Source organism: Rhodococcus sp. IEGM 1306 (assembly GCF_036541985.1).
Taxonomy (GTDB): Bacteria; Actinomycetota; Actinomycetes; order Mycobacteriales; family Mycobacteriaceae; genus Rhodococcus_F; species Rhodococcus_F qingshengii.
The window spans coordinates 111,893-168,400 of record NZ_JAZHFF010000005.1; the positions used below are offsets into that span (position 1 = coordinate 111,893).

55 protein-coding genes and 2 riboswitches (2 of these 57 only partly in view) are annotated in these 56,508 nt (G+C 62.3%); of the genes, 29 read left to right on the forward strand and 26 right to left on the reverse strand.

The features are described 5' to 3' along the window. Both V3587_RS15965 and V3587_RS15970 read right to left on the reverse strand, forming a co-directional pair. Positions 1-181 carry the 5' portion of a GNAT family N-acetyltransferase gene (locus V3587_RS15965; protein WP_283376921.1) on the reverse strand. 353 nt of this gene lie to the left of the window's left edge, so 181 of the gene's 534 nt are visible here — the first part of the coding sequence; its start codon is at positions 179-181; its stop codon lies off the left edge, out of view. 175 nt (positions 182-356) lie between these two features. Further along, positions 357-1,340: a hypothetical protein gene (locus tag V3587_RS15970; RefSeq protein ID WP_283376922.1), complete on the reverse strand. Its 984-nt coding sequence runs from the start codon at positions 1,338-1,340 to the stop codon at positions 357-359. Between the two features lie 77 nt (positions 1,341-1,417). Between V3587_RS15970 and V3587_RS15975 the strand changes: the two genes are divergently transcribed. Then, positions 1,418-1,999: a GNAT family N-acetyltransferase gene (locus V3587_RS15975; protein ID WP_095968955.1), complete on the forward strand. Its 582-nt coding sequence runs from the start codon at positions 1,418-1,420 to the stop codon at positions 1,997-1,999. Here the strand turns inward: V3587_RS15975 and V3587_RS15980 are convergent. Next, positions 1,963-2,628, reverse strand: coding sequence for an NAD(P)H-dependent oxidoreductase (locus tag V3587_RS15980; protein WP_283376923.1), 666 nt, complete (start codon positions 2,626-2,628; stop codon positions 1,963-1,965). The two genes, V3587_RS15975 and V3587_RS15980, sit on opposite strands and share 37 nt — an antisense overlap. Positions 2,629-2,705: 77 nt before the next feature. On the opposite strand from V3587_RS15980, the gene V3587_RS15985 reads away from it, so the two are divergent. Next, the gene (locus V3587_RS15985; protein WP_283376924.1) at positions 2,706-3,290 is read left to right on the forward strand and encodes a TetR/AcrR family transcriptional regulator; all 585 of its coding nucleotides are present in this window, start codon (positions 2,706-2,708) and stop codon (positions 3,288-3,290) included. 24 nt (positions 3,291-3,314) lie between these two features. Here the strand turns inward: V3587_RS15985 and V3587_RS15990 are convergent, their stop codons facing one another. Then, positions 3,315-4,229 carry a LysR family transcriptional regulator gene (locus tag V3587_RS15990; protein WP_283376925.1) on the reverse strand — a complete coding sequence of 305 codons (915 nt, stop codon included), beginning with the start codon at positions 4,227-4,229 and terminating at the stop codon, positions 3,315-3,317. Positions 4,230-4,310: 81 nt separating this feature from the next. Here V3587_RS15990 and V3587_RS15995 point away from each other — a divergent pair, with 81 nt between their 5' ends. Further along, on the forward strand, positions 4,311-5,300 hold the full coding sequence (locus V3587_RS15995; RefSeq protein ID WP_283376926.1) for a threonine ammonia-lyase: 990 nt from the start codon (positions 4,311-4,313) through the stop codon (positions 5,298-5,300). Positions 5,301-5,680: 380 nt separating this feature from the next. Here V3587_RS15995 and V3587_RS16000 read toward each other — a convergent pair whose 3' ends face one another. The 5 genes from V3587_RS16000 to V3587_RS16020 all read right to left on the reverse strand — a co-directional run bounded on the left by V3587_RS16000 (position 5,681) and on the right by V3587_RS16020 (position 11,276). Beyond that, positions 5,681-6,121: a hypothetical protein gene (locus V3587_RS16000; protein ID WP_283376927.1), complete on the reverse strand. Its 441-nt coding sequence runs from the start codon at positions 6,119-6,121 to the stop codon at positions 5,681-5,683. Between the two features lie 52 nt (positions 6,122-6,173). Next, on the reverse strand, positions 6,174-8,168 hold the full coding sequence (locus V3587_RS16005) for an SDR family oxidoreductase (protein ID WP_283376928.1): 1,995 nt from the start codon (positions 8,166-8,168) through the stop codon (positions 6,174-6,176). A 50-nt stretch (positions 8,169-8,218) separates the two neighbouring features. Then, positions 8,219-8,341 carry a hypothetical protein gene (locus V3587_RS16010; RefSeq protein ID WP_019747629.1) on the reverse strand — a complete coding sequence of 41 codons (123 nt, stop codon included), beginning with the start codon at positions 8,339-8,341 and terminating at the stop codon, positions 8,219-8,221. 279 nt (positions 8,342-8,620) lie between these two features. Further along, the gene (locus tag V3587_RS16015) at positions 8,621-9,088 is read right to left on the reverse strand and encodes a hypothetical protein (protein ID WP_283383813.1); all 468 of its coding nucleotides are present in this window, start codon (positions 9,086-9,088) and stop codon (positions 8,621-8,623) included. A gap of 67 nt (positions 9,089-9,155) precedes the next feature. Beyond that, positions 9,156-11,276 carry an MMPL family transporter gene (locus V3587_RS16020; RefSeq protein ID WP_283376930.1) on the reverse strand — a complete coding sequence of 707 codons (2,121 nt, stop codon included), beginning with the start codon at positions 11,274-11,276 and terminating at the stop codon, positions 9,156-9,158. Between the two features lie 69 nt (positions 11,277-11,345). After that, positions 11,346-11,493: riboswitch (cobalamin riboswitch) on the forward strand. 116 nt (positions 11,494-11,609) lie between these two features. Here V3587_RS16020 and V3587_RS16025 point away from each other — a divergent pair. Genes V3587_RS16025 through V3587_RS16040 form a run of 4 tightly spaced genes read left to right on the forward strand, consistent with a single transcriptional unit; the run spans position 11,610 to position 15,239 of the window. Further along, positions 11,610-12,605 carry an ABC transporter substrate-binding protein gene (locus V3587_RS16025; protein ID WP_283377083.1) on the forward strand — a complete coding sequence of 332 codons (996 nt, stop codon included), beginning with the start codon at positions 11,610-11,612 and terminating at the stop codon, positions 12,603-12,605. Further along, positions 12,602-13,642, forward strand: a complete 1,041-nt coding sequence (locus V3587_RS16030; RefSeq protein WP_095968965.1) for a FecCD family ABC transporter permease — start codon at positions 12,602-12,604, stop codon at positions 13,640-13,642. Before V3587_RS16025 ends, V3587_RS16030 begins: the two co-directional genes overlap by 4 nt. Then, the gene (locus V3587_RS16035) at positions 13,639-14,472 is read left to right on the forward strand and encodes an ABC transporter ATP-binding protein (protein WP_200315674.1); all 834 of its coding nucleotides are present in this window, start codon (positions 13,639-13,641) and stop codon (positions 14,470-14,472) included. The genes V3587_RS16030 and V3587_RS16035 overlap by 4 nt, the downstream gene beginning before the upstream one ends. Beyond that, positions 14,469-15,239, forward strand: a complete 771-nt coding sequence (locus V3587_RS16040; RefSeq protein WP_283376931.1) for a (2Fe-2S)-binding protein — start codon at positions 14,469-14,471, stop codon at positions 15,237-15,239. Before V3587_RS16035 ends, V3587_RS16040 begins: the two co-directional genes overlap by 4 nt. A 31-nt stretch (positions 15,240-15,270) precedes the next feature. Here the strand turns inward: V3587_RS16040 and phoA are convergent, their stop codons facing one another. Then, entirely contained in the window at positions 15,271-16,803 is a 1,533-nt protein-coding gene (gene phoA, locus V3587_RS16045; protein WP_124566500.1) for an alkaline phosphatase, read from the reverse strand. A gap of 268 nt (positions 16,804-17,071) precedes the next feature. On the opposite strand from phoA, the gene V3587_RS16050 reads away from it, so the two are divergent. From V3587_RS16050 to V3587_RS16065, 4 genes are all read left to right on the forward strand, one after another. Continuing rightward, positions 17,072-20,359 (forward strand): error-prone DNA polymerase, encoded by a 3,288-nt coding sequence (locus tag V3587_RS16050; protein WP_283376932.1) that lies wholly within the window; start codon positions 17,072-17,074, stop codon positions 20,357-20,359. Positions 20,360-20,593: 234 nt separating this feature from the next. Then, positions 20,594-20,941 carry a hypothetical protein gene (locus tag V3587_RS16055; RefSeq protein ID WP_283376933.1) on the forward strand — a complete coding sequence of 116 codons (348 nt, stop codon included), beginning with the start codon at positions 20,594-20,596 and terminating at the stop codon, positions 20,939-20,941. Positions 20,942-20,955: 14 nt separating this feature from the next. Beyond that, positions 20,956-21,726: a glucose 1-dehydrogenase gene (locus tag V3587_RS16060; protein WP_283376934.1), complete on the forward strand. Its 771-nt coding sequence runs from the start codon at positions 20,956-20,958 to the stop codon at positions 21,724-21,726. A 57-nt stretch (positions 21,727-21,783) separates the two neighbouring features. Next, positions 21,784-22,791 (forward strand): zinc-dependent alcohol dehydrogenase family protein, encoded by a 1,008-nt coding sequence (locus V3587_RS16065; RefSeq protein WP_283376935.1) that lies wholly within the window; start codon positions 21,784-21,786, stop codon positions 22,789-22,791. Here V3587_RS16065 and V3587_RS16070 read toward each other — a convergent pair. Further along, positions 22,778-23,668: a dienelactone hydrolase family protein gene (locus V3587_RS16070; RefSeq protein ID WP_283376936.1), complete on the reverse strand. Its 891-nt coding sequence runs from the start codon at positions 23,666-23,668 to the stop codon at positions 22,778-22,780. The two genes, V3587_RS16065 and V3587_RS16070, sit on opposite strands and share 14 nt — an antisense overlap. A gap of 31 nt (positions 23,669-23,699) precedes the next feature. Further along, positions 23,700-24,539: a CPBP family intramembrane glutamic endopeptidase gene (locus V3587_RS16075; protein ID WP_283376937.1), complete on the reverse strand. Its 840-nt coding sequence runs from the start codon at positions 24,537-24,539 to the stop codon at positions 23,700-23,702. Positions 24,540-24,623: 84 nt separating this feature from the next. On the opposite strand from V3587_RS16075, the gene V3587_RS16080 reads away from it, so the two are divergent. Next, positions 24,624-24,932: a rhodanese-like domain-containing protein gene (locus V3587_RS16080; protein WP_095968974.1), complete on the forward strand. Its 309-nt coding sequence runs from the start codon at positions 24,624-24,626 to the stop codon at positions 24,930-24,932. Between the two features lie 46 nt (positions 24,933-24,978). Here the strand turns inward: V3587_RS16080 and V3587_RS16085 are convergent, their stop codons facing one another. Then, positions 24,979-25,620 (reverse strand): dihydrofolate reductase family protein, encoded by a 642-nt coding sequence (locus V3587_RS16085; protein WP_283376938.1) that lies wholly within the window; start codon positions 25,618-25,620, stop codon positions 24,979-24,981. Positions 25,621-25,694: 74 nt separating this feature from the next. Further along, complete coding sequence (locus V3587_RS16090) at positions 25,695-26,780, reverse strand: TDT family transporter (RefSeq protein WP_283376939.1); 1,086 nt, start codon at positions 26,778-26,780, stop codon at positions 25,695-25,697. A 90-nt stretch (positions 26,781-26,870) separates the two neighbouring features. Here V3587_RS16090 and V3587_RS16095 point away from each other — a divergent pair, with 90 nt between their 5' ends. Next, positions 26,871-27,782, forward strand: coding sequence for a LysR family transcriptional regulator (locus V3587_RS16095; protein ID WP_019747644.1), 912 nt, complete (start codon positions 26,871-26,873; stop codon positions 27,780-27,782). A 12-nt stretch (positions 27,783-27,794) separates the two neighbouring features. Here V3587_RS16095 and V3587_RS16100 read toward each other — a convergent pair whose 3' ends face one another. Continuing rightward, positions 27,795-28,475: a TetR/AcrR family transcriptional regulator gene (locus V3587_RS16100; protein ID WP_283377084.1), complete on the reverse strand. Its 681-nt coding sequence runs from the start codon at positions 28,473-28,475 to the stop codon at positions 27,795-27,797. A 75-nt stretch (positions 28,476-28,550) separates the two neighbouring features. On the opposite strand from V3587_RS16100, the gene V3587_RS16105 reads away from it, so the two are divergent. The 3 genes from V3587_RS16105 to V3587_RS16115 all read left to right on the forward strand — a co-directional run bounded on the left by V3587_RS16105 (position 28,551) and on the right by V3587_RS16115 (position 34,917). After that, positions 28,551-29,714 (forward strand): FAD-dependent oxidoreductase, encoded by a 1,164-nt coding sequence (locus tag V3587_RS16105; protein WP_283376940.1) that lies wholly within the window; start codon positions 28,551-28,553, stop codon positions 29,712-29,714. A gap of 7 nt (positions 29,715-29,721) precedes the next feature. Further along, a complete protein-coding gene (locus V3587_RS16110) occupies positions 29,722-30,555 on the forward strand; it encodes a DUF3626 domain-containing protein (protein WP_283376941.1) in 834 nt (277 codons plus the stop codon). Between the two features lie 180 nt (positions 30,556-30,735). Beyond that, positions 30,736-34,917 carry a bifunctional nitrate reductase/sulfite reductase flavoprotein subunit alpha gene (locus V3587_RS16115; RefSeq protein WP_283376942.1) on the forward strand — a complete coding sequence of 1,394 codons (4,182 nt, stop codon included), beginning with the start codon at positions 30,736-30,738 and terminating at the stop codon, positions 34,915-34,917. 6 nt (positions 34,918-34,923) lie between these two features. Here the strand turns inward: V3587_RS16115 and V3587_RS16120 are convergent, their stop codons facing one another. Further along, on the reverse strand, positions 34,924-35,388 hold the full coding sequence (locus V3587_RS16120; protein ID WP_095968980.1) for a tRNA (cytidine(34)-2'-O)-methyltransferase: 465 nt from the start codon (positions 35,386-35,388) through the stop codon (positions 34,924-34,926). A gap of 136 nt (positions 35,389-35,524) precedes the next feature. Here V3587_RS16120 and V3587_RS16125 point away from each other — a divergent pair, with 136 nt between their 5' ends. Continuing rightward, positions 35,525-36,208, forward strand: coding sequence for a DUF2510 domain-containing protein (locus V3587_RS16125; RefSeq protein WP_283376943.1), 684 nt, complete (start codon positions 35,525-35,527; stop codon positions 36,206-36,208). Positions 36,209-36,259: 51 nt separating this feature from the next. Beyond that, a complete protein-coding gene (locus tag V3587_RS16130) occupies positions 36,260-36,880 on the forward strand; it encodes a pentapeptide repeat-containing protein (RefSeq protein WP_283376944.1) in 621 nt (206 codons plus the stop codon). A 6-nt stretch (positions 36,881-36,886) separates the two neighbouring features. On the opposite strand, the gene V3587_RS16135 is transcribed toward V3587_RS16130, so the two are convergent. Together V3587_RS16135 and V3587_RS16140 are read right to left on the reverse strand one after the other, a co-directional pair. Then, complete coding sequence (locus V3587_RS16135) at positions 36,887-37,162, reverse strand: DUF1905 domain-containing protein (RefSeq protein WP_124566488.1); 276 nt, start codon at positions 37,160-37,162, stop codon at positions 36,887-36,889. Positions 37,163-37,194: 32 nt separating this feature from the next. Continuing rightward, complete coding sequence (locus V3587_RS16140) at positions 37,195-37,707, reverse strand: GNAT family N-acetyltransferase (RefSeq protein WP_234036789.1); 513 nt, start codon at positions 37,705-37,707, stop codon at positions 37,195-37,197. A gap of 31 nt (positions 37,708-37,738) precedes the next feature. Between V3587_RS16140 and V3587_RS16145 the strand changes: the two genes are divergently transcribed. Both V3587_RS16145 and V3587_RS16150 read left to right on the forward strand, forming a co-directional pair. Beyond that, complete coding sequence (locus tag V3587_RS16145; protein WP_283376945.1) at positions 37,739-38,596, forward strand: bifunctional methylenetetrahydrofolate dehydrogenase/methenyltetrahydrofolate cyclohydrolase; 858 nt, start codon at positions 37,739-37,741, stop codon at positions 38,594-38,596. 5 nt (positions 38,597-38,601) lie between these two features. After that, positions 38,602-38,886, forward strand: coding sequence for a DUF3017 domain-containing protein (locus tag V3587_RS16150; RefSeq protein WP_003940740.1), 285 nt, complete (start codon positions 38,602-38,604; stop codon positions 38,884-38,886). A 5-nt stretch (positions 38,887-38,891) separates the two neighbouring features. Here the strand turns inward: V3587_RS16150 and V3587_RS16155 are convergent, their stop codons facing one another. The 4 genes from V3587_RS16155 to V3587_RS16170 all read right to left on the reverse strand — a co-directional run bounded on the left by V3587_RS16155 (position 38,892) and on the right by V3587_RS16170 (position 43,873). Continuing rightward, positions 38,892-39,467: a hypothetical protein gene (locus V3587_RS16155; RefSeq protein ID WP_283376946.1), complete on the reverse strand. Its 576-nt coding sequence runs from the start codon at positions 39,465-39,467 to the stop codon at positions 38,892-38,894. Beyond that, positions 39,467-41,296, reverse strand: a complete 1,830-nt coding sequence (locus V3587_RS16160) for a DEAD/DEAH box helicase (RefSeq protein ID WP_283376947.1) — start codon at positions 41,294-41,296, stop codon at positions 39,467-39,469. The genes V3587_RS16155 and V3587_RS16160 overlap by 1 nt, the downstream gene beginning before the upstream one ends. A 118-nt stretch (positions 41,297-41,414) precedes the next feature. After that, positions 41,415-42,551, reverse strand: a complete 1,137-nt coding sequence (gene metX / locus V3587_RS16165) for a homoserine O-acetyltransferase MetX (RefSeq protein ID WP_124566485.1) — start codon at positions 42,549-42,551, stop codon at positions 41,415-41,417. Then, complete coding sequence (locus tag V3587_RS16170) at positions 42,548-43,873, reverse strand: bifunctional o-acetylhomoserine/o-acetylserine sulfhydrylase (RefSeq protein WP_283376948.1); 1,326 nt, start codon at positions 43,871-43,873, stop codon at positions 42,548-42,550. Before V3587_RS16170 ends, metX begins: the two co-directional genes overlap by 4 nt. A 143-nt stretch (positions 43,874-44,016) precedes the next feature. After that, positions 44,017-44,157, reverse strand: a riboswitch (SAM riboswitch). A gap of 305 nt (positions 44,158-44,462) precedes the next feature. Between V3587_RS16170 and V3587_RS16175 the strand changes: the two genes are divergently transcribed. From V3587_RS16175 to yhjD, 7 genes are all read left to right on the forward strand, one after another. Continuing rightward, complete coding sequence (locus V3587_RS16175; RefSeq protein ID WP_003940772.1) at positions 44,463-45,686, forward strand: NADP-dependent isocitrate dehydrogenase; 1,224 nt, start codon at positions 44,463-44,465, stop codon at positions 45,684-45,686. 199 nt (positions 45,687-45,885) lie between these two features. After that, positions 45,886-47,025 carry an MFS transporter gene (locus tag V3587_RS16180; protein ID WP_283377085.1) on the forward strand — a complete coding sequence of 380 codons (1,140 nt, stop codon included), beginning with the start codon at positions 45,886-45,888 and terminating at the stop codon, positions 47,023-47,025. Positions 47,026-47,061: 36 nt separating this feature from the next. After that, entirely contained in the window at positions 47,062-47,907 is an 846-nt protein-coding gene (locus V3587_RS16185; RefSeq protein ID WP_283377086.1) for an exodeoxyribonuclease III, read from the forward strand. Positions 47,908-47,933: 26 nt separating this feature from the next. After that, positions 47,934-48,437 carry a ribonuclease domain-containing protein gene (locus tag V3587_RS16190; protein WP_283376949.1) on the forward strand — a complete coding sequence of 168 codons (504 nt, stop codon included), beginning with the start codon at positions 47,934-47,936 and terminating at the stop codon, positions 48,435-48,437. Continuing rightward, complete coding sequence (locus V3587_RS16195) at positions 48,437-48,931, forward strand: barstar family protein (protein WP_030535081.1); 495 nt, start codon at positions 48,437-48,439, stop codon at positions 48,929-48,931. Before V3587_RS16190 ends, V3587_RS16195 begins: the two co-directional genes overlap by 1 nt. 26 nt (positions 48,932-48,957) lie before the next feature. Next, a complete protein-coding gene (trpS, locus tag V3587_RS16200) occupies positions 48,958-49,992 on the forward strand; it encodes a tryptophan--tRNA ligase (RefSeq protein WP_003941025.1) in 1,035 nt (344 codons plus the stop codon). A 51-nt stretch (positions 49,993-50,043) separates the two neighbouring features. Beyond that, on the forward strand, positions 50,044-51,078 hold the full coding sequence (gene yhjD, locus V3587_RS16205; RefSeq protein WP_003940821.1) for an inner membrane protein YhjD: 1,035 nt from the start codon (positions 50,044-50,046) through the stop codon (positions 51,076-51,078). Here the strand turns inward: yhjD and V3587_RS16210 are convergent. After that, complete coding sequence (locus tag V3587_RS16210; RefSeq protein WP_283376950.1) at positions 51,075-52,385, reverse strand: D-alanyl-D-alanine carboxypeptidase family protein; 1,311 nt, start codon at positions 52,383-52,385, stop codon at positions 51,075-51,077. The two genes, yhjD and V3587_RS16210, sit on opposite strands and share 4 nt — an antisense overlap. Positions 52,386-52,488: 103 nt before the next feature. Between V3587_RS16210 and V3587_RS16215 the strand changes: the two genes are divergently transcribed. Beyond that, positions 52,489-52,887 (forward strand): Rv0361 family membrane protein, encoded by a 399-nt coding sequence (locus tag V3587_RS16215; protein ID WP_021343646.1) that lies wholly within the window; start codon positions 52,489-52,491, stop codon positions 52,885-52,887. Between the two features lie 121 nt (positions 52,888-53,008). Beyond that, on the forward strand, positions 53,009-53,581 hold the full coding sequence (locus V3587_RS16220) for a dihydrofolate reductase family protein (protein ID WP_007727376.1): 573 nt from the start codon (positions 53,009-53,011) through the stop codon (positions 53,579-53,581). A 62-nt stretch (positions 53,582-53,643) separates the two neighbouring features. On the opposite strand, the gene V3587_RS16225 is transcribed toward V3587_RS16220, so the two are convergent. The 3 genes in view from V3587_RS16225 to V3587_RS16235 are tightly spaced (at most 24 nt apart) and all read right to left on the reverse strand, a layout consistent with a single transcriptional unit that may run on beyond the window. Further along, on the reverse strand, positions 53,644-55,149 hold the full coding sequence (locus V3587_RS16225; RefSeq protein WP_283376951.1) for a CoA-acylating methylmalonate-semialdehyde dehydrogenase: 1,506 nt from the start codon (positions 55,147-55,149) through the stop codon (positions 53,644-53,646). 24 nt (positions 55,150-55,173) lie between these two features. Beyond that, on the reverse strand, positions 55,174-56,058 hold the full coding sequence (locus V3587_RS16230) for a sugar phosphate isomerase/epimerase family protein (RefSeq protein WP_283376952.1): 885 nt from the start codon (positions 56,056-56,058) through the stop codon (positions 55,174-55,176). After that, a protein-coding gene (locus V3587_RS16235) for a Gfo/Idh/MocA family protein (protein ID WP_283376953.1) crosses the window boundary here: on the reverse strand, positions 56,055-56,508 show its 3' portion. Its footprint extends 593 nt past the window's final position; 454 of the gene's 1,047 nt are visible here — the last part of the coding sequence; its start codon lies beyond the right edge, outside the window; the stop codon is at positions 56,055-56,057. The genes V3587_RS16230 and V3587_RS16235 overlap by 4 nt, the downstream gene beginning before the upstream one ends.

Here is a 56,508-nt window from a genome sequence, read left to right on the forward strand (position 1 = left end):
CCTCGATATCTTCGATCGTGGGCCGGCCATCGGAATCGATCTGACGGCGCGGCGGGACACGAGGATCGCGCTCGGTCCAAAGTTCCCGCAGGACAGCGGCGTCGGACACTCTGCGCGCCCTGAGGATCAGTCGATCGGTTTCAAGCGAGATGCTCGTTCCTGGCGCTCGAGAGTCTTCCATGCCAGGGACCTTATGGGCGATGGTTAAGATTTACCACTCCGAATTCTCCTCTCAACCAATTCGACATCGGCGTGACAAGCCCGTCGATGATTGGGCATGACGAGTGCGGGTGATCATTCTGAGCGCTGCCAGACAGACCGCTCCGGCCGACGACACCCGTTGCCGCGGGTCAGCATTACTCCAACAGCAGCGCAATGACCCCGGGCGTTAGTTGACGTTGTCCGAGGAGATTTACGCGTTGGCATCCGTCGAGTTCGACTGCCATCCGCGTGCCGCCCGATCCGTCAGGACGAAGTACTTCGATCGAAGCGATGTGTTGGGCGTTGCGATCGCATGGGCCAGCGAGTGGTGCGGTGGATACAGCCCCCATCAGATCCGCACTCTGCTGGCGTGACAAGCGGATTCGGGACTCCGGAAGCGGTGGTTCGGTGGAATAGCGGCACACCCGTAGTCTGCCGACGTCGGAAATCGGTGTAGCCAAGGCTGTTTCCGTCAGTGGGCGCGCGTGAGTGTCTTCGTGTTCTTCCATGCGTTTCTTGTCAGCTTCAGTGCTTGTCGTGAACGGTTGTCCGATCGACTCCGGGCAGATTCCAGCATCGTCGGCAGCTTCGCCGTCGACCAGGTGTTGCTCGCGGCCGACCTCCTGCAATCGGTTCAGTGCTGCGTGTGGTTGCTCTTGCAGGCCGCAGGGCGCAGCCGGCCAGGTAGGGCGTATGGCGGCTCCTGTTTCGTCCACCAACCACAATCCGGCCGGCGGGACGAGACGGTACGCACAGTCGGCCTGGACGTTGGCCGGAAATCGACGAGACTGTTCGCGGAACGCATCCTCTACCGCGTGGATGTCTCCCTCGAGGCGTATGGAGTCGATGGTCAACCCGCCGTCGGACGCTTCTCCGCGTTCGCATCGAACAACTGCGACGGGGCTGAAATCAGGAGGTGGGTATCCACTTCCCTCAGGGCGAAGGGCGATGCTGCTGTCACGTGCCTCGGGGGCTACGAGCGCGGCGGCAATATCGGGGGCCAGGCAGTCTGCCCGATCGACTGCTGTCGCGACCGGGGGAGTGAAAGATTCGTAGTCTCGAACGCCGGCCCAAACCAACGCAACGGCAACGACACTGACGACGGCGACAAAGACCCCAGCTATGAAACGTCCACTCATACAGGAACACTATGTGCCTATGCGATGGAATGAGGCTAAGTCTCGACCATTGCTGGTTGCGAAGTAGCATCGCTGCTATGACTGTCGATTTGGTTGCGCCTGACGAGGCCATGTGGGCGTCCTGGTTGGAGTCGCGTGACGAGTGGGGCGGACCGCAGGCGGATCAGCCCGGTTCGGCGTTGGGCGTTGCGCAACGTCTAGACCTCGATCTCGCATCCCGCGACGGATTCGGGCAGTGGGTGCAGGAGTTGTTGGCGCAGCCTGAGGCAGTGCCGGGGCCCGACGTTGTCCCGGCAACCAACTGGTGGATCGTTCGAGACGGCAGATATCTCGGCGCTATCCAGTTGCGGCACAGCCTGAACGAGTTCTTGGCCGATGTAGGTGGCCATATCGGCTATGGGGTCAGGCCGTCGGAGCGCCGGAAAGGTCTGGCGTCGGCGGCTCTGCGGGAAGTGCTCGCGTATGCCGGTGACCCGGTAGGGCTCAGTCGAGTCCTGATTACCTGCGACGAAACCAATGCGGGTTCGCGTAAGGCGATCGAAGGGTGTGGTGGTCTACTCGACAGCGTGCGCCCAGCCGATCAGTTGTCGCGCAACCTCGGCCATTCGGGAGACACGCTTCGCTACTGGGTGGAAACGGGTGTGTCGCGCGTCAGTTGACCGATGTCTGCACGTCCACGGGAAGTCGCGGTCGCAGGATAGGCGACGCGTGCCGCGATACTTTCGCTGAGATCTCGGATTTCTGCTGCGAGGAGGTCTCGGCTCTTCGTATCCGACTCGTGCACGAAGGTTGTCGATCCCAGTGTGGCACCGCAGTATTCGATGATGCCGCGCTCGATCTGTGTTCGGAAGGCCTCGTACACGCCGTGGCGTTCGAAACTGTCTGCATCGTCACCCGCGACCGGAATCAGATGGACGGTGAGTCGGTCCAGTTTCTTCACGAATTCGCTTCCAGGGGTGAATTCGTACGCCCATCCGCTGACGAAGACTCGATCGATCCAACCTTTGAGTAGTGCGGGCATCGACCACCAGTACATCGGAAACACGAGAATCAGATCGTCTGCACGATCGATTCGGTCCTGTTCGGCTGAAACATCAGTCGGCGGAGTCCCGTTGCCGCGGAACAGATTCAGATCGTCTTTGGAGAAACGGGGATCGAAATTTTCGGCGTGGAGGTCTGCGATGTCGACGTCACCACCCATGTTGCGGATCGCGTCGGCGGTAGTTCGAGCGACATGCTGGGTCAGCGAGTGTGGATCGGAATGGGAAACTACGACGAGTGTGGTCATGAGCGTTCCTTCGGTAGATGGTGCGCTTATGTACTAAGAGTAGGTTACTATTCGTATATAGCGCAAGGAGGTGTCCGATGGCACGTACGAGGCTGTCGCGGGCCGGCAGGTACGAACAGCTCGTGGAGGTGGCGTGGGCCTTGGTGCGAGAGGAGGGTGCAGACGCACTGACTCTCGGCCGGTTGGCTGAACGTGCCGGCGTTGCAAAACCGGTCGTCTACAGTCATTTTGCCTCGCGTGCCGTGTTATTGGCTGCCCTCTTCAAGGAATTCGACGATCGTCAGACTGTGATGCTCGCGGAGTATCTCGAGGCCGCCGACGAGACCCTGAGCGGGCGGGCGAATGCCATCGCCGACTCCTATGTCGGATGTTCGCTGGCACAGGGTCGTGAACTGACGGGAGTGCTTGCAGCGCTGGAGGGCTCGCCCGAGTTGGAGCAGGTCAAGCGTGAGTCGGAACGCGCCTATTCCGAGCGTTGTCGCGAGGTGCTCACCCCTTTCAGTGCAGACGGGCCTGCGCAATCGTCGATGACTGCGATATTCGGTGCTGCAGAGGCCCTCTCGCACTCGGCGGTAATCGGAGTGCTCTCACCCGAGGACGCTAAAGGTGAACTTGCCGCGCTGATCGTCGCGGTAGTCGGCAGGCCATCACCGACTGGGTAGTGCCGTGTAGCCATGATCTCATGACTAAGGGTGTCCATCCAGTTCGACACGCTCACACATGGATTTCGAGACTGCTGTCAGAGTTTGGACGAACGCGTCGATCGCCGGAGCACGTGGAGGTCTCCCGTATGTCGCGACGGAGATGGTGCGTCGCTCGTCGGGAATACGGTGCGCGCGGATATCCGGATTCCGATGTGCCAGGAGAGCGAGGGCGGGAAGGGTGCTGACTCCGCTTCCGGAGGCGACCAGCGCTTGGACCGCGACGTAGTCGTCGGTCTCGAACTCGATCCGCGGTACGAATCCAGCTCGTCGGCAGGCGGTCAGGAGGTGGGCGCGGCAACTCGGGCAGCCTGCAATCCAGGTCTCACCGGCGTAGTCCGTGATCTCGTTGGCAGCATCTACATTCCGGGCCGAGGTGATCAGGTACAACGGATCTTCCAGCAACGTCGTATGCGTGACATGCTTGAGCCCGATATCGGCGGTGTCCTCGTGCGCGAAGACGACTGCTACGTCGACATCGTTGTTACGAAGCAGTGCAAGCGCTTTGGGTGGTTCTGCCTCGACGAGGCTGATGGACACCTCGGGGTGCCGAGACGTGAACGCTGCCATGGCTTGCGGAATCACACTTGCCAAGGCCGACGGGAATGCGGCAAGTCGTAGCCGCCCGGCTCTCAGTCCTGCGTACGTCTGGACTTCGGCTACTGCGGCATCGACGTGGCCGAGGATCTCGGTGGCTCGCTGAACCAGGACTGCGCCGGCGTCCGTCAGTCGCAGACCACGGCCGGCTCGTTGGAACAATGGAACACCGACCTCAGACTCGAGCTGTCGAAGGTGGTGACTGATGGAGGGCTGCGCGTAACCGAGAGAATCGGCGGCGGCTGTCACCGATCCTTCCTGTGCAACAGCGACCAGGACCCTCAGTCGAATCAGATCGAGCATGCCAAAATCATAGAAGAATTCGATGCTTTGGACGAAAACACGTATTGGACCTATGAATCAGTTTTTGTCAGGGTGAATCACATGGCACCGGCATCTGATCTCACGGCATCAAACCAGCTACATCCACCCGTATGGGCAGACATCGAGCGTGCCAGCCAGGTCGTCCGACGGCATCTACCGGTCACGCCCCTGATATCGCACCCGACGTTGGGTGCGGGCTCGTGCAGCCAATTGTTCGTCAAACACGAGAACGTGCACCCCACGGGTGCGTTCAAGGTTCGCGGCGGACTGAATCTGGTGGCAGGACTGGATGAGGCGACGCGGGCGCGGGGGATTGTCGGCTACTCGACCGGAAACCATGCTCAATCCTTGGCGTATGCCGCAGCGGGTGCGGGCGTGCGGTGTGTGATCGTCATGCCGGTTGGGGCGAATCCAGTCAAGGCTCACGCTGTCCGCATGCTCGGAGCCGAGCTCATCGAGCACGGTGTGAACTTCGACGAGGCACGTGCTCACGCCGATTTCATCAGCGAACGTGACGGCCTGCGTCTCGTGAGCGCCGCCAATGAGCCGGCAATCCTCGCCGGTGTTGCAACGGCCTACGTCGAACTCCTCGAACAACAACCTGATCTGGACGCGGTGGTGGTCCCAGTCGGTGGCGGCAGCGGTGCGGCGGCGGCGTGTCTCGTCGCCAGTGCGCTTGCACCGCACCTCGAGGTGTTCGCAGTGCAGTCTGAGGCCGCACGAGCCGCACATGACTCGTGGAGTTCCGGCGCGTGCGTCGAGCGCCCGAACACCACCCGTGTCGAAGGACTCGCGACCGGGGCCGGATTCGCACTGACTCAGGGCATCATGCGAGAACGGCTAGGAGGATTCCTGCTCGTCACGGACGATGACATCACCCTCGCGCAGCGGGCGTTGCTCTACGACGCTCACACTTTGAGCGAAGGCGCCGGTGCGGCCGCACTTGCTGCCGTCTACGCACATCCGAACACCTTCGCGGGCAAGCGCGTTGCCGTCGTCTGTACGGGCGCCAATGCCTCTGAGAGCGAGATCCGCAGGGTCGTCAGCTAATCGATAACACGATCGGAACAATGTGCAGTGACAGGGAACTGACGGAAAGACGAAGTACGGTGTGCCAATGACTTCACCCCGAGAAAAGTCACGCACTCGCAAAGTTTCCGCACTCATGCTGGTCGTAGGTGTCATTGGGGTGATCGTGAGCTTCGGGGTGACCTCACGTTGGGGGTTCCCGGCGTCCGCATCGGAGCTTTGCAGATCAAGTTCGTACGGAAGCGGATTTATCGAAGAAGCAGGGTGGGCTTGGATCCCGTTTCCCGTAGCCTCCTGCAAGACAGTGGATTTCGATTCAGTCGCAGAGTATTTCGCCCTCGGATGGGAAAACTCGATCACTGCCGCAGTATCGATCGCAGTCATCGCCATGGCCCTGACACTCACGTGGGGTGCAGGAGTTCAGTGATGCTTATATGTCCGGCCTTTGGTTCGTTCGGAAGGCTGACCGGCACAAGCCCCATGCTTTCCCGTCTCTCGTTGACCGAAAAGACGTACTGGGCAAATTCAGGCTTGACGTGCACCATCGGGAACTGTGCGCGAAGTTCGCCCACGATCCGATAACCCTCGTCGTACCAGTCGAAAACGTTGATCCCTGAATGCCACTGCGGGCGCATCGCGAAGCCGTCGATCTCAGTCACAAAGAACTTTTGGAAGCGATCAGTCCACGCCAGTATCTTCTCTCCAAGTTCGTCCTCGATCCCCATTTGGCTCGGGAGAACGTATGCCTGCGGGAACTGTTGCGGCGGGATGACAATTAATTCCTTCGACGGCCATAGCGAACTGGGATGGCCATGGTCAGGATAGATTCGGATGACTAGCACTGCAGATCCCTTGCGGTGGCCAATGCGCTCCGAGGCGAAGTCGCATCACCGGTCACCAGTGCGTCCCGGGTACGAGTCGGGCAGCACGACGGCCGAGTTTGCGGATGCGCGAGTGTGAATGGCGCTGACGCGACGGTGTTGCCGGAACGTCTGACGGGGTTTCCTTGTCTACCTGACCCTTTGCCGCCGGAGAATCGGGGAAGGCCTGGTACATCTGGTTGAGAATCCGGTCCTTGGTGTGCGGTGCGAACAGGGTTCCCAGATCACCCAGAGTTCCCAACGGCACATCGATGCGCTTGGGGCGTTCGATCAGCGCGCGGATCACCATTGCCGCAGCCTTTTCCGGGCTGGTGATCGGGCCGTTGTTGTATTCACCGGTCGGAGCGATCATCGGCGTTTCGACCAGCGGCATGTGGATGGTCGTGAAAGTGATTCCGTCTGCCAGGGTTTCGGAGGCAGCTACGTCGGAGAAGCCGTCGAGGGCGGCCTTGCTCGCCACGTAGGCAGAGAATCTAGGCGTTGCCGCCTGGACTCCCGCGCTGCTGATGTTCACGATGTGGCCGAAGCGGCGAGAACGCATGGTGGGCAACAATGCGAGCACCAATCGCACAGCGCCGAAGTAGTTCACGGCCATCGTTCGTTCGTAGTCGTGGAAACGATCCGTGGAATGGTAAATGCCGCGCCGTATGGATCGGCCGGCGTTGTTGACCAACATGTCCACGTGATCATGTTCTGCCAGAATGCTTTTGATCGTGTGCTGGACCGACTCGTCGTCGGTGATGTCGCAGGGATAACCGAACGCCTTGCCTCCGGTTGATCGAATCTCCTGTACCGCGGCCTCGAGTTCGTCGGTGCGGCGTGCGATGAGGAGAACTGTGGCGCCTTTCTGGGCGGCGGCGATGGCAGAGGCCTTGCCGATTCCGGACGAGCCGCCGGTGATCAAAACCATCCGACCGACAAGTGGTCCTTCGCGATGGTTGCGACGTGCGCGATTGGGATCGAGGTTTGCGCGCCAGTACTTCCACAGCACGGTCGAGTACGACCCGAACTCGGGGACCGTGAGGCCTGATCCGGCGAGGGCGGCAACGGTTCTCTCGGAGGTGAAGGTCGGCGCCATCGTCATGTTGTCAAGCAATGCTGCAGGCATGCCGATGCGATCGAGGAAGACCTTTCGTGCCGATTCTGCCGAGTCGATCGGCAATGGCGAGACAAAGGGTTTGGCGATCACGCCCGGCAGGCTGAGTGCGGGCCGCGGCGCTCCTGCGGCCTTGGCGAGGCCGGCATAGATTTCGCGTACCGGTTGAGGTTTCGGATTGACGAGATGGAACGCTTCGCCGTCACGGCCGGGCACATGCATCAACTCGACGAGGGCGGTGGCCACATAATCGACCGGCACCACGTTGGTTGCGCCGAGGTTGGGGATCGGGACGGGTAGTGCTGCAGGTAGTTTCGCGAGTAGCGCCAGGCCGGGGAACAAGTAATACGGACCGTCGATCTTGTCCATCTCTCCGGTGACGGAGTTGCCGACAACGGCAGACGGTCGATATACGCGCCAGGTGAGGCCTTCTCGTTCTCGAACGAGCTTCTCGGCCTCGAACTTGGTTCGGTGGTATGGCGTCGGAAAGCCTTGGCCGCAATCGAAATCGGTCTCGCTGAAGGTGCCCGGATAGTCGCCCGCGACTGCGACCGATGACACGTGATGAAGTGTGGCTCCCAGTTTCGCGGCAAGTTCGACCACGGAGCGTGTGCCCTCGACATTTGTGGAAGCCTGCTCGTCTCCGGCTGTGATGTCGTAGATCGCCCCGAGGTGAAGGACGTGGTCGGCAAGCGGGGGAGAGTCGATCCCCAGCTCCGGCTCGGTGAGATCTCCGATGAGTGGATGCACCCGATCGCCGTCGGGAATCGCCGACACCTGTCCTTCGAGTTTGGCGACGGAACCGGCTCTGACCAGCACGTGGATCTGGGCGGTTTCATCACGCTCGAGCAGGAGCGGCAGTACGGCTCGTCCGAGGAATCCGGTACCGCCTGTGACGATGTAAGTGGCCATAGTCGGTAACTTACTCCAAAGTAAGATCGACGGCTAGAGGGAAACGACCATCAGTGCGTCATGACACCGTCCTCGGTGTCGAAGTCGATGCCCGCGGTGATGATTCCGGAGAACAAGAACGCGACGGCAAGTGCAAGAGCGGGGATTGCAAGGATCCATTCGAAAATTGTCATGCTCCAAGTCTGACGAAATCAGCTTCGGAGAACATCGCCCTGCGGAGCGATTTAGGCGATCGGGCAGTCATCCTCGAGGACGACTGCCCGATCAGGGAAATCCACTATGTCCTGTTGCTGAAGAGTTTCGGGCGCAGTGGGTGCGCCCTCCTTGCATCGCGTTACGTGATTTCGGATGAGATGCGGCGGCCGTTGGTCCGAGGGGGTGAAGGCCACGGGCCGTCCGCCAGTAGACCGGCGCACAATCGTCGAGGCGATGGCGTGGCCAGGCCGGCAAACCTAGACCGGTTCAGCGCCCGACAAGTCCTCGACCGCATACGGGGTCGTTCCCGCGAACAGAACACCGATCCCGAAAGGATCGGCCATCTCGAGCCTTGACTCAGCGAACCGCAGCAGCCAGGTTCCGTCAGCCCAGATCACCGCCTCAGGTTCGCCGAACAGTGACTCCGTGACGTCCAACTCCACAAGTTCGGAGTGGGGGAGGCCGAACTGTGGCTCACGCAGCTGTTGACGCAGGTAATCGGCGGCGACTTCGGCAAATTCACCGAACCGGGCCATCACGGTCGCAGCGAGCTCACGCACCGCCGACTCCGGCACGGTGGCCGGCTCGATAACCAGACTCACCGGCCTTGAGTCACCGACCCCCTGGACATCGATGATCGATGTCCAGCACGCCAACGAATCGTCCGAGTCGACTCGCGAAAACGCTGCTGAGCCGACCACAACACTCTCGGGTAAGTCATCCACGACCCCTAGTCAAACACAACTTTCCGCAGGATCCCAGGCACTCTCCAGCGACATGGCCCAGTCACGGTCAGTGGCCGATGCCGACCTTCGCGTGGACCTTTTTCATCCACGCGGGAGCCCACCAATTCGCTTCGCCCATCAACTTCACGAGTGAGGGCACGAGCAACATACGGATGATGGTCGCGTCGACTATCAGCGCGACGATCATGCCGACGCCCAGGAACTTCATCACCGACAACCCGGACATCGCGAAGGCCCCCGTCACCACGATCAGGAGGAGGGCGGCGGCCGTCACGATGCGGCCGGTGCGTTCGGTTCCGAACTTGACTGCTTCCTCCGTCGTCGCTCCCGCGTTCTTGGCCTCGACCATCCGGGACATCAGGAAAACCTCGTAGTCCGTGGACAATCCGAAGACCACCGCCAGGATGAGCACGACGAACGTCGCTTCCAGCGGAGTTTGACTGACCCCGAGGAGTTCGACGCCGTGACCGTCCTGGAAGACGAAGGTGAGGACACCGAAGGTGGTCGCGAGGCTCAGTGCGGCCATCAGCACCGCCTTGATGGGCAGGACGACCGAACCGAACGCGAGGAACAACAGGATCAAGGTGGATCCGACCATGATGAGGATCATCACCGGCAACCAGTGCAGGACGGCGTTGTTGCCGTCGTCGACCATGGCTTGTCCACCGCCGACAAGCAGCACCGTTCCGTCGGGAGCGGAGATCTCGCGCAAATCTGTCACTGCGGCGCTCTGTGATTGGGGTGTGGAGCCCTCGCTGTAGAGAGCCTGAACCGCGATCAGTTGATTGGTGCTCGCGACGACGGTCGCCTGACCGATGCCCTCGACCTGACCGGCGGACTCGGCGATCGCTGCACCTTCGGCCGGGGTGAGAGTGTTCCCGTCCTCGGCCTGAAGGATCATCGTCGCGCCGTTTCCGGTCTGCGGGAAGTCGTTGACCAACGTGTCCATTGCGACGCGAGCGGGGTCGTTGTCCGGCAGTGCGGTGTACGAGAGTTCTCCCAAACGGGCGCCGAGCAGGGGCGAGGCCATCACGAGCAGCACGGCCACGATCGTCACCGAGACCGCGACCGGACGCTTCATCACCCACGTGACGACGCGGCCCCAGAACTTGCGCGAGCGTTCCTCGCCGCGTTGCGCCGCATCCTTGCGCCACGTCAGGGCGTTGATGCGATGCCCCAGAATGGCAAGCAGCGCAGGCACAGCGGTCAGCGACAGGACTGCCGCGCTCAGTACTGCAGCGATCGCACCGAAGCCCAGAGACCGGATGACGGCCTGCGGGAAAACGAGCATGCCGCTGAACGCGCAGATCAACAGCAGACCCGAGAACATGACGGTGCGACCCGCGGTCAGAACTGTCCGCTGAGCAGCCGCTCCCGGGTCCGAGCCCGAATTCAGTTCTTCACGGAACCTGCCGACAACGAACAGCCCGTAGTCGATGGCCAGTCCCAAACCGAGAAGAGAAGCGACGTTGATCGAGAACGAGGACACATCGGTGATCAAGGTGAGGATCCGCAGAACCGCCAACGCGCTCAGGACACTGAGAACACCCACGAACACCGGAACCGCAGCAGCGACGACGCCGCCGAAGATGAAGACCAGCAGCACCAGAGTGATCGGAATGGCGATGGCTTCGGCGACCACCAGGTCTTTCTCCAGCTTGGTGTTGAACGCGACGCCGACAACCGTATTACCCGCGAATTGTGCCTCGGCACCTTCGACTTCGAGCTTCGGCAAGAGATCGGCGAAAGTAGCCGGTGTGACGCCCGAGTCCGGTGCCAACGTGATCGCAACGGCCGCCATGGATCCGTCGTTCGAGAGCAGACTGGCCTTGGCCGCGGCGTCCGTTCCCCAGTACGACTTCACCGATGCCGTCGGCACTTCCGTCTTGAACTGGTCGACGGCGGCCGTCACTGCCGGGCCGATGTCGTCCAGAGACTTACCGTCCGTGGGCGTGTAGATCGCGATGATGTCCGGGGTCTGCGGGCCGAGATTGTCTTCGATGATGTCGGCGACCTTCGCGGAGTCGCTGCCCGGATCGATGAATCCGCCCTGGCTGAGCTTGCCGAACACTCCGAGTCCCCACACCCCACTGATGAGAACAATCAGAACCGCGAGGCTCAGTACCCACCATTTCCGGGCGACGACGGTTTGGGCCCAGCGTGTCATGTATCAACTCCGGTGTGTGGGGGTGTCTGGCCAGATCGACTGTAGTGGGCGTTTGGTCTTGAATCGGAAACGTCATGCATACTGCTCGAAGCACTTGCAAGCCACGCGTGTGGGGGAAGCCGGTCCGAATCCGGCGCTGACCCGCAACGGTAGGTCGATTCTCGGTAGTCACCGAGCGTCGGCAAGCCCGATTACCCACCGCGCGGTGTGCGACATCCATTCGTCGTGGTCTACGAAAAGGAAGTCCAGCAGGAGCTCTGGCCGAGGATCAGCGTGCGGGCGGAGTTGTCTGTCGGATTCTCATTCGTGGCTCAGAGCCCTTACGAGGTCCCCGTGTCACTTCAGTTCTCCCCGTCCCGCACCGCCGCTGTTCTCATCGCGGTCGCCTTGGTTTCGGCAGGTTGTTCCAAAGGCGAAGCGGCTGGTGGTTCTTCAACCACCGAATCCTTTGCACAGCCGGTTTCCATCACGAACTGCGATCGGCCAGTGACGTTCGATTCGCCACCCCAGCGGATCATCACCATGAACGATCACGTCACCGAAGTACTCATCGAGATGGGCGTCGGTGACCGCATCGTCGGGATGGGGTACGGCGACAGCACACCAACACCCGAGACCGCCGAGCAGTTCGCGAAGATCACCAACCTCGCCAAGGAATACCCGACCGCCGAGCAGATTCTCGATCTCGATCCCGATTTTGTCGTCGGAGGTATGAGTAGCGCATTTCAAGAGAAGGAAGGCCGCTCGCGGGACCTCTTCGCCGAACGCGGAATCAACACGTTTCTGTTCTCCGAGTACTGCGGCCAGGGATTCCCCGACATCTCGATGCTGGAAAACGACTACGAGCAGTTGGGGAGGATCCTCGGAGTCGAAGGCGAAGCAGCCAAGGTCACCGATCAGGTAACGCAAGGGCTCGACGCGGTGAAGGCGGCAGTCGGAGATGCTCAGCCGGTGCCGACGTTCTTCTACGACGGTGGCAAGGATGTTCCGACGACAATCGGCGGAGTGGGCGTCGGTCAGCTCGTCGCTGGTTATGCGGGAGCGACGAACATCTACTCCGAGGGTGAGCGCCCGTATGTCAAGACCACATGGGAGGTCGTGGGTGAGCGCGCGCCACAGGCGATCGTAGTCCTGGACTACGGATCTGAGAACGCTCAAGTGAAGATCGATTTCCTGAAGTCACATCCCGTCATGGCCACCACTCCAGCCGTCCAACAGAATCGATTTGTGGTCATTCCTCTCGACGACTTCTTCGAGAGCCCTCGTCTGGTGCGCTCGGCCCAGACCATCGCGGCGGGTCTGCATCCGGGCGTAGTTCCGGCACAGTGACCAGGTCTCGTTCCAGCTATACCGCCTTGCTTGCAGCGCTGTGTGTGGCGCTTGCCGTGGTCATGGGGCTGGCGGTGTCCTTCGGGTCGGTTCGTATTCCCGTCGGTGACGTGTGGGCGATAGTCGGAGCTCGTTTGGCGCCGGGGACTTTCGAGACGTGGTGGACCGCGGCGCGGGAGTCGATCGTGATCGACTCCCGCCTACCCCGCGCACTCACCGCGGCGGTGGTGGGTGCTTCGTTGGCCATGGCGGGCGCGGTCGCTCAGGCGGTCACGCGTAATCCGCTTGCCGATCCATATCTGCTCGGTGTCTCGTCGGGCGCAGGATTCATGGTGGTCTTGGTGACGGTTCTAGGGATCGGAACCGGAATGCTCGGCGTATTCACGATTCCTGTTGCAGCGTTCATCGGGGCGATGATTCCGTTGTTCCTCGCCTTACTGATTGGTGGACGGTATCCGCAGCCGACTGCGATCATTCTTGTGGGTGTTGCACTCGGACAGATATTTTCGGCATTGATCACCTTTTGTCTTTTGGTGATTGCGGACGAGCGTCACATCACTGGAGTTATGCATTGGCTCGCCGGCGGATTCGGTGATGCGCGATGGTCGACGCTGATCTTCCCGACGATCACGCTGGTCGTCGTCGGTACCGCCCTTCTGTTCAGTTCGCGGTGGATGGACGTCTTGCAGACCGGTGACGACGGGGCTGCTGCACTCGGTATGAACGTCCGACGGTTCCGTGTGTTGTCCTTGCTTGCGGTCTCCGTACTGGCGGGCGCGGCAGTCAGCGTTGCCGGTGGAATCGGATTCATCGGTCTGCTGATCCCACATCTGGCCGGTTTCATCGTTGGCACCAGAGCAATTCGACTGCTCCCTGCTGCAGCCCTGCTGGGCGCCGTCGCGATGGTAGCCGCGGATACCGCTGCGCGCTCGGTGGCACAATCCACTGAAGTTCCGGTCGGAGTGATCACCGCTCTCGTCGGTGCACCGATCTTCGTTTGGATGCTCTACCGGCAGTATCGGAGGCTCGAACAGTGACGCAGATCAGAACAGTGACACAGGCCAGAACAGGGACACTCCCGAAGGATGCCGAAGCTGCGCCTCTGCTCGAACTCGTCGAGACCCGGGCGAGGCTCGGCAACCGCGAAGTCTTGCGCGGCATCACTTTCGCAGTGACGTCCGGTGAAATATTGGGCTTGGTCGGACCGAACGGCAGTGGCAAGACGACGGCACTGCGCTGCTGCTACAACGCTTTGACTCCGACAGGTGGCGCAGTTCTGATCGATCAAGCCGACTCGACGACGCTCTCGCGTAAGGACATCGCCCGAACCATCTCGGCAAGTGTTCAGGAACCTACTGTCTCGGCAGGACTTTCGGTCCGTGAATCGATCGCACTCGGACGAACTCCGCACCGCAGCTGGTTGGACCGAAGCACGGATCGTGACACAACCATCGTGGATCGATGCATCGAGCAGGTCGGTTTGGTCGAGCTTGCCGGACGGGACGTGTCGACTCTGTCGGGCGGTGAGCGGCAACGTGTCTCGATAGCGCGCGCATTGGCTCAGGAGCCCAAGGTTCTGTTGTTGGACGAGCCGACCAATCATCTCGATCTTCGTCACCAGTTGATCGTGATGGAATTGCTCGCCGAACTGGCGTCGGCGGGGCTCGCAGTTGTGGTCACGATGCACGATCTACGGTTGGCAGTCGAGTACTGCGACAACCTTGCCGTGCTCACCGAAGGTGAACTCCGCGCGTGTGGGTCTACGGTCGAGGTGTTGGACGAGCCGCTGTTGGCCGAGGTTTTCGGCATCAAGGCGCGAGTCGAACGCGGCGTACGCCCGCGGATGGAGATATTGGGGCTGGCATGACGGAATCGATAGCCGGGATCTACGCCCGTATGGCAGTAGCTGTGCCGTTCTTCGACGACCTGACCGCATATCCGGATACGGTGCCCGCGGTGTTGATGACCGACCCCCAGTGGTTGGCAGCTCGCGTCGCCGATACGGCCGAGCGGTGGGGGAGTTCGGACAGCCGAGTGAACTGCACGTTGTGGTGGTACTCGGCCAGCTCGACACTGACCGGCATTCCGATCGGAACCGGGATGGTCACCGGGTTCGCGGCCGATCCATCGTTGGACGGTGGGCGGATCTTCTTGCGTGACAACGGCTATCTGGGCGGGTTTGCTGCCGGATCGGTCATTCCGATCTCGCGGAGTGTGGCGGAGTTGGGTCACGCGATGTTCCGTTCACTCAGCCCCGTGATCGAAGTACTCGCCGAGGTGTCCGGCGTTCGGCAGCAGGCGCTGTGGGCGATCACGACGGATTCCATCGCCAATCGCAGCCTTGACGCAGCCGGTAGCGCGAGGGAGCGTGGAAGTGCATTTGCGGCCGGTCTGATCGATGTTCTCCGCGGCGAGAACCCGGGCATTCCGGTTCCGCGTTTCGTCGATGTCGACCGCAATGAAAGTGTTGTGCGCGTTTCCAATCCATTGACACCAGTGGCATCAGGGCGACGCAGATTCACGCAGCGGGCGTCGTGCTGCCTGATCTACGAGGTGCCCGGTGAAGGCAAGTGCACCAGTTGCCCGAAGCGCGCACCCGAAGATAGGGTGCGCGCCTTGGCCGCTCTGGTGTGACTGTGGGTGAGCGGATTCAGGTGTTGTCGGATCAGTGAGCTGCGACCTTGGAACGGTCGAGACCCAGCGCGTCGGTCATCGTGAAGAACAGATCGGTCTGGTCAGTGAGGCCACTGACATTGGCGGCGTGCGGGCCGAAAGCTGCTACACGCAACTGAGTTCCGGTGTGTCCTTCGGACTCGACAGCCGGATCCTCGGACGTTCCGTAGCTGATCGTCATCTCCGAGCCGTCCTTGGTGGTCAGCTTGCGGGTCAGTCCGGGGTAGACGATTTCCTGGGCGCGCTCGACCGGAATATTCTGGTCCTTGGCGATGGTGGCGATGTCGTCCGCGCTGACGTTGGTGACGATCTGGCTGGTGTGAGCGTGGTCGGCGGTAACGATGACCAGGGTTTCTCCGTCGGTCTTCGCGAATTCGAGTGCCTTCTGCACAGCTTCGTCGAGGTCGACGGTTTCACCGATCTGACCGCACGCGTTGGCTGCGTGATCCTGCTTGTCGATCGAGGCACCTTCGACCTGGAGGAAGAATCCGTTGTCGTTGACCTTCAGTAGGTCGATCGCCTTCTGCGTCATGTCCGCGAGCTTGGGTACGTCGGAGGTTCGCTTGGGGTTGTCGACGCAGGTTTCGGCGGGTTGCAGGTAACCGTCACGGGTGGCGACAGAGCCTTCCCAGCGGACGGGCATGTTGCCGTCGGCGAACAAGCCGAGCACAGGTGCATCCTGATCTGCCTTGCCGACCTCGTTCATCTCGGCGGCATTCTTCACCAGCTGGTAGCCACGAGCGGCAGCTTGCTCGTTGAGTGTCTTGCCCTGCCAGTCACCGGCTTTCGCGGTCTCAGCGAAGGACTTGGCGCCGCCGGCAAAGGTGACGTCGGCTCGGGTGTCGAGGAGCTGTTCGCTGATCGACCCCTTGCCGCCGTTCTCGATGGCGTTCTCCGGGCAGGACTTGGACGTTGCCTCCGGCCCGTAGCACTTGCGGCCACTGACGTGTGCGACCTGCACTGCGGGGGTGGCGTCCTGCACCTCGGCAGTGGAGACGTTGCCGGTGGCCTTGCCGTTCGCCTTGGCGATCTCGAGGACGGTCGACTGGGCCTGACCCTTGATGTCGACGGAAATCGCGCCGTTGTAGGTCTTGGTGCCGGTGGACCATGCCGATCCACTGGCAGCGGAGTCGGTGACGTAGTCGGGCTTGCCGTCCTTGGTCAACGCGTAGTGCGTGTACTGGCCGGTGATCGGCAGGGCGTCGAGGCCGGGGAAGCTGCCCGCAGCGCCTTCGGCGTAGTTGCGTGCGGCTGTGATCTCCGAGTCGCCCATGCCGTCCCCGATCAGGAGGATGACGTTCTTCGCGCCGGAGGCATTGACGGCGTCGCGCACTGCGGCCGACTGATCACCGTCGATGCGACGAGCGCCACCGTTCGAGGACAATTCGCCGGTCGCGGCGCGATCGACGGTCGCGCCGTTCGAGCCTGTGGCCTCGTCGGCGCTGCTGCTGCAGCCGGCAGCGGCCAGAACGGCGACGGCGCCGGCGACGGCCGTCAACCTACGTGTGTTGCGCGAGAACGACATACGAGTAGTACTCCTGGAAACAGTATGGATGGAGATTATGAACGCCGCTAATGATCTGGGGCCAAAGTGAACGGAGTGCAGACATGCGTACATCTGAATGTGACGAGACGGTGAGGGTTGAGATTCGCTCTGTTGACTGTGGGTGAGCGACCTGGCAGACTGAATCCTCATCGAACATCAGTTCGATGCATGTGGTGCGTCTTCCCTTTCGGCATCCTCGAGCAGTCGGTCGTCCCTGACGGCCGACTCGATCAGGTGCGAGGTCAGTGTGGGTTGGGGAAATGGGCCGCCGACGTGGTCCGAGATGGAACGGGTGCTTTCCGGACGACCCGGCCGTGTGGAACATGAGGATTTGTTTCCGGGCGATGGAAGTGACAGCCCCGCCTGGTCAAGAAAGCGCGGCGAGTACCACGCGGGCGAGCTCACCCGTGGTGCCGGTGTAGTTCCTTACGCAGAACTGCACGCTCACTCGGCCTTCAGTTTCCTCGACGGTGCATCGCCGCCGGAAGAGCTGGTCGAGGAAGCAGTGCGTCTCGGGCTCGAAGCTATCGCCGTCACCGATCACGACGGCTTCTACGGCGTGGTGAGGTTTGCGGAAGCCGCACGTGAATGGGGAATGCGCACAGTCTTCGGAGCTGAGCTTTCTCTGGACTCGGTACCCAGAACCGGCACGGCAGATCCCGGTGGAACACACCTCCTGGTGCTTGCCCGTGGGCAGGAAGGGTATCGCCGGCTTTCGCGGGAGATCGCTGCCGCGCATCTGGCGGGCGGCGAGAAGGGCAAACTGCAGTACGACTACGACGTGCTGACCGAAGCGGCCGGTGGCCACTGGCAGATCCTGACCGGGTGCCGGAAAGGTCATGTGCGGCAAGCCTTGACGTCGGGTGGTCGCGAAGCAGCGGCGGATGCCTTGCTGGATCTGGTCGAGCGATTCGGGGCGGAGCGAGTGTCGGTGGAACTCACCCATCATGGGTTGGCGGAGGACGACGAGCGCAATGCCGTTCTGGCCGAATTGGCGAGAGAGCATGGACTACGTACGGTGGCGACCACCGCCGCGCACTTCGCCGCTCCTCCGCGTCGACGCCTCGCCATGGCAATGGCGGCTGTGCGGTCGCGTCAAAGCTTGGACGAGGCAGCAGGATGGTTGGCCCCTACCGGCGGAGCGCACCTGCGGTCCGGCGCGGAGATGGCGACACTGTTCTCGCTCTATCCCGAGGCTGTCAGTGGTGCCGCCGATCTTGGTCGTGAGTGCGCTTTCGATCTCAAGCTCATCGCGCCCAAACTGCCACCGTTCGACGTTCCCGCCGGGCATACCGAGGCGTCGTGGTTGCGTGAGCTCACCATGGTGGGGGCGCTGGAACGCTACGGACCGCCGGAAGGTGCACCGAAGGCATACAAACAGCTCGAACATGAACTTGCCATCATCGAGGGATTGAACTTTCCCGGATACTTCCTGGTGGTGCATGACATCGTGTCGTTCTGCAAGAACAACGACATCCTCTGTCAGGGAAGAGGTTCCGCTGCGAACTCGGCGGTGTGTTACGCGATCGGCATCACCAATGTCGATCCGGTTCGCAACAAATTGTTGTTCGAGAGGTTTCTTGCGCCCGAACGTGACGGCCCGCCCGACATCGACGTGGACATCGAGTCCGACCGTAGGGAAGAGGCGATCCAGCACGTGTACGCGAAGTACGGGCGTACGTATGCCGCGCAGGTCGCCAATGTCATCACCTATCGAGGAAAGTCGTCGGTGCGGGACATGGCTCGGGCACTGGGCTTTTCGCAGGGACAGCAAGATGCGTGGAGTAAGCAGGTCGGCCGGTGGGGTGGTATCGACAAGAATGCGGATACAGATATTCCGCGTCCGGTACTCGAACTGGCGGCGCAGATCGAAGGCTATCCGCGGCACCTCGGTATACACTCGGGCGGCATGGTCATCTGCGATCGTCCTATCGCCGACGTCTGCCCGGTGGAGTGGGCGCGAATGGCCAATCGTAGTGTCCTGCAGTGGGACAAGGACGACTGTGCTGCCGCTGGGCTGGTCAAGTTCGACCTGCTCGGCCTCGGCATGCTCTCTGCATTGCATTACATGATGGATCTGGTGGCCGAACACAAAGGCATCACAGTCGATCTGGCGCAACTCGATCTGTCGGAAACGGCGGTGTACGAGATGCTGCAGCGGGCAGATTCGGTGGGGGTGTTCCAAGTGGAATCACGTGCGCAGATGGCGACACTGCCGCGTCTGAAGCCTCGAAACTTCTACGACCTGGTGGTCGAGGTCGCGCTCATCCGTCCGGGGCCGATTCAAGGCGGATCAGTGCATCCGTACATTCGTCGGCGCAACAAACTCGAACCTGTGTCCTACGACCATCCGTCGCTCGAGAAGGCACTCGAACGCACGTTGGGGGTTCCGCTGTTCCAGGAACAGTTGATGCAGATGGCCGTCGACGTTGCGGGCTTCACGCCGTCCGAGGCCGATCAATTGCGTCGGGCAATGGGATCGAAACGCTCCACCGAGAAGATGGAACAACTGCGCGCGAGATTCTATCAGGGCATGCGAGACCTACACGGCATCGGCGACGAGGTTGCCGACCGGATCTACGAAAAGCTGTATGCGTTTGCCAATTTCGGTTTCCCGGAAAGCCATTCACAGAGTTTTGCCGCGCTGGTCTTCTACTCCTCGTGGTTCAAACTCCATCATCCCGCTGCGTTCTGCGCCGGACTTCTGCGCGCGCAGCCCATGGGTTTCTACTCGCCGCAGTCGTTGGTTGCCGACGCGCGCCGGCACGGAGTGCAGGTACACGGTGCAGACATCAATGTCAGCCTTGCGCACGCCACCGTCGAGGCAAGTGGATTCGAGGTTCGGCTGGGATTGGGGGAGGTGCGCAACATCGGCGATGCACTGGCCGAGAAGATTGTCGAACGGCGTGACCTCGGTGGACCGTTCACGTCGTTTCTCGATCTGACCGGCCGGGTGGAACTGACTACCGCACAGGCTGAATCGTTGGCGACCGCCGGTGCGCTCGCCAGCTTCGGCATCTCGCGTAGAGAAGCGCTGTGGGCAGCGGGCGCTGCGGCAGGGGAGCGCCCCGACCGCTTGCCGGGTATCGGTGCATCGGTCACAGCTCCCACCCTGCCCGGAATGAGCGACGTCGAATTGGCGGCAGCGGATGTCTGGGCGACAGGAGTATCTCCCGACACCTACCCGACACAGTTTCTCCGCCCACAGCTCGACGCGCTTGGCGTGGTGCCGGCGTCGAGACTTCTCGACATCCCGGACGGTGACCGTGTGCTGGTGGGGGGAGCAGTCACACACCGGCAGCGCCCGGCAACAGCTGCGGGCGTCACGTTCATCAACCTCGAAGACGAAACCGGCATGGTCAATGTCGTGTGTTCGGTGGGGTTGTGGGCAAAGTACCGAAAACTGGCAAATACGGCGCCGGCGTTGCTTATTCGAGGGAAGGTGCAAAATGCAGAAGGCGCTGTCACCGTCGTGGCAGACCGGATGCAGCTGATGGATCTGCGAGTTACGGCCAAATCGCGAGACTTCCGTTAACGCCTGATTCTGGCCACCGTGTTAGTGCCGAGAGACAGTTTTGTGCCGAGAGGACAAAGGCGGAGCTCAACTCTGACCTCCGAGCATATGGTGCGGGTCACATTTGCTCCCTAGGGTTGTCGCTTGAGCGCGATCGATTCACCACACGCAGCCGCGGTCAGTTGCCTTGCGCGTGAATATCGTCGCCTTCCAAACATGCTGAATCCAAAGCACTTCGAGTCGAAGAGGAACTTCATGAGCACAGCGATTCTCGTCGCACACGTACACCCCGCCGATCCGTCTTCGGAGGAAGCATTCAACCGCTGGTACGACGACGTACATATCCCGCAGGTCGTCGAGCGAGTGCCCGGGGTTGTCTCCGCCTCCCGATTCTCTCTCGCGGATGTGCAGTTGCTGCCCGAGGAGGCATTGCCCGCGCGCCGCTACCTGAGCATCTATCAACTCGACACGGAAGATCTCGCGGGCACCGCCCAGGCGTTGGGAAGTGCTTTGGGCGACGGAACTCTCGACATGTCCGAGGCCATCGCGACCACCGGTGAGACCAGTCCCGAATTGCTCTTCTACGTCCCGGCCGAGAGCTGAAGGGGAACGCTGACATGTCTGATCTTCTCGCGAACAAAGTTGCGATAGTCACCGGAGCAGGCGCAGGCATCGGTGCGGCAATCGCCCGGGCATTCGGGGCGGAGGGTGCCCGCGTCGTAGTCTCCGACATCAACGGTGACGCAGCACAGGCAGTGGCGGACTCGATCGACGGGGCGATCGCTGTCACTACCGACGTTACCGACGAACAGCAGGTCAAGGATCTCGTCGCCAGAGCGGTCGACGAGTTCGGCGGACTGAACGTCGTAGTACCCAACGCCGGCATCGCCATTACTACTCCACTGATCGAGACCTCGTTCGAGGACTGGCGGAAAGTCATGTCCGTCAATCTCGACGGAGTGTTCTTGACCGTCCGTCATTCGTTACCCGCGCTCGTCGCATCCGGTGGCGGTTCGATCGTGAACATCTCGTCGATCTCGTCGACAACAGGGTCGCCGTTGATCGGCAGCTACGCCGCCGCCAAGGCTGCGGTTCGCAATCTCACCGAAACCCTCTCGGCCGAACTTCGCTTTCACGGAATCCGCGCGAACGCTTTGCTGCCCGGATTCATCGATACCGACCTGGTCAAGAGTCACCAGCAGGATTTCGAGAACGCCCTCGGCCTCGAGTCCGGCGGCTTCGACGATTTGATGGTCACGAAGCAGACGCGCTACGGCCGGACCGAGGAAGTTGCCGCCGCGGCAGTGTTCTTTGCCAGTGACCAGTCGTCGTGGTGCAACGGCAGCAGTCTGGTTCTCGACGGAGGGTTCACCGCTTCTCTTCTCTGAGCCGCAGCATCTTTCCGAACATCACCCGAAATCATCATTCGTGCGAGGATCCACACCATGACCAACCGCGCCGTGTACGTACTTCCGCCCGGAGGATTGAACAACCTCGAATCGAGGACCATCGAGACGCCAGGGCCGGACGCGGGCGAAGTGACGATCGCGATCCACGCGAATTCGCTCAACCACCACGACTACCTCGTGGCGACCGGCGAGATAGCCACCGACGGTCCGCGGATCCTGTTGTCCGATGCTGCCGGGGAGGTCGTTGCGGTCGGAGACGGCGTAACGCAGTTCAGCGTCGGAGATCGCGTGATGAGCACCTATCTGCCGCATTGGCGGAGCGGCGCACCGGATTTCGACGGATTCGGAAATTCACCGGGTGACGGTGCCGACGGGTTCGCCCGCGACACCGTCACCGTGCCGGTAGCGGCTGTGACAGTGATGCCGCGAAACTACACCTACGAGGAAGCCGCTACCTTGCCCACCGCGGGATTGTCAGCGTGGCGCGCACTGTTTGCCGGCGTTCCGATCATCCCAGGTTCGACGGTGTTGATCCCCGGGACCAGCACGGTAGCGCTGTTTGCCGTGCAGCTGGCCAAAGCTGTTGGAGCTCAGGTGATCGCAACCTCGTCGGCCGCCGACAAGATGGCTCGATTGACCGAGCTCGGTGCCGATCACGTGGTCAACTACCGCGAGCGCCCGGACTGGGGAGCGGAGGCGATGCGGCTCAGCGGCGGAATCGATCTTGTCCTCGACGTCGGCGGGCCGTCCACCCTCGGTCAATCTCTCGCAGCAGTCCGACCCGGCGGCCGGATCTGCGCGCTGGGCATCATGAACGGCCCCTCGTCGTCGATCGACCTGACTTCGCTCCTGACCAAACAGGTCACCATCGAAGGTGTTCTGGTGGGCAGTCGTACACATCAGGAGCAGATGGTTGCAGGTCTGGAAAGCCTCGCGCTTCGTCCCGTCATAGATTCTGCCTACAGCCTCGACCGCCTCGCTGACGCTTTCGAGCAGCAGAAATCCGGGCGGGCCTACGGCAAGATCGTCATCACAAACCCTTGATTGCTTGCCGGTCCCAATGGGGATCGGTGAGGATTTCCGCCGAGTCGCCGACAAACGCACGTGCGGCAGTCTGGTCGCCGCTGAGGGTGAACCTCAGCCACGCTGTCAGGTAACCCCGGAATCCTTCGCCGTCGACGGCCCAATTGTGGCCGACGCCAAGCAGTCTGCCGCGGACGGCCGGCCCCGCGGTTTCGTCGAAGTACTCCGCTTGCGGATCGGCGGTGGAGACAGGGTCGTCGGCGCCGGTCATGAAGAACGTCGGCCCGGTCAACTTCGCCACGTCGATCACGTCGACGGGTCGCGAGGCCCACCACGGGTCCGGCAAATCGAGCACCGCCGTGGCGGTGATCAGATTCGTCGACCGAGTTGCCGCGTTGATCGCACCGCCTGCACCCTGCGAGTGCCCCACCGAGGCTATGTTGTCGGTGTCGATCCGCTGGTGAAAGATGCTTTCCGCGTTGGTGTCCTGATCCACGATGTACTGGGCGGCAGCCAAGATCTCGGTACCGTCTCCGGTGACGCTGCTGTCGGCTACCACGACGACGAAACCCCACGACGCGAGGTGACGTAGGAGGGCTTCGTACTCCTCGTAAGTCGCGTAACTGCCGTTGCCGAAGGTGACGACAGGAAGCCGATTGCCGTCAGCGGACAAGTCGGCTGGGTAAAACAGTTGGTACCCGGGAACGGAATCGGCAGCCACCTCGTGCGCACCCTGGGCTGCGTACAGATCGCTGATCGACTCCGATGCGATGGATTCGGTAGTCGCGGCTTCGGGAGCGGCCGGAACCCCTGCGGTGGCCGGAGTGACGGCACCGGAGAGCGCCAATACGCACGACGCAGTCACGACGGCGATCGAGTATGTGGTTCGAGAAGGCATGGGTACAAGTATGTCCGAACGTCTCGAGCCGTCAGGCCGTGACGTGTGTGGGCTGGTCTTCGCCGACTCGGCCTCGAATGAGGAGTATGGCAACTACACCGAAAGCGATCAACAGGACCGTCAGGAGGGACGCGATCGCGGCGGCGCCACTCACCTCTGTAGTCACGGACGTGTCCAACCCGCCGGTCGAGAGAATGGTGGTGGGGTCGGTGAGGCCGTGCAACACGATTGCGGCCCAGATAGTCCCCGTCACTCGCATGGTCAGGTACATGCACATGCCGAATCCGAACGTATAGACGACTGTGCCGAGAACGGTTGCCAGTTCCATCCCCGCAATGAAGTTCACGGTGTGCATGAGCGCGAACAACAAGGACGATACGACCGCGACGAACCGTTCGCGGTGGCCGGCGTCGCGGAGCATCTTCACGGCGATACCTCGGGTGAGCAGTTCTTCCGCGAGCCCCACGCACACACCGAGAGCGATCAGGGAAACGATCTCCCCGGTCGACCACTCGCTCCAATCCGTTCCGACCAGGTGTGCAGCGATGGCGGCGACCACGATAATCGGGCCGATCCACATCCACCCGCGCCCGCGTATGGGTTGTGGTCCGAAGATGTCGCGCAGCCAGCCCAGCTTGGTCGCGAAGATCAGCAGTGCGATTGCGCCGATCGCGATAGGCAATGCGACGCCGAAGATGATGCTGGAAGCGCTTGCGACAACGTTGTCCGTGTCGATCTGGTCGGCAAAAACCCGCGAGGTAACCTGCCCGACGGCGAGGTAGAAGGCCAAATAGGCGACGATCACCGAGAGCAACTTCCACAAGGACGGGCGACTCCAAAAACCCGACTTTTCGGGAACGGTATTGGTCATTGTCAGATCGTAAAGGGAGCCGCAGGAAAACACGCGGTACCGTCTATTCGGACAGCAGCGAACACGAAGGCAGGACGCAGAAAAATGTTGGAAGTCGACTTGAATGCACTGGACGCGGCGCTGGCGGCGGGTGAGCCGTTGATCGACGTCCGTGAGGCCGACGAGTTCGCTCAGGTGCGCGTTCCGGGTGCGTCGCTCATTCCGCTCAGCGAGTTCGTCGCCCGCGTCGGCGAGATCCCGGACGCAGAAACGGTGTACATCATCTGCGCCGTCGGGGGACGGAGCTTGCAAGCCGCTGAATATCTCCAGGCCCGCGGCATCAATGCCGTTTCGGTGGCCGGTGGAACGATGGCGTGGTACCAGTCGGGTCGTCAGGTCGAGACCGGGGAATAGGGCGTAGCTGTTGGGGCAGCCCCGCATTCGGCGCTGCCCCAACAGGTCACTTTCGCCAGAACAGGTGATGCGTCACGCCGCTCGGGCTCGGCACGATTTCGAGGTTGAAGCGATCACGTAATTCGTCGGGTGTCTCCCACAGGCGTAGACCGGATCCGAATTCGATCGGTGAGACAGCGACGTGCATCGTGTCGACCAGATCGGCGTCGAGGAATTCACGGATAGTGCTGACTCCGCCGCCAAGTCGAACGTCCTTGCCCTGCGCCGCCTCACGTGCCTGCTCGAGGGCCGTCGCCGGGTCGGCGTCGACGAAGTGGAATGTCGTGTCCGAGAGTGTGAATGACGGCCGCACGTGGTGGGTCAAGACGAATACCGGGGTGTGGAACGGTGGCTCGTCGCCCCACCAGCCCTGCCACTCGAGATTCTCCCAAGGGCCGCGGTGGGGTGCGAATTTGTTGCGGCCCATGATTTCGGCACCGATGTTGTTGGAGAAGTCTCGGGTGAAATAGTCGTCGAGGCCGCGGCCGCCGCCGGGATCGGTGCGGTTGGGCCAGCTGGCCGTAGCTCCCGCCCACGCAAACATTTCACCGTGGTCGAGGCCGAACGGGCTCTCGAAACTCTGGTCCGGACCGCATGCTATTCCGTCGCTGGAAACGTTGAAATTCTGCACTCGTAACAACTGACTCACCGTGTACTCCCGCTCTCGACAATGGTCTACGTGAGTACAGACCGTACGGCGAGCCGAAACTCATCGGTGCGATTTCAGGCGGCTGCGGGAAGTGCGCCGCTGCGGATCGAGCGGACGGTCCGTACCGCGACGGTTGCCCAGATGGGGATCAGCACGGTCAGCAGGGCAAGTGCGATTCCCAGAATCAGCGTCGAACCGGTGGCGACTCCGAATGCATTCGCGCCGACGGCACATGCTCCGATGGGAAAAGTGAAGCTCCACCAGCCGAGTGAGAAGTCCAATCCGCGGCGCAGTGCGTGGATGGTGACGACGGTGACGGTGACAAACGCGATCACGCCGATGATTCCGACGACGGTTCCGTATGCGATTCCGAATTCGTGCAGGGTGTCGGCGTGCTCGGTACCGAGTGCATGCCGTGAGGCGGCGGCCAACAGGTTGGATGCTGCGATCGACTGTCCGATCACGCCCAACGGAATCCACAGTGAGGGAATGGCATTGAACGGGATCACGTCGACGCCCGCCGAGTGGTTGCGTGCGAACTGCCTGGCGACGGCTACCAGAATGCCGATGGCGGCGGTCAGCGCCAGAGCGAACAGGATGTAGCAGAAGACCAGTACCGCGACGCGCGGAGCGCCTTCGGGCATGTGGGTGCTGACGGCTGCGCCGGTGGTGGCCGAGACCATCGGGGGTACGACGGGCATGAGCCAGAACGGCATTGCCGTCGCCATCCCGGCATCTCGAACGAGTCGAATCATCATCACGACGTAGGTGACCAGGCCGAGTGCCGTGCCGAGTGTCCACAGTGTCAGCGACACGGTGATCGCCACGTCGTGGCCGAGGAAGTCCGGGCCGGTGATGCCGGTTGCGGATCCCACGGTCAGAAGTGCCATTGCGACGGCGCCGTAGAAGGGGAACATCGCGGGGCTGTGCAGGTAGGCGACGGCCTGACATCGATGTTGTGACCAATGGGTGGCAAATGCTCCGATCAAGGCGCACAGTACGAGAACCGCCAGAACCCAGAAGATCTCGGAGACCAGTTTCAAGCCCTCGATCTCCGGTTCGAGCGAAGCGGCGGCCACCGAGACGATTCCCGTTCCCATCGCTGCCGCGAACCAGTTCGGGGTGATGTGGGCGAAGGTGGGACTCGTGGTGGTGGTCATGTATTTCACTGTCGTCTCATCCGGTTCGTACCGGTAGACCGGTTGTCCTTGAATGCCCACAAACTCGCCTTGTGGGTCTAATCTTGGTCTATGTCGTTGTCCCCTCGGGTGCCGGAGCTCAGTGCCCTCGACGTCCTGCTTTCCGTAGGGCGTCTGGGCAGCATGGGTGCTGCCGGCCGGGAGCACGGACTCAGTCAGCAGGCAGTCAGCGCCCGTGTGCGTTCGGTCGAACGTCAGCTCGGCATCAAGGTTTTCGATCGAGCGGCGACCGGTGTTCGTCCCACCGCCGAGGGCGGTCTGATTCTCGAGTGGGCAAGTCACATCCTCGTCAGTGCCGAGGAAATGGCATCGGGAGTTGCGGCACTTCGCGGTGAACGCGACGCTGCCGTCACCGTCGCGGCCAGCATGACCATCGCCGAGTATCTGGTTCCCGGATGGACGGTCGCGATGCGGCACAAGTTCCCCAACGTCGTGGCGTCGGTGAGCTTGCACAATTCCTCGGACGTGTCTGCTCAAGTGCAGGCAGGCCAGGCCGACATCGGATTCGTCGAAGGGCCGGATGTGCCGTCGGCGCTCGCGTCGTGCGAGGTGGCACGTGATCACCTCGTCGTGGTTGTGCCGCCGGGACACGACTGGGCCAATGGTGTGCCCGTTCCGGTTGCAGACCTCGCACGCACACCGCTCATTCAGCGCGAGTCAGGGTCCGGTACGCGGTTGACGCTCGAGAATGCCGTTCCCGATTGTGTGCCGCCGTTGCTCGAGCTCACTTCGTGCACGGCCGTCAAAGCTGCGGTAGTGGCCGGCAATGCGCCCGCCGTTCTCTCGTCGCTGGCCGTGGCTGCAGATCTGACGGACGGGCGACTGGTCGCGGTCAACGTCGACGGCTTGCGGATGCCGAGGCGGCTCCAGGCCGTCTGGGATCCAGATCGCGGATTACGCGGTGCAGCAAGGGATTTCCTCGACATCGCGCTCGGTTCCAACACTGCTGTTCATTCGCGCTGACGGCTGCGGCTGCTATCTGGCGGTGTCGATCCCCGCGAGGATGAGATTGATACCTGCCAGAAACTGCTCGCGGTCGTCGTGGTCGCGCAGTTGTGTCGACACCTGATTGAGGAACGGGTACTTCGCAGGGTCGAGTTCGTCCCATCGTGTGGCGACGGTCGAAAGGAAAGCGGATCGGTCTGTCTCGCGGGGGAGGAGGCGGGCGCCCGCGGCGTACTGGCCGGCGAGGCCGAGTACGTAATTCAGGAGTGCGGACGCGCAGTCGAACTGTGCCGATTCGGGAACGCCCAGCGCCTGGAGCTGTGTGCCGAGACTTTCGAAGATCTGCATCACTGCTGATTGCCACGGCTCGCGCGAGAGTTGGGTGCCGACCCACGGGTGAGCGTCGATCGCGTCGAACACACCGAGGGTGATGATCCGGATCGCCTCGCGTGGAGTTGCGCTTTCGGTTCCTTCGGTTGTCACGCGGGCGATGACGTCGTCGGTCGCCGCGGCGAGCAGTTCGCTCTTGTTGGCGACGTGCCAGTAAATCGCCCCGCTTCCTGTTGCCAGGCGTGCGGAGAGTGCGCGAAATGTCAGCGCAGTTTCGCCCTCGTCGTCGAGGATCTCGATCGCAGCCTCGACGATTCGCTCCTTCGAGAGCGCGTCCGTACGTCGTTCGGTCCGCTGATTCCTGGTCGCCATGCGCACCATCTTGACATGTCTGGAACGCCGTTCCAAGATGATCACTGGAACGACGTTCCAATAGAAGCCTGAAAGGAAACAAACATGAGCAACTCGATAACGATCATCGGGGCGGGCCTAGGCGGCCTGACCCTCGCGCGCGTCCTCCACATTCACGGCCTTCCCGCGAAAATCTACGAAGCTGAACCGTCGGCAGAAGCCCGTACCCAGGGCGGACAACTCGACATCCATGAACACAATGGCCAGGCGGCGCTCCAGGCTGCCGGCCTCATCGACGAGTTCCGCGCGATCATCCACGCGGGCGGCGCCGCGTCGCGCGTACTCGATCAACACGCCACCGTGCTCCTCGACGAACCCGACGACGGCACGGGAGCACGTCCCGAAGTGCTGCGCGGAGACCTCCGTCGGATCCTGATCGATTCCCTTCCGGACGACACGATCGAATGGGGACGCAAGGTCGACAGTGTCCGCTCGCTCGGCTCACCGAACACAGCCGACGAGTGCGCTGACGGCCGACACGAACTGACCTTTGCCGACGGTTCGACAGTGACTACCGACCTCCTCGTCGGTGCAGACGGTGCCTGGTCGAAGATCCGGCCGCTGCTCTCCGATGCGAAGCCCGAATACGTCGGCACCACGTTCGTCGAGACCTACCTCTACAACGTCGACGAGAAGCATTCGGCTGCAGCCGAAGCCGTCGGTGGCGGGGCGATGTACGCGCCCGCACCAGGACAAGCGATCGCCGCGCATCGAGAGGCGGGGGACATCGTGCACACCTACGTCCAGCTGAACCGTACGGCGGAGTGGTTTGCCGGTATCGATTTCACCGACGCTGCCGCTGCGACAGCGCGGGTCGCGGCCGAGTTCGACGGTTGGGCACCGGAACTCACTGCACTGATCACAGACGGCGAAACCGCTCCGATTCCGCGGGCGATCCATGCCCTTCCCGACGAGCATCGATGGGATCGTGTGCCCGGGGTCACGCTCCTCGGTGATGCGGCACACCTGATGGCTCCATCCGGTGAGGGCGCGAACTTGGCCATGTTCGACGGCGCCGAACTGGGAAGGGCGATCGCCGCGCACCCCGACGACATCGAAGCGGCACTGAGCGGCTACGAGGAAGCGATGTTTGTACGCAGTGCATCCGAGGCCGCGGACTCGCACGTGATCCTTGATCTCTGCCTCGGTGAAGGCGCACCGTATTCACTGGTCGACTTCTTCACCGGTGCTGCTTCCGTATCCGGATAATGGGCGAATGCCTGTTGATTCCACTCCCTCGTCTGCCGCGATTGCGCACGTGCGCAGTCTCTCGAACGGTCACCAGGTGGATCGAAATCACCGGGTGACGTTGCACTTTCATCCAGACCTCCCATTTGAGCGTGGTCTGACTCTGGCCTCGATCGCACGTCGAGGCACCTACGTGACCCAGTTCGAGACTCGAACCAGCAACGGCGGACTGACGGCGCATCACGGCGGCGATCGTTGGCGTTGGGAGAGTCGGATATTCGGCGGGGCTTACGACGAGAGAGAGCCGTCGGAACGGCCGAAGTACGGATCGTTGAACTTTTCCGCCGATCCGTACGGGGCATCTCCTCGGTTCGGCTCGTCCTACTTCCGGCTTGCCGAGCACACACTCGACCGCACCACTTTCTGCTTTCCCGACAGTGTCTTCGAACCCGATCTCTTCGGAACGGCGGACGCGATGAGCCTGGTCGACGCCGCAGGAGCCGCCGAGTTCGACGATCCGCTCGACCACTACATCGAGGCGCACGTCCACGGCGCCGTCGACATCGGAACCGACGTCGAGGCACTCGTCCTGGACCCGAGCTACCGGAGCTCACGCATCGAAGAGATCGCCCACTCGCTCCCATGCCCGGTGCTGTGGCACGACGGTTACGCGGTCGACGTCGATGAGGTCGCCGAACATCCCGAATATCGGGGAGCGGCCGTCGTCGACCTCGCGCGAGAGATCGCAATCGACGGGCGACTGACGCCTGCCGTCCTGGGGTTCGCCCGGGGTGCGTCCTTCGATCCGCAGGGCGTCAAGAAGGTCTGGCACTACATCGCTCGATTCGGCGGCAGGGGCTAGAACTGGGCATTCGCGTGTCGCCACCCGTCGACGACCGCTGGTTCCGGGACCGCACATCGGTCAGAAGGGGACGGTGAGGAAAGAGTGATTGTTACGCAACATCGGGCATGAACTCCCGAAACAACTGCATCCGAAGATGGAAATCGACCTTGATCCTCGGTCGAAGGGATGCATGAATCGATGGGCGCTCAACTCACTACCACCAGTGTCGACACACTCTGCGCGTACTGCGGGGTCGGCTGTGGTCTCGTCCTCGACATCATCACCGATCCGGAGACGGGTCGTCGGAAGGCTGCGAAGTCTTCCGGTCTGAAGACACATCCCACCAACTTCGGGCGTCTGTGCACCAAAGGGACCACGACAGCAGACATGCTCGCAGGTCCGGGGCGTATGGAATCTGCATATCGCCGTCCACACCGAGGTGATGCGATCGAATCGGCGGACATCGGCGCCGTCATCACCGAAACCGCCCACCGCCTCCGTGGGATCATCGACGAGCACGGCCCCGACGCGTTTGCGTTGTACGTGTCCGGGCAGATGTCTCTCGAAGCCCAGTACTTGTCGAACAAACTGGCCAAGGGCTTTATCGGAACCAATCAGATCGAATCGAATTCCCGGTTGTGCATGGCGAGTGCAGGCACCGGCTACAAGCAGTCTCTCGGGGCCGACGGACCGCCCGGTTCCTATCAGGACTTCGAACACGCCGACGTGTTCTTCGTGACGGGCGCGAACATGGCAGACTGCCATCCGATCCTCTTTCTGCGGATGCAGGAGCGGATCAAGGCAGGCGCGAAGTTGATCGTCGTCGATCCTCGACGCAGCGCCACCGCGGACAAGGCGAACTTGTTCCTGCAGATTGCTCCCGGCACAGATCTTGCGCTACTCAACGGGCTACTCCACCTGCTCGTCGTGAACTGCCACACCGATCCCGACTTCATCGCCGACTTCACCGAAGGCTGGGAGGTGATGCCCGGTTTCCTCGCGGAGTACACCCCGGAGAAGGTCAGTGAGATCACGGGTATCCCCGAAGCCGACATCCGCACTGCAGCGCAGTGGATCGGTGAGGCTGCCAACTGGATGAGCTGTTGGACTATGGGGTTGAACCAGAGCACCCACGGCACGTGGAACACCAACGCCATCTGCAACCTTCACCTTGCGACTGGAGCAATCTGCAAGACCGGCAGCGGTCCGTTCTCGCTGACCGGGCAGCCGAACGCGATGGGCGGGCGTGAAATGGGCTACATGGGGCCAGGTTTGCCCGGCCAGCGTGCCGTGACGGTCGACGCCGATCGCGAATTCGTCGAGGAGCGTTGGGGGATCCCGGCGGGTTCTCTGCGCACCGACATCGGCGGCGGGACCATCGACCTGTTCTCCCGCATGGCGGCGGGGGAGATCAAGGCGTGCTGGATCATCTGCACCAATCCTGTTGCAACGGTAGCCAACCGCAAGACCGTCATCGACGGCTTGGAGAAGGCTGACCTCGTCATCACCCAGGATGCGTTCCTGGGTACCGAGACCAACGAATACGCCGATGTTCTGCTGCCCGCGTCACTGTGGACAGAGTCGGACGGAGTGATGATCAATTCCGAACGCAACCTGACGCTCTTTCAGCAGGCACTGGATCCGGTCGGGCAGGCGCTGCCTGATTGGCAGATCATCGCCCGCATCGCCTGCGAGATGGGGTATGGCGAGGCGTTCACCTACACCTGCGCCGAAGAGGTGTTCGAGGAGATCAAGCAGTTCTGGAATCCGAAGACCGGCTACGACTTGCGCGGCGTCAGCTACGAGCGACTCCGCAAGACGTCAATCCAGTGGCCGTGCCCGCCCGACAGTGATCAGGACCGTCATCCCATCCGATACCTCAATGACGGTGTCAGTCAAAGGCTCCTGATCCGCGAGGACGGCAGCACTCCGCGGCTCGCATTTCCCACCTCCACTGGCCGGGCGATGTTCTTCGCAAGGCCGCACATGCTTCCCGCCGAAATGCCCGACGACGACTACCCGTTCCTGCTCAACACCGGTCGTCTCGCGCACCAGTGGCACACCATGACCAAGACCGGCAAGGTGGCCAAGCTGAACAAACTCAACCCGGGTCCCTTCGTCGAGATCCATCCCCACGATGCCGCCAGGCTGGGCGTCGTCGACAAGGATGCGATCGAGGTTGCCTCACGCCGCGGCCGCGCTGTGCTCCCGGCGATTGTCACCGACCGAGTGCGTCCGGGAAACTGCTTCGCACCGTTTCACTGGAACGACGCCTTCGGTGAGTACCTGTCCATCAACGCCGTCACCAACGACGCGATTGACCCTGCCTCGCAACAACCGGAGTTCAAAGCCTGTGCCGTCACTATGACGAAGGTCGCAGTGAACACACCCGAGACAGTGCTCGCCGAGTCGCCGCGGGAGGCTCCTGCGCCGGATGATCGGGTTTTGTCGCGAACGGATGTCCTGGCCGGGGTCATCGGTCAAACAGGAACACCTGCAGTGGTATTCGACGCACTGCAACAGAGCTACCTGGCCGGCATTCTCGCGGCGTTGCGTGCGGACGGTGATCGTACTGCCGGTGTGCCGACCTTGCCGTCGACTGCGCCGTTCGAGACCGAAAAGAGGATGTGGGTCGACGGCGTATTGGCCGGCCTGTACTCGCGGACCGCACTCCCTGACACGGATGGGCCTGCGTTGTCATCGAGTGCGGGCATTGCGCCGGAACGCGCGCCGATCGTGGTGCTCTGGGCATCGCAGACCGGAAACGCGGAGGAGTTTGCCGCAGCCTGCGCTGCTCGTCTCGGGGAAGTTGGCTTGCCCGTGGTGATGCACGCGATGGACGAGTTCCCGGCCGCCGACCTGGCAGTTACCAGAGAGGTCCTGCTGATCACCAGTACCTCCGGTGACGGCGAATCCCCGGACAACGGCAGTGGTTTCTGGGATGCATTGTCTGCTGACACGGCGCCCCGCATGGCCGAGACACGTTATGCAGTCATCGCTTTCGGTGACTCGAACTATGCCGACTTCTGTGGACACGGACGAAAGCTCGACGCCCGCCTTGCCGAACTGGGCGCCAGTCGTATCGTCGATCGCGCGGACTGTGAGCCCGATTTCGAGGACACCGCTGCTGGATGGCTGGACTCTGTCACGGCTGAACTTCAGCGCTCGGCGGCTGGTGAGACGGCCGACGTCGTCGTTGCAAAGAATTCTGGGACAACCGTTGCGGCCGTGCCGATTTCACCGGCGATGTCGGCGCCGCTGCAATACAACAAGAAGGCACCGTTGGCCACAGCCTTGACGCGCAATATCGTGCTCAACCGGCCAGGCTCTTCCAAAGATGTGCGGCAGTTGGGCTTTCACCTTCCGGACGACACTGTCAGTTATGAAGCCGGAGACGCTCTCGGAGTCTGGCCGCGGAACAGTTCCCTGTTTGTCGACGAGTGGCTCACCCTTACCGGCCTCGACGGTGAGGAGACCGTCGACTTGGGGCAGCACGGTGCCATGACTTTGCGTACCGCGCTCACCGAGCGCTTGGAGATCACTCGAATCTCGAGCGACATGATTCGGTTCGTGCATCAACGAACCCGCGATTCGGACTTGGCCGAGTTGTTGAAGCCGGAGAACGTCTCCACGCTCAAAGATTGGTCTTGGGGACGACAGTCCGTCGACATTCTCGCGCAGTCGCCCGTTCGTGCCTCGACGGACGAATGGCTCTCGCTACTCAAACCGCTTCAGCCGCGGCTGTACTCGATATCTTCCAGTCCGAAGGAGAACCCACGCGAAGTGCAGTTGACGGTGTCCGCGGTGCGCTACAACGTTGCGGGTGTCCCACGGCGTGGGGTGTGCTCGACTTACCTCGCCGACCACGCCCACGATGACGACATCGGTATCTACGTGCAGAAGTCGACCCATTTCCGGCCACCTTCCGATCCCGAGACCCCGATGATCATGGTCGGACCGGGGACCGGCATCGCGCCGTTCCGTGCCTTCCTGCATGAGCGGCGGGCATTGGGGCACACGGGTCCGAACTGGCTGTTCTTCGGGGAACAGCACGCCGCTACCGACTTCTACTACCGCGAAGAAATCGAAGAATTGCGGAAAGACGGATTCCTCACCGAACTCGACCTCGCATTTTCACGGGATCAGGCCGACAAGGTCTACGTCCAGGACCGGATGCGTGAGCGGGGTGCGCTGCTGTGGGAGTGGTTGCAGAAGGGAGCGCACTTCTACGTCTGCGGCGATGCCAACCGGATGGCCAAGGACGTCGACAGTGCCCTCAACGGGGTGGTTGCTCAACACGGAAAACTGGCACCTCGTAGTGCCGAGGCGTACGTGAAGGCGCTTTCGGCGGAGAAGCGCTACGTCCGGGACGTCTACTGACGTCGGTCAGACTGCGCCCTTGAACCCGTGCTGGCGCCAGGCCTCGTACGTCACGAGGGCGGCAGCGTTGGAGAGGTTGAGGGACCGGCGTCCGGGAAGCATCGGGATACGCAGGCGCTCGGTGACGTGTTCGTCCGCCAGTACTTCTTCGGATAGTCCGGTGGGTTCGGGCCCGAACAGCAGGACGTCGCCGGGTTGGTAGGCGATGTCGGCATACGACGTGGTCGCGTGCGCGGTGAAGGCGAACACGCGAGCGGGAGTGACGGCGTCCCAGGCAGCGGCCAGGTTCTCGTGGACCGTGACAGTAGCCAGATCGTGGTAATCCAAGCCTGCGCGCTTGAGCTTCGGCTCCGACAGGTCGAACCCGAGAGGGCCGACCAGGTGCAGTTCGCAACCGGTGCCCGCGACCATGCGGATCGCGTTTCCGGTGTTGGGTGGGATGCGGGGCTCGTGGAACATCACTCGGAACACTCGAGGAACTGTACCGGGCGGCCCAGCGGCGCCCGCGTCCGTGAGAAGGGCAGTCGAAGAGTGTGGGCGAATTGGTAACAAACCGGCCAGTCCGTGCGAACCTATTTCCGGCACTCTTCGCAGAACGGACATTTTGATGAACCCTCCCGCCGGTTGGAACCCCGACCCCTTCGACCCCACGATCGACCGTTACTGGGACGGTCAGCAGTGGACCGCGCAGACACGGCCCAAGGGCGTCGACGCACCCACTCAGGCTTTCGGCACTCCCACGCAGGTCTTCGGTGCACCCGGATCGGCAGTGCCGGACGCAAACGCCGAGGAAGGCAAGACGCGGCGTAAGTGGCCGTGGATCGCCGGCGCAGCAGTCGTGGGGCTGGTTGCCATCGCCGCGGCAACGGGAGCGGGCAAGTCGGAAGAATCAACGACGCCTGCTGCGACCTCTTCGACGACAGTTGCTGCGACGACAACTGCTGCGACGACAACCAAGAGCACTGTCCCGTCGACGACGAAGACCACGACTTCGTCCCTCGTGCCGACGACGACAACGATCGTGCCGCCGACGACGACAACCGTGGCGATCGTGCCGCTGGTTCCGCAGGTCCCGGAGACCACGACTACGCCGTACGTTCCGCCCGCCCCGGCGTACACGCCGCCGAAGACAACGGAACCCGCCTACGTTCCTCCGAAACCGTCGGGAGGAACGGTAAATCCGGGATCATTCTGTTCGACGCCTGGAGCAACAGGCGTGACGACAAAGGGCAGAGCGATGGTATGTGGGATTGGTAGCGACGGACGAGATCGCTGGGTGTCGGCCGGCTGATTGTCTGCTGCCATCAGGGGCGCTGAACCGGTGTCGGTGCGGCGGGGCAGTATGGACGACATGCTCCCCGAAGAATCCGACGACGTCGTCGGCGAAGACTATTCAGACGCGCGGCTGGCAGGGCAGAAGTGGCGTCAGCGCACTTTCACCAACTGCAATTTCCGAGACGCCGACCTCACCGGACTCACGACGGAGTCGGTGGTGTTCACGGACTGTGATTTCACCGGTACCGATCTGGGGGAGTCCGTGCACACGGGAACTGCATTTCGCTCCTGCAATTTTGCTCGGACCAGCCTGTGGCACAGCACGTTCCGAAACTGCAGTCTGCTCGGTTCGACGTTCGACGGTTGCCGTATCCGGCCGTTGACGCTCGATGAAGTCGACTTCTCGTTGACCTCACTGGGCGGGGCGGACTTGAGGAAGATCGACTTCACCTCGTGCCGCTTCCGTGAAGCGAACTTGGTTCGGGCCGACATGCGGGGCGCGGTTCTGGCGTCGGCGGATCTGTCCGGTGCTCGCACGGGTGGACTCAAACTCGAAGGTGCAGACCTGCGCGGTGCGCGGATCGACCCGAGTCTGTGGACGTCCGCGTCTGTCGGAAACGCGCAGATCGAGTTGATGCAGGCCGTGGCTTATGCGTCGGCGCACGGTCTTGTCGTCGACATGAAGTAGTAGCGCCTAGCTCTGCACGCGCTCCTCGAGGTGCACGGTCACCAGTTCGCCCGCCTCCTTGCCGATGGCTTTGCGGAGATCGGCTTTGACCGGCAGCTTGTGGTTGCCGTCTCCCAAGGCCATGAACGAACTCTGGAACGGATGTCCGTCGATCGTCCCGCGAACCTTGACCAGGCCGCGGGTGCCGAAGAACTCGGCGGACTCCGGCCAGATGACGTAGGTCCACCCACCCTTGGCGTCACTCTTCTGCAAGGTGGCCGTGAATTCCTTGTCCAGCAACATGATGTCTGTCCTCTCGGGCCGGGGCCTGTCGATCAGCGGATGAATTCCCGTGCGAGCAGATCCATCAGCAGGCCGTCCTTCCACTTACCGTGGCGATCTCGCGAGTACTCGCGCATCACCCCGACGTCCTTGAAGCCCACTGATCGGTAGCAAGCGATGGCGACGGAGTTGTCGACTTCCGGGTCGATGACAAGACGGTGAAATGCGAGGTCGTCGATCAGATGGGCACACAGCACCCGTATCGATTCGCGGCCGAACCCTTTGCTGTGAAAGTCGGGATCGAGGAACAAGTCGAGACCGGCGTGGCGGAAGTCGGGGTTGTCTTCCGCTTCGTACCACTGGATGAAGCCGATCAAGTGGTCGTCGTAGAAGATGCTGTAGCGCGTGGTGCCGGCCTCCGGCGCCGCAGGCCAGTCGTCGTCGGGATTCTGCCACCACTGCACGACGTCCGGGTGCAGGTGAATTGCCCGCAGACGAGCGTGATGGTCGGGCGAGACGGGGGAGAGGAGCACCCTCGGGCCGCGTAGTTCCGGAGCCGTTGTCACTCATCGACCCTAACCTGGAACAATGGTCGCCGTGACTGCAACGATCCTCGACGGCAAAGCTACCCGCGACGAAATCTTCGAAGACCTGAAGGTGCGGGTGAGCGCTCTGAAGGCAGAGGGCATCACACCCGGCTTGGGCACCATCCTGGTGGGCGACGACCCCGGATCCGCGGCCTACGTGCGCGGCAAGCACAACGACTGCGCCAAGGTCGGTATCAATTCCTTGCGACGTGACCTGCCTGCCGACATCACGCAGGAACAGCTCAACGCGACGATCGACGAACTCAATGCCAATCCCGAGTGCACCGGCTACATCGTGCAGTTGCCGCTTCCCAAGCATCTCGACGAGAACGCGGCCCTCGAGCGTATCGACCCCGACAAGGATGCCGACGGCTTGCACCCGGTCAACCTCGGTCGACTGGTGTTGGGCAAGGAAGCCCCGCTGCCGTGCACCCCGCGCGGAATCCTGCATCTCCTGCGTCGCTACGAGGTCCCTGTTGCAGGCGCACACGTGGTGGTAGTCGGACGAGGCGTCACAGTCGGTCGCCCGATCGGATTGCTGCTGACGCGTCGTAGCGAAAACGCGACGGTAACGCTCTGCCACACCGGTACCCGCGATCTCGCAGCCGAGGTTCGCCGCGCCGACATCATCGTCGCCGCCGCCGGCGTTCCCGGCCTCATCACCGCGGACATGGTCAAGCCCGGAGCAGCGGTCCTCGACGTCGGCGTCAGCCGCACCGACGACGGCCTGCGCGGCGACGTCGCAGCCGACGTCAACGAGGTCGCCGGCTTCGTCTCACCCAACCCCGGTGGTGTCGGACCGCTGACCCGCGCGTTCCTGATCACCAACGTGGTCGAGCGCGCCGAGCGGGTTCTGGCCGAGGCCTGAGTCCGATGTCCTCACTGGTCGGCCTCGCGAAGAAGAATCTGCCCATGCTCGCGGTCCTCGCCGTGATCGCGGCAGCGGTTGTTCTCGTGCTGGCCGACCGGTGGCGCCGCGGCGCCCTCGTCTTCGGTGTTGCCGTCATCATCGGAGCTGCCGCTCGGTGGTTCGTTCCCGAGAACCGTGTGGGATTGCTCGCGGTGCGTGGAAGGGTCTTCGACACTGCGGCGATGGGCGTTATGGGTGTGCTGATCGCGACGCTCGCCCTGACCATCGATCCGCTCGGTACCGACTGAGAAGATCAGTCCCCGTAGAACGAGCGGATGTTGATATCACTCAAAGGGATCCACTCCGGCGAATGTGTGGATGTCGACTTCTTTCCAGCCTTGACCGGTGCACTCCGTAACGTCACCGCAAGTGCAGGTTCCTCGTCGATTCGCCCGGCGAGGGCGTAGATCGCGGCGAGATGGTGAACGCACGGCGAGCGTCTACCTGAGCAGTCGCAGCTGGCAGTGCACTCCGAAAGATCAACGGCTACTGCGATATTTCGAGCCTGCAGTTCGGTGACGATGCTGTCCGGCAGTTCGCCGGTGGAGACGGATCTGTTCGCCTTTCCAGCCGAACGGAGAAGGCTCTTCACTGCAGCGATCTCGGATTTGGTCCAGAGCGGGACACCAATCGTCACTGACGAAGTTTTTGCCTTGGTGCTCACCTCGGCGACGACGGTCCCCGACGAGACGACGGTGAACTCCAGGGAACCGTTGCGTGCCAGGGTGCGAGCCGTCGGCAGGGACGGGTTCGGACCGGACGCCGCGGTCCGCTCCACCGTCCGCAGCCACGCTCGACCCCAAGCGGTGACGCCGAATTCGTTGGCCATCAGATGATCACCGCGCCGTCCAGTTCGAGAAGTTCACGCAGTTCGGTGTCGGGGAGATCGGCCAGCGAGGCCTCGACGTTCCCGGAAACAGCATCGGCCACAGCTCGTTTGGACTCGTGCATCGCTGCGATGTGATCCTCGACGGTTCCGCCGGTCACCAAGGTGTGGACGTTGACGGTGCGCTTCTGGCCGATGCGGTGTGCCCGGTCGGTTGCCTGATCTTCGACGGCCGGATTCCACCACCGGTCGTAATGCACGACGTGACTCGCACGCGTGAGGTTGAGGCCGAAGCCTGCGGCTCGCAGGCTCAGAATCAGAACCGGCGGGGAATCCGCGTCGTTCTGGAACGCGTCGACCATCCCGTCTCGCTTGTCGGTGTTCAGGCCGCCATGGAGGAAGGGGATTGCGCCGATTCCCAACTCGGATCCCAGATGCCGCGAGAGCATCTCGCCCATCGTCCGGTACTGCGTGAATATCAGCGCGCGATCGCCGTCATCGACGATCTCGGCGATCATTTCCGTTGCGCGGTCGAGCTTTCCGGATCTTCCGTAAAGGTCATCCGTATCGCCGGTGACCTGCGCCGGGTGATTGCATACCTGCTTGAGGGTGGTCAGAAGCGCAAGGATGTTGCCGCGCCGGGCAATTCCCGTACCCAAACCGGTGTCGAAAGCATCTGCTACAGCAGACCGATAGATGCGCGCTTGTTCCGACGTCAGAGTGCACGAGACTGTGGAGAATTGCTTGGGCGGAAGATCCTTGGCCACTGTGTCTTTGGTTCTGCGCAGAATGAAAGGATCGATGACCGCAGCAAGCCTGGTCGCCGCGGTGGCGGATCGACCGGATTCGATCGGTACGGCAAACCGTTGGCGAAAACGTGCGCGAGTTCCGAGGACTTCGGGATTGGCGACGCGAAAGAGCGACCACAATTCTTCGAGGCGGTTCTCCACCGGCGTGCCCGTCATCGCCACCTTGACGTCGGCCGACAACTGCATTGCTGCTTTCGCAGCGAGGGAAGCGGGGTTCTTGATCTGTTGCGCCTCGTCGAAGGTCGCCGAACTCCACTGGATCGGCGCCAATTGGGCTGTGTCGGAACGTAAGACGCTGTAGCTGGTCAGAACCGTGGTGCCGGCGGGGATACGAGTGGGAAGTGCGCGAGCGGTTCCGTGATGAACGTGCAGTGGCAGGTGCGGAGCGAATCGCTCGATCTCGCGGCGCCAGTTTCCTATCACCGAGGTGGGACACACGACTAGATGTGGACCGTCGTCCGCGCGGATCGCGATCATCGAAATCGCTTGCAGTGTCTTGCCCAAACCCATCTCGTCGGCGAGAATTCCACCGCCCGAACCCGACAGCGCAGTCAACCAGGCAACTCCGTGCACTTGATACGGGCGCAATGTCGCCTGAATATTTGCCCGGTGAAGACTCTCGATTGCCACGCGCGCTTCCGTGAACAACCGCACCGTGGACCGGGCGCTTCTGATTTTCGTGTCGTCGCGCTCGATCGCGGCATGCGCTGCGGTCGGAATGTCATGTGCGCCGGTGTCGACGACGCGCTTCCATGCGAGCAACGACGGTCCGAGGTCGTCGCGACGTGCATCGAGGGTGTGCAGGGCGTCGATCGCGGTGGCGAGGTCGAGCAGTTGCGCTTCGACGTCGGTTGCTGCGATCGACTCGTGGACCGGGATCGCGAGGCGGCAGATGCCCGGCGACCCGGTCGGCATCCCCAGCTCCGCCAGTCGCGCTTCCGGGTCTGCATCACCCCAGAACGCGAACGACATGTGCTCGGGAATGTACGTAGCCTGCAGGCGCGTCGAGCATGGCTGATTCACGTTCGCCGATGCTAGCCGCGCCAGCTCGGGTACGCCAATGAAAATGTCGGGAAAACCTGCAGATCAGCTGTGGTTTTCCCGACATTGACGGATCCTGAAAATGTGGCTCTGTGCCGGATCAGCGGGCCGTGCGTGCGAACTCCATCGTTCGGCGCAGCAGTCCGGCGACAGCGTCCGCCTCCGTCAGGAAGCCGTCGTGGCCGTCCTTGGACTTGAGGATCTCGAGGCCGGAGCACGTGGAAATGCCGTCGGCGATCTCCTCCTGCAAACGAAGGGGATACAGCCGATCCGAGTCCACGCCGCCCACGACGACCGGCGCTGTGATCGATGCCAACGCCGCCGCAACGCCGCCGCGTCCACGACCGATGTCGTGCCGGTTCATGGCCTCGGTCAGGAGGACGTACGTACTCGGGTCGAAGCGGTCGACGAGCTTGTCTGCCTGATGTTCCAGGTAACTCTGTACGGCGTATCGTCCACCGTTCCAAGGGTTTTCGTCGTTCTGAGCAGAGTTCTCGAAGCGCGCGTCCAGTTCGGACTCGGTGCGGTACGTCAGGTGCGCGATACGGCGGGCGATGCCGAGTCCGGCGCGAGGTACCCGCCCCGTTCCGTGGTAGTCACCGCCCTGCCAGTCCGGGTCGGACACGATGGCAGCGATCTGCGTCGTCTGGGTGCCGATCTGATCCGCAGTGGCCCGTGAACCGGTTGCGAGCACCAACGCGGAGCGAATGCTGTCCGGGTAGGTTACTGCCCATTCGAGCGTGCGCATGCCGCCCATGGATCCGCCGACTACCGAGGCCAACTGGTCGATCCCGAGAAGATCGACGAGCTTCTTCTCCGCTGCGATCTGATCCCGGATGGAAATCTCCGGGAACCTGCTGCCCCACGGCTTGCCGTCGTCGGCCAGCGAACTGGGACCGGTCGTGCCGCGACAACCACCGAGGACATTGGTTGCGATGACGCACCATTCGCCCGTGTCGATCGGTTCGCCGGCGCCGACCATTCCGTTCCACCAGCCGGGGGAGGGCTGATTTGCGGAGATCGGTCCGGTGACGTGTGAGTCTCCGGTCAGTGCGTGCTCGACGAGTACGACGTTGTCGCGGTTCGGGGACAGCTCACCCCACCGCTGAACGGCGAGCGAAACCGATGGGAGTACCGCGCCGCTCTCGAGTTCCAAGGCACCGATGTCGACGAACCCCACCTGGCCGTCGGGCGGGGGGAGGAGGTCGATCCTGGGCTCCAATTCGTTCACGGTCACGAGTTTGCCACCGCAGCCAGGCCGACGGTGAGATCGGCGAGGATGTCGTCGATTCCTTCGATGCCGACCGCGAGGCGGACGAGCCCGGGTGTGACACCGGAGGCTAGCTGCTCTTCGGGGGTGAGCTGCGAGTGCGTCGTCGAGGCGGGGTGGATGACGAGTGAGCGAACGTCACCGATGTTGGCGACGTGGCTGTGCAGCGTCAGGGCGTTGACGAATGTCTTGCCCGCATCGATACCGCCGGGCAGTTCGAAGGTGACGATGGCGCCGGTTCCCTTGGGCGTCAGCTGCTTTCCGCGTTCGAACCATGGTGAGGACGGGAGTCCCGCGTAGGAAACGGAGGCCACCTGGCCGTGGCCGTCGAGGAATTCGGCGACCTTCTGTGCATTGGACACGTGACGCTCGATGCGCAGGCTCAAGGTTTCGATGCCCTGCGCGATGAGGAACGCGTTGAAGGGCGCCACGGCGGAGCCGAGATCGCGCAGCAGCTGGACGCGCGCCTTGAGTGCAAATGCCGGCGCGCCGAGGTCTGCGAAGGTGACGCCGTGGTAGCTGGGATCAGGTGTCGTGAAGTTCGTGTGGCGACCCTGCGTCCAGTCGAAGGTGCCACCGTCGACGATGACGCCGGCGATCGCTGTGCCGTGTCCGCCAAGGTATTTGGTGGCGGAGTGAACGACGATGTCGGCGCCGTGCTCGAGTGGGCGGAGCAGGTACGGCGTCGCAACGGTGTTGTCCACGATCAACGGGAGACCGTTCTCGTGGGCCAACGACGAGATTCCTGGGAGATCGAGGATGTGGTTCTTGGGATTGGCGATCGTCTCGCCGTAGAAGGCCTTCGTGTTCGGGCGAATGGCGTCGCGCCATTGCTCGAGATCGTCGGGATCCTCGACGAACGTGACTTCGATGCCCAGCTTGCGAAGCGTGTAATGCAGGAGGTTGTACGTGCCGCCGTACAGGTACGGGCTGGAGACGATGTGGTCGCCGGCCTCGGCAATGTTGAGGATCGCGATGGTCTCGGCAGCCTGACCCGAGGACAGCAGGAGTGCGGCGACTCCGCCTTCGAGGGCGGCGATGCGCTGCTCGACGGCGTCCTGTGTGGGATTCATGATCCGCGTGTAGATGTTGCCCGGCTCGGCGAGGCCGAACAGTGCCGCAGCGTGATCGGTGCTGTCGAAGACGTAGCTGGTGGTCTGGTAGATCGGCAGAGCGCGCGCATTGGTGGCGGTGTCCGCTGTTTGCCCGGCGTGCACCTGCTTTGTCTCGAACGACCAGTTGGCGGTCGGATCAGAAGTTGCTGCGGCGTCGGCTGTGTTGTCGGTCATGATTTGTTCACTCCAGTGGTCTGACGGATAGATGTCGGACGGGGGCGAAGGATCGCCGCCCCGTGCTGGGGTCTATCTACAAGTGCGACACATACTGAGTTACCTCCGTGGGGCTCGGCCCGGTCTGGGGTCCGTCCCTGTCGGACCCGCGCTTGTCACCCGAATTGCGGTGGAACTGCGTGAGCAGATCCACGTCGGGAAACCTGGTCATCACCCGGGGCACCCCACCGCGGTTGGAGGGTTGCCGTCCAGCGAGCCGGGGCTTGACGCTGGCACTCATGACCAAGTCGGATTCTACCGGGAAGTGAGCGCAGTCCTGACACGGGGCGAAATGTGAGCCGCGACCGCACGCGAGACAGAGCGACGCAGCCCACTAGCAGGCAAAAGTTACTCGCGAGTAGAGACCGGTGGGTGGACCTGCCGGTTGCAGCCTCACGGGTTAGCAGTACGCTTGTCTTGTTTGGGACTCATCTCCCGAGATCAGTCCACACCGTCTAGGTTTGATAATCGAACCGTTCGCGGACCCACTCACAAAGTGTGACCGCAACCGTGTAACCAGGGAAACTTCCTAGGAGGACGCGAAGCACCCATGTCCAAAATCAAGGTTGAGGGCACCGTCGTCGAACTCGACGGCGATGAGATGACGCGCATTATCTGGCAGTTCATCAAAGACAAGTTGATCCATCCGTATCTCGATGTGAACCTCGAGTACTACGACCTCGGTATCGAGTACCGCGACGAGACCGACGACCAGGTCACCATCGACGCAGCGCACGCGATCCAGAAGCACGGCGTCGGCGTCAAATGCGCCACGATCACGCCGGACGAGGCACGTGTCGAGGAATTCGGTCTCAAGAAGATGTGGCGTTCCCCGAACGGAACGATCCGCAACATTCTCGGCGGCACGATCTTCCGCGCACCGATCATCATCTCCAACGTTCCGCGACTCGTTCCGGGCTGGACCAAGCCGATCATCATCGGCCGTCACGCATTCGGCGACCAGTACCGCGCCACAGACTTCAAGGTCCCCGGCCCCGGCAAGGTGATGATCACCTACACGCCTGAGGACGGCAGCGCACCGATCGAGCACGAACTGGTCAACTTCCCCGAAGAGGGCGGCGTCGTCCAGGGGCAGTACAACTTCACCACGTCCATCCGTGACTTCGCTCGCGCGTCGCTCACCTACGGACTGCAGCAGAACTACCCGGTGTACCTGTCCACCAAGAACACCATTCTCAAGGCGTACGACGGTGCCTTCAAGGACATCTTCCAGCACGTCTACGAGACCGAGTTCAAGGCTGAGTTCGATGCTGCAGGTCTGACCTACGAGCACCGCCTCATCGACGACATGGTCGCTTCCGCTCTCAAGTGGGAGGGCGGATACGTCTGGGCATGCAAGAACTACGACGGCGACGTCCAGTCCGACACCGTGGCCCAGGGCTTCGGCTCGCTCGGCCTCATGACGTCGGTTCTGCTGACACCGGACGGAAAGACCTGTGAGGCAGAGGCTGCTCACGGCACCGTGACGCGTCACTACCGTCAGCACCAGCAGGGCAAGCCCACCTCGACCAACCCGATCGCGTCCATCTTCGCGTGGACCCGCGGGCTCGAGCACCGTGGCAAGCTCGACAGCACCCCTGAGGTCATCGGCTTCGCGCAGGCGCTCGAAGACGTTGTCATCAAGACCGTCGAAAGCGGCCAGATGACCAAGGACCTCTCGATGCTGGTCGGCGGCGATCAGGGCTACTTGACCACCGAGGAGTTCCTCGGCGCGCTCGACGTGAACCTGCAGAAGGCCATGGCCGCGAAGTAGATTCACCGCTTCACCTGTCAAATGGGACGTCTGGGAAACCGGGCGTCCCATTTGTGTTCGCGGTCTCACGTGAGTGAACTCACCCGCTCTCACTTGGAAGTTCAACCAGGTGTGAGACCACAATTGATCAGTGACTTCGTCTACCCTCTCCCGTTCTGACACCTCGACACCCGGGGTTTCTTCCGCCAGAGGTCCGGCGATGCTCGCTCTCGCTCTCGGCGGTTTCGGTATCGGCACAACCGAGTTCGTCGCCATGGGGTTGCTCCCGGAAATGGCATCCGGACTCGGCGTCTCGGAACCCGTCGCGGGTCACGTGATCTCGGCGTACGCGCTCGGGGTTGTCGTCGGCGCTCCGCTGATCGCTGCACTCACCGCACGAGTACCGCGCCGCACCCTGTTGATCGCACTCATGGTCGCGTTCACCGTCGGCAATGCCGCCTCGGTTTTCGCGCCCTCGTACACGACGCTGATGATGGCCCGCTTCGTCGCCGGATTGCCGCACGGCGCGTATTTCGGAGTCGCCGCTCTGGTCGCAGCTCACCTGGCCGAACCGGGAAAACGCGCGAAGGCCGTCGCCATGGTGATGATGGGTCTTTCCGTGGCCAACGTGATCGGGGTACCGGTCGCGGCCTGGATCGGCCAGGCACTCGGCTGGCGCAGCGCCTTCGCCTTGGTTGCGGTGATCGGAGTGGCAACCGTTGCTTCGCTCTTCGTCTGGATTCCGCGTTTGGACGGCATACCGGTGACGAATCCGATCACCGAACTCGGGGCGCTGGGCCGCGTTCAGGTGTGGATGACCCTGATCGTGGGCATGGTCGGATTCGGCGGGATGTTTGCCGTCTACACCTACATCAGTACGACTCTCACCGACGTGTCCGGGCTTGGCGCTTCGTTCATTCCCCTCGCACTCATGCTGTACGGACTGGGCATGGTGGCCGGCAACTTCGTCGGTGGATACCTCGCGGATCGCGCACTGATGAAGGGCTTGTTCCTGTCGATGGGATCCCTCGTGGTCATCCTCGCGATCTTCGTTATCGCCGTGCGCAATCCGTACACGGCGCTCGTCTTCGTCTTCCTCATCGGGCTCGCCGGGTCGTCGATGGTGCCTGGCCTCCAGACACGGTTGATGGATGTCGCCGAGGATGCTCAGACCTTGGCCGCGTCTCTCAATCACGCCGCACTCAACATCGCCAACGCCTTCGGAGCGTGGATCGGCGGCGTCGTCATCGCAGCCGGTTACGGGTACACCGCGCCGGCAGCGGTGGGGTCGTTGCTGGCCGTCGCGGGTCTCGTCGTGCTGGCGGTAGCGGTGATTCTGCAGCGTAGGGCCGCGCGCTGACCTGGGCGCCCATCCGCGTCGGTGGAATCGGCTACGGTGCTTGCCGTGCCACAAACTGCTGACTCCCACATTCTTGCGCCCCACACCATCACGTCCGTGAACGTCAACGGCGTTCGCGCAGCGGCCCGCAAGGGCATGCTCGACTGGCTGGAGAAGACGTCGGCGGATTTCATCTGCCTTCAGGAAACGCGTGCGTCGGACGACCAGCTTCGCGAGACTCTCGAACCGGCACTCGGCAACGGGTGGTTCCTGGTCTCCGCCGAGCCGTCCGCGAAGGGGCGCAACGGAGTCGCGGTGCTTTCACGCACGGAACCTGACGCGGTGCGGATCGGTCACGGGGACGACGAGTTTCTCGACGCCGGTCGATACATCGAAGCCGACTTCGCCGACCTGACCGTCGCGAGCCTGTACCTGCCCTCCGGTGAGGCGCTCACGCCGAAGCAGGAGGAGAAGGAGCGGTTCATGGCATCCTTCGCAGTGCACCTCGCCTCCACCGCTGTAGCGGCCGAGGCTGCCGATCGTCACGTGGTGGTCAGCGGCGATTGGAACATCGCGCACACCGAACTCGACCTCAAGAACTGGAAGACCAACAAGAAGTCCTCGGGATTGCTCCCCGAGGAGCGCGCCTGGATGGATCTGCTGTTCGCCGAAGATTCCGCGTGGGTGGACATCTTCCGCACCCTCCATCCGGGTGTCGACGGCCCGTACTCGTGGTGGTCGTACCGCGGAAAGGCATTCGACAACGATTCGGGTTGGCGTATCGATTACCAGGTTGCCACTCGCGGATACGCCGAGCGGGCCAAGGTCGCGCTCGTGGAACGCGCTGAGTCCTACGACCTCCGTTGGTCGGATCATGCGCCTGTCACCGTCTCGTACCGATAGAGACGCGTATGTCTGAAGGTCTGAAAATGCCGAGCGCAAAGACGCGCAACGCCATCATCACCGTCGTGGTGGCGGTGGTTGCGCTCGTGCTGGCGGTCACCCTTTCTTCACGTGACTCCGACAGTTCGGCGTCGTCGGGTACGAAGTCCTCGAGCGTTCAGTCCTCGAGTGTTCAAGCCAAGCCTGGCGCCACCACCAAGGCTGCGCCGTCGAGTTCCGCTGCCAAGTCAACGCAGCAGACAAGCACCGATGCGCCGGCACGAGTGCTCGCCACGCTGGCGGAGATCGACGCCGGACGGTGGCCGGATTCCGCCAATGCGCCGGGCACCAAGGGCGGCATCACCTTCCGCAACAGCGAAGGACGTCTACCCGCTGTCGGTGCCGGTGGCGGACGTGTCGTCTATCAGGAATGGGACGTGAACCCGAAGAAGAACGGCCAAGGACGCGACGCCGAGCGAATCGTCACCGGCAACGACGGTTCGGCGTGGTACACCCTCGATCACTACGACACGTTTGTGAGGATTCGCTGATGTCCGACTCGTCTACGGTCAGCGTGGCGCAGTGGCTGGATCCGTCTTCGGATGTGGCTTCAGTGGCCCTGCAGAGCGACCCGGCCGTTGCAGATGATCTTGCACGTCAACTCCGTGCCGAGAATTTTGTCGTTCGGGTGGTTCGCGGCGAGAACATGCGAACAACGGCGCAGGTCTTCGACGAGTTCGCGGCAGCCTTCCAGTTTCCGTCCCACTTCGGGCGAAACAAAGACGCTTTCGACGATGTCATGCGCGATCTCGACGACGTCCTCGGACTCGGCGCCGGATATGTAGTTGTGGTCCGAGGCGCGGGTTCTCTACTGTCCGAGCAACAGGATCAGTTGGAGTGGTTCTGCGAAACGATGGACTTCTACGCCGAAGAATGGGAACCCGTCGTTTTCCGGACCGTCTACCAGTTCGGTGCGGAGGACCTCACCGCCCACGGTGAAGACCTCGTCGAACTCGACTACCCGGGCACCACGCCACTGCACTGATTTCCACTCGTGAAAAGATCGGAACCATGTCGACCCCTGCAGAACAGAAGCCCACCGCAAAGCCTCGCGTGCTTTCCGGAATCCAGCCGACGTCGGATTCTTTCCACCTCGGCAACTACCTGGGTGCGCTGCAGCAGTGGGTTCCGTTGCAGGACGATTTCGACGCTTTCTACTTCATTCCGGATCTTCACGCCATCACGGTGACGCAGGACCCCAAGGAATTGCGTCGTCGCACCAAGGTTGCGGTCGCTCAGCTCCTTGCGGTGGGGATCGATCCGGATCGGGCGACGCTGTTCGTGCAGAGTCAGGTTCCCGAGCACGCACAGTTGGCGTGGGTCCTGAACTGCATCACCGGTTTCGGTGAAGCCAGCCGTATGACGCAGTTCAAGGACAAGTCCGCCAAGCAAGGCAGCGACAACGCCAGTGTCGGCTTGTTCACGTATCCGGTTCTGATGGCCGCGGACATACTTCTGTACCGCCCGCAGCGAGTCCCCGTGGGTGAGGATCAGCGTCAGCACCTCGAACTCGCACGCGATCTGGCCGGCCGGTTCAACACCCGCTACGGCAAGGCGTTCGTCGTTCCCGAGCCGCAGATCATCAAGGGCACGGCAAAGATCTACGACCTGCAGGATCCAACCGCGAAGATGAGCAAGTCCGCTGCCAGTGCGGCCGGACTGATCAATCTGCTCGACGATCCGAAGGTGTCGGCGAAGAAGATCAAGTCGGCCGTCACCGACAACGAGCGCGAGATTCGTTTCGACCCGCAGGCCAAGCCGGGCGTCAGCAACCTGCTCACCATTCAGTCGGCTCTCTCGGGAGTACCGATCGAGACTCTGGTGGCCGGTTACGAGGGCAAGGGGTACGGCGACCTCAAGACCGATACCGCTGACGTGCTGACCGAGTTCGTCACCCCGCTCAAGGCGAAGGTCGACGGTTACCTCGCCGACGAGGCAGAGCTGGATCGCATCATCGCGGCCGGAGCGCACCGCGCCCGTGAGGTGTCTTCACGCACTCTCGCCGCTGTCTATGACAAGGTCGGATTCCTGGCACCGAAGGGCTGACTTACGCGAATTCGGACTCACGACGCCTGACCGAACATGAGGGGGACGGCAATGGCTGACACGGACGACGACGCACCGAGCTTCCTCGAGAAGCAACGGGCAGCGCGACCCTGGCTCGATCATCTGGTTCGCGCGGCCGGACGGTTTCAAGAGCAAAAAGGCGACTATTACGCTGCTGGTATCACGTACTTCAGCGTTCTCGCGTTGATTCCGATCATGATGGTCGCGTTTGCAGTGGCCGGTTTCGTATTGGCCGGGCATCCCGAGTACCTGGAGTCGATTCAGGAGCAGATCACCAAGAGCATTCCGGGCAGCTTGGGTGACACCATCAACACGCTGATCGATTCGGCCATCGACTCGCGCGCGAGCGTCGGAATCTTCGGTCTCCTGGGTGCCGCGTACGCGGGTCTCGGTTGGATGGCAAATGTTCGCGACGCGCTGACGGCGATGTGGGAGAGCAAGCGCGAGCCGAAGGGTTTCGTACGTACCAAACTGGGTGACGCAGGGGCCCTCGTCGGTCTGGCTCTCGCCATGGTCGTCTCACTGGGAATGTCGGCGCTGAGCAGTGGGCCGGTTGCGACTCAGATCGTGAAATGGCTCAACCTCGAGAACATCACCGGTGTCGGCGTGGGGCTCAGAGTCGTTTCACTGTTGCTCTCACTCCTGGCGACGTGGGCGGTGTTCCTGTGGGTGATCGCCCGGCTGCCGCGCGAGCCTGTCACGCTGCGTAGCGCTGCGCAGGCAGCGCTTATCGCCGCGGTCGTGTTCGAGATCTTCAAGCAGGTAGGTGCGATCTACCTCGCGGCCGTTACGAATGGACCAGCGGGCGTGGCATTCGGTCCGATCATCGGTTTGCTCGTGTTCGTGTTCACGGCGTCGCGGATGCTGCTGTTCTGCACGGCGTGGGCGGCGACGACCAAGGAAAGTATGGCCCTGGCGTTCGTTCCGCCGCCCGATCCCGCAGTGATCTCGCCGCGAATCGTAGTCAGTGACGGTGCTTCACCGTCTCGCGTGGCTGCGCTGATCGCCACGGGTGCGGTTGCCGGCCTGGGTCTTTCGGGCTTCATGCGTCGTCGGCCGCGCTAGCGCCTCCGACGGTTCAGGGCAACGGCTCCCGCCACCAGCGCGATCACCACTACTCCGCCGACCGCACCGATGAGTATGCGGTCAGTGGTGTCGGATTCGGCGTCGTTAGCGGTGGGTGCAGCCGAGATCGAGCCTGGTGCAGCGGCAGACGGTGTGCGAGTGACATCGGGCGAGGCATCGTCGGTGGATCGGTCCGTCAACGAGCCGACGGTTGTGCTCGCGGGGAGTGCATATCCGTAGTCGAGTAGACGGGCAGCTTGTTCCCACGGACGGATCGGCTTGGCTTCGCCGCCCATCAATGTCACCAGTAGTTTCCGGCCGTTACGCTCCGCGCCACCCACATACGTGTGGCGGGCGTCGTCGGTGAAGCCGGTCTTGCCGCCCAATGCGCCGTCGTAGTTGTAGAGCAGCTGATTGTCGTTGGCGAGAGTGAATCCGGGGCGGTCCTGATCGTCGGGAATCGTCGGATCCTTGGGGAAGCCGGGAAATTCGACGGTCTCGGTATGGATCAGACCGGCAAACGTCGGATTCTGCAGGGCGGTATGGAAAATCACGGCCAGGTCGTACGGCGAGCTGCTCATCCCCGGGCCGTCGAGTCCGGATGGAGTTGCCGTGCGAGTGTCGAGGGCGCCGAGTTCGGCCGCGAGCGCGTTCATTTTCGACACGGCTGCAGCGTCACCGCCGAGTTGGCGGGCAAGAGCATGCGCGGCATCGTTTCCCGACGCCATGACCAGACCCTGCATCAGTTGCCGGTTGGTGTACTTGCCGCCCTTTCCGATGCCGACAGCGCTACCTTCAGCGTCCGCGTCTTCGGCCGTTGCGGTGATTTCGGTGTCGAGATCGAGTTCGTCGAGCGCGACGAGAGCCAACAGCATCTTGATGGTGCTGGCCGGGCGGTAGCGACCGTGCGGATCTTTGGCGGCGAGAACCTCGCCGGTTTCGGCGTCCGCGAGTACCCATCCGGATGCCGCGATGTCGGCTGGGAGCGGGGGAGCGCCGTCAGGAAGTACGACGCCACACTCGCCGAGCTTGTCTCCACCGACAGGGCTTTCCGGAATCGGGACAGCAGTCGGGGCCGTAGATCCGGGCGCGGGTGCTTCGGAGAGATCGATCGCCGGTGCCGGGCTACTCGTGAAAGGGCAGCTGTCGGTGTTGGGTGTTGTGAACGGCGCTTCGGTGGTGGTGGGCGGCGGCGGGGCCGGTTGGGCGCCGGCCACTCCCGAGGTCCCTACGACACCGGTAAACGCAATGCTCCCTGAGAGCACTGTTCCGGCAACTGCCACTGCACACTTTCGACGCCACATCATCGATATACGAGGGTATGCGAACGTGAGGGAACGTCCGAATCGCCACGCAAGCAGAGGGATCGAAAACAGGCGATTCGGTTTGTACATCGGTCATAGTGGACGGATGAACTTCGCAGGCACGCGTGGACGCCAGACGCTCGCGGCAATGACGCTCGTTGGAGCATTGACCGCTGTCGTCGGATGTTCCGGCGATTCGGAACCGTCGGCCGAGAGCCAAATCTCTGCGGTCGTCGGTCAGAGTTTCGAATTCATGGCCGAAAGGGACTGGGAGGCAGTGGACAGCACTCAATGCAGTTCGATGCGCAGCGAGAGTCCGCGAGTCGAAGAGTCGCCGTTCGACGACGCACTTGCCAGTCTGAGGCTGGACGGAGTGGAGAACATCGTCGTGAACGGGGATTCGGCGACAGCCAACACTCGCCATTACAGCACCGAGGATCCGTCCGAGATGATGCGCGAAGACATCACGTTGATCAAGGAGAACGGTGCCTGGGTTGTGTGCTGACGTCTTTATGTGGTGACAATCGGAGATCGCCGCCGATGAGTTCCACCACCACGCAGAGTCTGTAACAGTGGGGTAGTCGGCTACTCGAATGGCGCACACGCACTGACGACAGGGGATCGGTATGGGCAAGATCGTGGTGACAGAATTCGTGTCTTTGGACATGGTGATGGAAGCTCCCGGTGGCGAACCGGGTTATGCGCACACTGGATGGGTCTTTCCGTACCAGGAGGGCGATCAGATGAAGTTCAAACTCGACGAAACCCTCGCCGCGGACGTCCTTCTACTCGGGCGGCGGACCTATGAGAGCTTCGCCGGTGCCTGGCCCGAGCGCGAAGACGACCAAGGCTTTGCGGACAAGATGAACGAGATGCCCAAGTACGTCGTCACGAGTTCGACCGAACCGCTCGAATGGAACAACTCGACGGCACTCGACGGTCCCATCGAGGAAGCCGTTCCGAAGCTGAAGGAGCAGATCGACGGCGAAATCCTGGTCGCGGGAAGTCGGACGCTCGTCCACGCGTTGTTGCTGGCCGGTCTGGTCGACGAGCTTCGTCTGATGGTCTTCCCGGTCATTCTCGGGTCCGGCGGGAGAGTGTTCCCCGAATCGGCCGACAAGATCGTCCTCGAGTTGAAGGACGATCGTCGGTACGAATCCGGAGTTCAAGTACTGACGTACCACCCCACGGTCACGTAGACCTCTCGAAAACATCTGTGGCCGAGACTCTTCGAGAGCCTCGGCCACAGATGTCTTGCCGGCTAACTGTTCTCGGGGAATCCGAGGTTGATTCCGCCGTGGCTGGGGTCGAGCCAGCGACTGGTGACGGCTTTACCTCGCGTGAAGAAATGAACACCTTCTGTCCCGTGAGCGTGGGTGTCACCGAAGAGGCTGTTCTTCCAGCCGCCGAAGCTGTAGTAGGCCATGGGAACCGGGATGGGGACGTTGATGCCGATCATTCCGACCTCCACCTCGTTCTGGAAGCGTCGGGCAGCGCCGCCGTCGTTGGTGAAGATGGCGGTGCCGTTTCCGTACGGGTTGTTGTTGATCAGTTCGAGGGCTTGGTCGTAGGTATCGACACGCACGACGGAGAGGACAGGTCCGAAGATTTCGTCGGTGTAGATCGACATGTCGGTGGTGACGTGGTCGATGAGGGTGGGCCCGAGCCAGAAGCCGTCCGGTCCACCATCGGCCTGAACTGTGCGTCCGTCGACCACGATCGTGGCACCGTCCTTCTCGCCGGCATCGACATAGGACGCGACTTTGTCGCGATGGGCCTTGGTGACGAGCGGACCCATGTCGGAGTTCTTGGTGCCGTCACCGGTGACGAGGGGAGTGGTGCGTTCGACGATCTTGGCAACCAGTTCGTCGGCGATGTCGCCGACTGCGACCAGGGCGGAGATCGCCATGCATCGTTCGCCCGCGGAGCCGAATCCCGCGTTGACCATTGCGTCGGCGGCGAGGTCGAGGTCGGCGTCCGGCAGAACGATGGCGTGGTTCTTGGCGCCGCCGAGTGCTTGCACGCGTTTGCCGTTGGCGGTGCCGGTGGCATAGACGTACTGGGCGATGGGGGTGGATCCGACAAACGAAATCGCTTTGACTGCTTTGTTTTCCAGAAGTTCGTCGACGGCGAGCTTGTCACCTTGGAGGACGTTGAAGACGCCGGGGGGCAGACCGGCTTCGGCCCAGAGTTCGGCGAGCCAGATCGCCGCGGTGGGGTCCTTCTCCGAGGGCTTGAGAATCACGGTGTTCCCGGCGGCGATGGCGACCGGGAAGAACCACATGGGGACCATCGCGGGAAAGTTGAAGGGCGAGATGATGCCGACGGGGCCGAGGGGTTGGCGGATGGAGTAGACGTCGACCTTGGTCGATGCATTCTCGGTGTATCCGCCCTTGAGGAGATGCGGTATTCCGCAAGCGAATTCGACAACTTCCTGCCCGCGGCTGATTTCGCCGAGGGCGTCGGAGAGAACCTTGCCGTGCTCGGCTGTGATGATCTCGGCGAGTTCACCTTTGCGAGCATTGAGGAGTTCGCGGAAGCTGAACAGTACCTGTGTGCGCCGGGCCAGTGAGGTGTCACGCCAGGCGGGGAAGGCCGCCGCAGTCGCGTCGATGACAGCGCGGGCGTCCTCGAGGTTCGCCAGGGCCAGTCGGCCGGTGATCTGTCCGGTGGCGGGGTTGGTGACGGTGGCGGTGTCCTCGGACGTTCCGGCGAACGGCTTGCCGTCCAGCCAGTGCGCGATGACGCGAGTATCAGTGCTGGTCATGGTATTTCCTAGTGGTCTGGTGACTCAGGAGTTCGGGGAGGTGTACTTGGCGACGTAGTCGTTCATCGTCTCGCGCTGGTACCGGGAAACCTCGTGCGCGTTTTCGTTCTCGGCGAAGACGCTCGACACCATCACGGTGTTCTCACGTTCGTAGAAGCCGAGTTTGCCGAGACCGCCGAAGAATTCGTCCCAGTTGACGTCTCCGTCACCGATTTTGAGATGCTGATGCACTCGAACGGCATTGCCTGGCGGGTTGGTGATGTAGCGCAGTCCGTGGGAACGGTGATGATCCATGGTGTCCGCCACGTGAACGAGTCGGACCATGTCGCCGGCGGCCTCCATGATGGCGGGAAGGTCCCCACCCATGTGGAATTGGTGGCACGCCACGATCACCATGCCGAGGTTCTTGGAGTTCACACCACGGATCGTGCGGATCGCGGCTAGTCCGTCTTCGACAAAATCGTCCGGGTGGGGGTCGATCAGGACGTCGATTCCCTCGCGTTCGATGATCGGAACCAGTTCCTCCATCGAACGATAGAACGCACGCTCGGACTCTTCGGCCTTTTCGGGGCGGCCGGAGAATTCGGTGTTCATGACGTTGACACCGAGATCGACCGTGATCTGGATGGCCCGCTTCCAGTAACGCACTGCTGCTTCCCGAGCGTCTTCGTCCGGACCGGACCACCGAAGGACCGGGAGCACCGACGCGATGCCGACTCCCGCACTCGCGCAAGCCTTCCGGAACTCGGCGACGAGCGCGTCGTCGGCCTTCGGGTGATTGAAGAACGGGATCATGTCGACGTGCGGTGTGAGTTGCAGGTACTCGTACCCGAGATCGGCAACAACTCGGGGAAGCTCCAGCAGTGAGTAATCGTGATGGAAAGGTGTGGGATCGAGTGCGACCTTCATCGCTGAGTTCCGGCCACAGAGTCGCGCGCAACCATGTCCACGGCGACGCGCTGACCCGTCTCCAGAGACTTCACACCAGCGGCGCAGACAGCGGCTGCGGCGTACCCGTCCCAGGCGCCAGGTCCGTCGACGTAGTTGCCGGTGCCGGCACCGATCTTCACTGCTTTGATCCATCGTGCGAACTCGGTGTCGTATGCCTGCCCGAAGCGTTCGCGGAATCCGGGGGTGATCTGTCCACCCCAGTTGCCGGGCTTCGTCTTTCGGATCAGGCCCACGTCGAGTCCGATCATCGCGCTGCCGAGTTCGCCGACAACTTCGGTGCGCACCTCGTAGGCGACTCCGGTGGTGACAAACACCTCGGCGTCGACGTGCCTACCGGATTCGGTCTCGAAGATCGCGATCTGTGGGTCTTGAATGCCCTCGGGTGCAAGCGAATTCACAGACGGCCGA

Bases quoted from the DNA above. Each gene is read 5' to 3' on its own strand.
- V3587_RS16070 (WP_283376936.1), bottom strand. From the start codon at position 23,668: ATGCCTTCTCGAACCACATACTCGATCGCCGTCGTGACTGCGTCGTGC.
- V3587_RS16105 (WP_283376940.1), top strand. From the start codon at position 28,551: ATGAGCAACTCGATAACGATCATCGGGGCGGGCCTAGGCGGCCTGACC.
- V3587_RS16135 (WP_124566488.1), bottom strand. From the start codon at position 37,162: ATGTTGCTGGACAAGGAATTCACGGCCACCTTGCAGAAGAGTGACGCC.
- V3587_RS16180 (WP_283377085.1), top strand. From the start codon at position 45,886: ATGCTCGCTCTCGCTCTCGGCGGTTTCGGTATCGGCACAACCGAGTTC.
- V3587_RS16095 (WP_019747644.1), top strand. From the start codon at position 26,871: ATGTCGTTGTCCCCTCGGGTGCCGGAGCTCAGTGCCCTCGACGTCCTG.
- V3587_RS15980 (WP_283376923.1), bottom strand. From the start codon at position 2,628: ATGACCACACTCGTCGTAGTTTCCCATTCCGATCCACACTCGCTGACC.
- V3587_RS16220 (WP_007727376.1), top strand. From the start codon at position 53,009: ATGGGCAAGATCGTGGTGACAGAATTCGTGTCTTTGGACATGGTGATG.
- V3587_RS16155 (WP_283376946.1), bottom strand. From the start codon at position 39,467: ATGGCCAACGAATTCGGCGTCACCGCTTGGGGTCGAGCGTGGCTGCGG.
- V3587_RS16060 (WP_283376934.1), top strand. From the start codon at position 20,956: ATGTCTGATCTTCTCGCGAACAAAGTTGCGATAGTCACCGGAGCAGGC.
- V3587_RS16075 (WP_283376937.1), bottom strand. From the start codon at position 24,539: ATGACCAATACCGTTCCCGAAAAGTCGGGTTTTTGGAGTCGCCCGTCC.
- trpS (WP_003941025.1), top strand. From the start codon at position 48,958: ATGTCGACCCCTGCAGAACAGAAGCCCACCGCAAAGCCTCGCGTGCTT.
- V3587_RS16080 (WP_095968974.1), top strand. From the start codon at position 24,624: ATGTTGGAAGTCGACTTGAATGCACTGGACGCGGCGCTGGCGGCGGGT.
- V3587_RS16130 (WP_283376944.1), top strand. From the start codon at position 36,260: ATGGACGACATGCTCCCCGAAGAATCCGACGACGTCGTCGGCGAAGAC.
- V3587_RS15990 (WP_283376925.1), bottom strand. From the start codon at position 4,229: ATGCTCGATCTGATTCGACTGAGGGTCCTGGTCGCTGTTGCACAGGAA.
- V3587_RS16055 (WP_283376933.1), top strand. From the start codon at position 20,594: ATGAGCACAGCGATTCTCGTCGCACACGTACACCCCGCCGATCCGTCT.
- V3587_RS15995 (WP_283376926.1), top strand. From the start codon at position 4,311: ATGGCACCGGCATCTGATCTCACGGCATCAAACCAGCTACATCCACCC.
- V3587_RS16110 (WP_283376941.1), top strand. From the start codon at position 29,722: ATGCCTGTTGATTCCACTCCCTCGTCTGCCGCGATTGCGCACGTGCGC.
- yhjD (WP_003940821.1), top strand. From the start codon at position 50,044: ATGGCTGACACGGACGACGACGCACCGAGCTTCCTCGAGAAGCAACGG.
- V3587_RS16010 (WP_019747629.1), bottom strand. From the start codon at position 8,341: ATGACAATTTTCGAATGGATCCTTGCAATCCCCGCTCTTGCACTTGCC.
- V3587_RS16195 (WP_030535081.1), top strand. From the start codon at position 48,437: ATGTCCGACTCGTCTACGGTCAGCGTGGCGCAGTGGCTGGATCCGTCT.
- phoA (WP_124566500.1), bottom strand. From the start codon at position 16,803: ATGTCGTTCTCGCGCAACACACGTAGGTTGACGGCCGTCGCCGGCGCC.
- V3587_RS16170 (WP_283376948.1), bottom strand. From the start codon at position 43,873: ATGACCGACAACACAGCCGACGCCGCAGCAACTTCTGATCCGACCGCC.
- V3587_RS16215 (WP_021343646.1), top strand. From the start codon at position 52,489: ATGAACTTCGCAGGCACGCGTGGACGCCAGACGCTCGCGGCAATGACG.
- V3587_RS16150 (WP_003940740.1), top strand. From the start codon at position 38,602: ATGTCCTCACTGGTCGGCCTCGCGAAGAAGAATCTGCCCATGCTCGCG.
- V3587_RS16175 (WP_003940772.1), top strand. From the start codon at position 44,463: ATGTCCAAAATCAAGGTTGAGGGCACCGTCGTCGAACTCGACGGCGAT.
- V3587_RS15970 (WP_283376922.1), bottom strand. From the start codon at position 1,340: ATGAGTGGACGTTTCATAGCTGGGGTCTTTGTCGCCGTCGTCAGTGTC.
- V3587_RS16225 (WP_283376951.1), bottom strand. From the start codon at position 55,149: ATGACCAGCACTGATACTCGCGTCATCGCGCACTGGCTGGACGGCAAG.
- V3587_RS16100 (WP_283377084.1), bottom strand. From the start codon at position 28,475: ATGGTGCGCATGGCGACCAGGAATCAGCGGACCGAACGACGTACGGAC.
- V3587_RS16115 (WP_283376942.1), top strand. From the start codon at position 30,736: ATGGGCGCTCAACTCACTACCACCAGTGTCGACACACTCTGCGCGTAC.
- V3587_RS16230 (WP_283376952.1), bottom strand. From the start codon at position 56,058: ATGAAGGTCGCACTCGATCCCACACCTTTCCATCACGATTACTCACTG.
- V3587_RS16040 (WP_283376931.1), top strand. From the start codon at position 14,469: ATGACGGAATCGATAGCCGGGATCTACGCCCGTATGGCAGTAGCTGTG.
- V3587_RS16020 (WP_283376930.1), bottom strand. From the start codon at position 11,276: ATGACACGCTGGGCCCAAACCGTCGTCGCCCGGAAATGGTGGGTACTG.
- V3587_RS16065 (WP_283376935.1), top strand. From the start codon at position 21,784: ATGACCAACCGCGCCGTGTACGTACTTCCGCCCGGAGGATTGAACAAC.
- V3587_RS15975 (WP_095968955.1), top strand. From the start codon at position 1,418: ATGACTGTCGATTTGGTTGCGCCTGACGAGGCCATGTGGGCGTCCTGG.
- V3587_RS15985 (WP_283376924.1), top strand. From the start codon at position 2,706: ATGGCACGTACGAGGCTGTCGCGGGCCGGCAGGTACGAACAGCTCGTG.
- V3587_RS16125 (WP_283376943.1), top strand. From the start codon at position 35,525: ATGAACCCTCCCGCCGGTTGGAACCCCGACCCCTTCGACCCCACGATC.
- V3587_RS16190 (WP_283376949.1), top strand. From the start codon at position 47,934: ATGCCGAGCGCAAAGACGCGCAACGCCATCATCACCGTCGTGGTGGCG.
- V3587_RS16005 (WP_283376928.1), bottom strand. From the start codon at position 8,168: ATGGCCACTTACATCGTCACAGGCGGTACCGGATTCCTCGGACGAGCC.
- V3587_RS16090 (WP_283376939.1), bottom strand. From the start codon at position 26,780: ATGACCACCACCACGAGTCCCACCTTCGCCCACATCACCCCGAACTGG.
- V3587_RS16210 (WP_283376950.1), bottom strand. From the start codon at position 52,385: ATGATGTGGCGTCGAAAGTGTGCAGTGGCAGTTGCCGGAACAGTGCTC.